Origin of the sequence: Streptosporangium sp. H16 (assembly GCF_051918855.1) — a bacterium.
Taxonomy (GTDB): domain Bacteria; phylum Actinomycetota; class Actinomycetes; order Streptosporangiales; family Streptosporangiaceae; genus Streptosporangium.
Window position 1 is genome coordinate 1 of record NZ_JBPXMD010000043.1, and the last position, 48,563, is coordinate 48,563.

Sequence of the window (48,563 nt, forward strand, 5' to 3'; positions counted from 1 at the left end):
GGATCGCGGCGCGGCGCGCAGGCGTTCGGCCTCGGCTCGGCGCTCGCTTCGGCGATGCTCAAGGTGGTCGACGCGCTGCCGGAAAGCTATCGGGACACCGCGGCCGGCGCGGCCGGGCGATTGCTCGTCGACCCGGAGACCGACCTCCTCTCTCGTCGGCCGGCCGACGAGGAGGTGTCCGACGCCATAGCGGCCGAGGTCCTGCGCGCGGTGTTCGCCGGGCACAAGCTGCGCATCCACTACGCGGCCGTGGACCAGACCCCGCAGTGGCGCACGGTGGACCCGATCGGCCTGGTCACCGTACGCGACCGGGGCTACCTGCTGGCCACGAGGTCCGGCGCGGACCGCACCTACCGGCTGTCCCGGCTCCTGGCCGCCGAGGAACTCGCCGAGCCCGCGCAGCGACCGGACCGGGTCGATCTGGACCGGGCCTGGCAGGAACGCAGCACCCGGTTCCGGACCGGCGGCGACCAGGTCACCGTGCTGGTACGGGTGGACCCTGCGCGGCGGGAGGACCTGGTGGGCACCGCGCTGGCCGTCCACGCCCAAGAAGCCGATCCAGACGGCCGGCTGCGGCTGGAGGTGACCTTCCAGGATCCGAGACACGCCGAATGGGCGCTGTGGCAGCTCGCCACGAACGCGGAGGCCCTGGCCCCGCAGTGGTTGCGCGACTCCCTGCGCGACCGTGCCACCGCCATCGCCACCCGCTACGGAGTGCCGTCCTGAGAGGTGTCGCCTTCGGTCCGTCACCCGCGCCGAACCCGTTGAGCCGCAGCCGGGAAGACCCACACCGGGGCCGGCGTACCCGGCCCTCCCTGCGTCGCGTGCGCGTACCCGCGCCCGAGGGGGCCGCGACGACGGCGCGGAGCCGGGGACCGCGCCTGGGCGCCGGTGAGCACGGTCCCGCCGGCTCGGTGTCGCGCGGGAAGCGGAGAAGCGGGCCGGTCCCGCGCCCGGAGGCGATGGTCAGTCGGCCGGGCGGTAGTCCAGGACGATGGCGCCGGAGCTGAAGGCCGCGGTGCCGGCCAGCTTCCAGGCGGAGGTGGTGACGCCGTCGGGGAACAGCCGCTTGCCGGAGCCGACCACGACCGGGTGCAGGAAGAGCTTCAGCTCGTCGATGAGCCTGTGCTCGATCAGGTAGGCGACCAGCTCGCCGCTGCCGTAGATCAGCAGGTCCTGGCCGTGCTCGGCCTTGAGCCTGGCGACCTCGCGACATCCCCCTCGATCACCGTGGCGTTCCACTCGGGGTCGCGCAGGGTGGTCGAGGCGACGTACTTGGGCAGGCTGTTCATCTGCTCGGCCCCCGGCGTGCCCTCCATCTTCGGCCAGGCCTGCGACATGCCGTCGTAGGTCTTGCGTCCCAGCAGCAGCGCCCGGCTGGCGTGCAGCTGGCCGCTCTGGAACCTGGCGTGCTCGTCGTTCCAGTACGGGCCGGTCCAGGCGGGCTCCTCCACGACGCCGTCCATCGAGATGTAGATGACTGCGACGACCTTGCTCATGTTCTGCTCCTCGGGGGTGGCGGCCCGTCCGGCCCGCTGCTTCGATGTGCCTTCAGCGTGGCGGAACCCGTTTACGGATTGTTTACGGCTTACGCTCCACCGGTTGCGCGGATCCGGCGATCCCGGCCCGCCCCGGGCGGCGGAACCCGTACGGGCGTGGCCGCCGTGCCGGGCGCTCGCCGGGCGATCCAGGCCGGGGCCGGTCAGGCCATGTCCCAGAGCAGACGGTAGTAGGCGATGCGCTCCGGGTCGGGGGCGATCCCGTACGCGTCGTACACGACGCCGTCGTAGCCCGGCTCGTAGTTCCACTCCATGCTCCACACCGCGACCGCGAGGTCCGCCCACCGGTCGGCCACGCCGAGCGAACCCAGGTCGACGTGCGCGGCGAACGTGCCGTCGTCGTGCAGCAGGGTGTTGGGGACGCACGCGTCCCCGTGACAGACGACGAGGCGGTCGACGGCGGGCGGCTCGCCGATGCGCGCCCGGGCCGTTGCGAGGTCCAGGTGCCGGTGCTCGGGAAACCGGTCGGCCGGCCCCTCGCCGCCGGCGATGCGCTCGTCGGCACGGACGAGCCGCCGGTCGACGCTCCAGTCGTACGGGCACAGGTCGACGGGCAGCGCGTCGTGGAGCAGGCGCAGCCCCCGGCCGATCGCGGCCGCCGCGGTCACCGGGTCGACGCTCCACCGGGGATCCACCGCCGAGAGGCCGGGAACCGCCTCCGTGACCAGCCACGCGCCGTCGGCGTCCGTGCCGTGCTCGACGACCCGCGGGACGGTCACCCATCGCCGCGCCCAGATCAGCCGCTCCGCCTCGCCGGGGAGGTCGATCTCCGGGGTGCCCGCGGAGACCCACTTGACGTATCTAGTGGCACCGTGCCCGCCTTCGAGGCGGAACGTCAGGCCGCCGAGCTCGTTGCGCCACACCGGGGTGACGGTGTCATCACCGGCGAGCGCCGCGACGACGCCCGGGACGGCCACGGGGCCGGTCGGGATCTCCGAGATGACAGGACGGCTCATGAGAACCTGATCCTCCTGGAGGAGCGGTGCCGGTGACAAACAGGTTTCCGAGCCGGTGAAGGCCCGCCGCGGAGAGCCCCCGGAGAAGCCGGTGCCGGGAGCGGCGCGAAGCCCGATCCATGATTCCGGCTTTGACCGCTCTTAAGCTGCGGCGCCCCGGGGGTGGGTAGGAACAGGGGAGTCCTCGGGCGCACGGGTCCGGGTCTCTCCCCGAACATCGCGAGGAGGACCTCATGAGCACGCGACCACAGCGGGCGACGGCGCCCGTCCGGGTGCCGGCCGGTGCCTCCGACGAGGGGGACGGCATCGTCGTCGGTGCGGGCCCGGTCACCGTTGACGTCTACATCGACTTCCTGTGCCCGTTCTGCAGGACGTTCGAACAGACGTCCGGGCCGACACTGAACGGGATGGTGAGGGAGCGGGCGATCAGCCTGGTGTGTCACCCGATGGGCTTCCTGGACAGGTTGTCGACCACCCGGTACTCCTCCCGCGCGTCGGCGGCCTCCGGTTGCGCCGCGGACGGCGGGAGATTCGTCGAGTACACCCGCGCTCTCTTCGCCGGCCAGCCCCCCGAGGAAGGACCGGGACTCACCGACGACGAGCTGATCGAACTCGGCGGCCCGGCCGGGCTCACCGGCCCGGCGTTCGGCGAGTGCGTGCGCGACGGCGCCTACCTCGACTGGACCGCCTACGTGACGCGGAAGGCCATCGAGCGGGGGGTGAGCGCCACGCCGACCGTCCTGGTCGAGGGCACACCCGTGCCGGCGACCCCCGAGGCGATCGTGGCCGCCGTGGCCGCCGCCGCCCGCTGACCCCGCCCCTGGAGGGGGCGGCCCTGGCCCCCTTCCCCTCGCTCTCCTCATTCCCGGCTCCCGGCCGGAGGTCTGGGTGCACGGCGACCTGCTGCCGGGCAACCCGCTCGTCGTCGACGGCCGCCTGTCCGCGGTCATCGACTTCGGCGGCCCCAACGTGGGCGATCCCGCGTGCGATCTCCAGCCCGCCTGGAACGTGTCCCCGGGTGACAGCCGCCTGTCACCGGGACCCGATGCCATCAAGGATGGAAAAGGCGACTTAATGCTGAAATGGCATAAACTTGCCTCGTGGACGTCCTTGGAGCCTGGAGAGCGTTCGTCAACGTGAGCGATCAAGGAAGCTTCACGGAGGGTGCGGCGGCCACGCGCGTGCCGCAGTCGGTCGCGAGCCGCCGGATCGCCGCCCTGGAGAAGCACCTCGGGGAGCGGTTGTTCGATCGGTCGTCGCGCGGGGCGATGCTCACGCAGTTCGGCCGCGACATGCTTCCGTCGGCGAAGCGTCTCGTCCGCCTGGCCGACGACATGGAGCACGAGGCAGAACGGGCCAGGCTCAATCCCCTGCGTCTCGCCGTTCCCGACATCTGCACCGTTCGCGACCTCGCGCACCTCGGCGCGGAGGCCCTCGGCAACGACATCCACCTCGACTTCCACGCCGCCGCCCCGGCCGAACGGGCGGAACTCGTCCGATCTCGCGAGGTTCGCGCCGCCCTCACGGTGACGCCGCCCGGCGACGCGACCTGGTCCGTACAGCTGGGCCTCGCCGGTGCCACGGATCTCCCGGTGGCAGCCGTCTACGTCGAGACCCTCCGGGCCGGCCGCGCCGCGCGGTCGTCGCGAAGAAGCCGGATCTGGATCCAGCCCGAGGACGACGTCCCCCACATCCGCGACCGGATGTTCCGGATCCGGGACGCCGTCGGCCTCCAGCCCGCGCAGGTCGTCGTCGCGGCCACGCTCACCTCCGCCGCGGCGGAGGTCTTCGGCTCGGCGGATCTCCTCCTGTGCTCGGTCCGGCAGGCCGAGGAGCTCGGGCTACACTGGCGCCCGATCGGCGAGGTCCACCTCGCCCGCGGCTTCGAGGTGTCGGCCGCCGTCGGGGACGACGCGGAGCGCGTCAGGACCCGGCTGTGGCACGCGATCGCCCGCTGTCTCGGCGCGCGCGAACAGGACGGAGGGACACCATCAAGGTCGAGAGCCTGATCCGCGAACTCCGGCGGACGCTCGACGACGCCGGGCTGCGCGGATCGTTCCTGGTCCGTGACCTGCACTCCGGTGACGAGGTCGGCATCGAGCCGGACCTCGAGTTCCCGATCGCCTCGCTCGTCAAGGTTCCGCTCGCCATCGCGACGCTCGAACGCATCCGGAAGGGCGAGCTCGACGGCTCCACGCAGATCCTCGTGCGGCCGGGCGGGATCACCACTCCGGGGCCGACCGGGCTGAGCAGGTTCCGGCATCCGGCCAGGATCGCCGTCGACGACCTGCTCTACCTCAGCACCTCCCTGAGCGACAACACCGCGGCGGACGCGCTGTTCGCCCTCATCCCGCCCGCCGAGGTCTCGGCGGTGCTGCACGGGCTGGGGCTGCGCGGCATCACGGTCCGCCACACCATCCAGGAACTCGTCGACACCCCGGTGGAACGCCTCGGCCCGGCCGACGCCCACCTCGCCCACTTCCTCGCCATCGAAGCGGGGACGGCCGGGCGGGGGCATCGAATCCCGCAACTCGACGTGACGCGCGCGAGCTCGGGGTCCGCGCGAGCGTTCATCGACCTCCTGCGGGCACTGTGGACGCCGTCCGCGATCGACCCGGGCGTCGCCGAGCGCGTGCGGGTCCTCATGGCCGACAACATCCTGCGGCACCGGCTGGCACCCGATTTCACCTCCGACGCCTCGAAGTGGTCCTCCAAGACCGGGACGCTTCTCAACCTCCGCCACGAGGTCGGCGTCGTCGAGCACGCCGACGGCCAGGTCTTCGGCGTCGCCGTGCTCACCGAGTCCCGCGTGCCGGCCGCCAGCCAGCCCGGAGCCGAGGCGCTCATGGCACAGGTCGCGCGCACCCTCCGCGATCGGCTACGCCACATGTGAGCCGCCGGACCCCGTGTGCCCGGGCCGGGGCGATATCGCCCCGGCCCGGGCACACGGCCGATGGATGCCGGACAGCCGGTCAGGGGTTCTTGACGATCGGCTCCTCGGTCGGCTTGTGGTCCGGCGCGCCCGCCGGTTCCTGGTCCGGCTTGACGATCGACTCCTCGGCCGGCTTACGGTCCGGCGCGCCCGCCGGTACCCGGTCCACCTTGTGGTCCTGCTTGTCGGCCGGTAGCTGCTCCACCTGGTCGGCGGGCGGGGCCGTGACCGTCACCGGGGTGCCGAAGTCCCCGAAGTCCAGGACGTTTCGCTGGCCGATGTCGCCGAAGACGACTTCCAGACGCCGGACCCGTCCCTGGTCGTCCACGCTCACGGCTCCGGTGATCTCCACCGGCCTGTCGGTGATCTCCTTGAAACCGGGCTCGCCCGTGTCCTCCAGCGAGAACGTGAACCTCTGGCCGGTCCAGCCCTGGCCGGAGGCGGAGCCGTCCTCACGGACGTCAGTGGCCGAACGGAGTCGTTGCAGGGCCGCCTGGGGGTCCAGCGGAGCGAGCTTGACCAGGGCGACGGCCTGCGGAGCGCTCTTCAACTCCGCATCGACGCGCGGAGAGACCATCCACTTCGCCTCGCGCTGCTGCCGGACGTACATCAGATCGCCGACGAACCGGGTTTCGGCCCCGTCCCCGGCCCTCGTGATGACACCCACGCGCTGGGCGGGGGCGAAGGCACCGTCGAACGTCTTGGCACCGCTGGTGCCGTGAATCCGATAGCTCTCCCGGCTGGTGTTCTCGGCCGCGGCGGCCACCTGGGCCTGCGCCGAGGACTGGCTCACGGGCAGGAGCAGCGCGACCATCCCCACCGCCGCCGCGGCGGCCAGCGAGGCGATCGGGGCCAGGACCCGGGCCGGGCCGCGCCTCGGCGCCGCCGGTGCCGGCATCGCCGGCATGAGGTCGATGCCTGCCGGCCGATCCTCGGTGGCCCTGACGAGCAGTGCGCGCAGTTCCTTCTCGTTCATGAACGGCTCCTCGTGTCGGTGTCTCACCGGATCCCACTCCCCTCCGCCTCGGTTCGGTTGACCATCGTGTCCGGCGAGATCATCCGGCGCATCGCCCGCAGACCGCGGTGCGTGTGGGTCTTGACCGTTCCCGTCGAGCAGCCCATCAGCTCGGCGACCTCCGTTTCCGGCAGGTCCACGAAGAAGCGCAGCACCAGAGCGGTCCGCTGCCTGACCGGCAGCCTCACCAGCGCGTTCCGGACCTCCTCCGCCACCGCCCGATCCTCCCCCGCGTCCCCGGGGCCGGGCAGATCGGGCAGATCGGCGCGCGGGATCTCACGGCGCCACCGAGCACGCCACCAGGATCGATAGGTGTTGACCATGATGCGGCGCAGATAGGCGTCCGGTTCGCTGCTGGTGTCCAGCCGATGCCACACCCGGTACAGCTTGCCGAGGCAGGACTGCACCAGGTCCTCGGCCGTGTGCCAGTCGCCGGTGAGCAGGACCGCCGTTCTCAGATGGTGGTCTCCCCGATGTCGCACGAAGTCCACGAAATCCGCGTCCACCCGGTCTCCTCTCGTCGGTGAAAGCCACCCCTGACACTCCCTGAGCCACGCCCCGGGTTGACCGGAAGGTCATGGAGTATCCAGAGATTTCCGTTAGGCGTGGCAATCACCCGGAGCAAGCGGCCCGGCGAACGGCGGCATCGTTCCACCGGCGACGCGAAGGCGACGCGAAACCGCCCCGGCGGGACGGTTTCGCCTTCGCCCTTCAAGCTCGGAAGGGCCCTCGGATCACCCGCCGGTCGTCCCTGCCACGACGGGTGCGGACGCGTCCGGCGCCTTCGCCGGGTCCTCGGCGGCATCGGCTCGGGAACGTTCCCGGCCGAGGGGACGCTCGACCGGGGTGATGCCGCACAGGCCGGCGACGGTGTCGAGGGGGACGTCGGCGGCGACCGCGCGGACCAGCAGGGTCTCCATCCCGCGCAGCAGCGCGTACACCGTGGTCCGGGGCAGGTAGGCGGTGTCGGCCAGCAGGTGGAGCTCGCAGGCGTCCCTGGCCTGGCCGGTGATGAACTGGACCGTGGTGGCGTCCACGTGCTCCCAGGAGCCGGCCGGGGAGAAGGTGGTCCGCGCGGTGAGGGCGGCGATCGCGGCGGGATCTCCCGGCGGTTCCACCGCGGGCAGGTCGGGCCAGTCGCCGCCGCCCCGCGTGTCGTTGAAGTAGGCCGACAGGTCGATGGGCCCGCCCCGTTCGCGGCCGAGCTCCTCGCGCATCGCCATCAGCCTCAGCGGTTCGTAGAGCGCATGGCGGTAGGCGGTCAGTGCCTGGCGGTGCCCGGTCCGGATGGCCTCGGCCAACGTCCCCCCGGGCGGCAGGTCCAGCGTGAAGATCCCGTCCTGGGCGGCCGGGCCCACCAGCACACCGATCCGCGGATCATGCCGGTTGGCCGCGATGAGCTGCATCACCACCCGGCGATGCCCGGTCAGCGCCGACAGCAGCACCGCGCTCGCCGTGGTCAGCACACTGGCCGAGCTCACCCGCCGGCGCGCCGCCAGCACCTCCGCGGCCACCCCCAGCGCCACCGACTCCATCCGCACCCGGATGAACCGCGGCTCCTCCGCCACCACCGGCGGATAGTCGAACATCGAGCGAGGCGCCTCCTCCAGCACCGCCCGCCAGTGCCGGAACGCCCGCTCCCCCCGCTCGGCCCCCGCCCCCTCCCGCTCGAAGAGCGCCTGATCCATCGGCTGCCACCCCGGATCGGGCCCCTCGGTCCCGGCCAGCAGCGCACGCCAATCGGCCGCCAGCAGATCCAGCGCGCCCCCGTCGGCCGCCAGGTGCGACACCCCGAACGCCACCGCCCGAGGCCGCCCCTCCACCGTCACCACCGCGCACCGCACCGGCAACTCGCCCGCGTAGTCGAACACCTCCGCCGCCAAGCCTTCGGCCACCTCCCTGACCACCGCCATCGGCCTGGCGTCCCCGCCCTCGACCACCTCGACCACCAGCCGCCCCGAACGCGCCACCTGCTGCACCACGCCATCGGCACCCGGCCGGAAATTCGTCCGCAACGTCTCGTGACGCTCGAACAACCGCCGCACCGCCCCCAGCACCACATCGAGATCACGCCTGCCGTACACCGGCAACGTCCAGGGCATGTTGAAATAGGGATCATCATCACCCCGCCACGTGGTCAGCCGCCAGATCGACGCCTGACCCCAGGTCAGCGGAGCCACCCCACCCCGCGCACCGGCGAACTCCACGACGACCGCACGCCGCGGCAGCCCGGCCACCGCCACACCCGGCCCGGACGGCGGCCGTACCCGTGCCGCCGGGGCCGGATCGTCGATTCCCGCCCGGGCCGGTTCGAGATCGGATCGCGGAGAAATCACGCCGTCGGAATCCACGCCACAAGGCTGATCTTCCCGAACCATGGTGTCAACGGGTGTTCCGGCAGCTGGACCGCCGTTTCGCCCCTGCGGGATCCCGGTCTTCGCGCGGGCCCGAGGACGCCCGGCCATCCGGTACGAGAAGCGATCGATCCGTCCCGCATGGTGTTCCCGCGACCGGCGAGGGAGGCGATCGATCCGTCCCGCGCGGCGCCGCCGTGAAGAGAGATTATGGTGTCCTAGGTGAGCCATCCGCCGCATTTGGGGAGATATGTTCGATTTTAGGGTCGATAGCGCCCCGGCGACTTCTGTCACCGTGCTGCTCGTCGAGGACGACGCGGTGATCCGCAAGACGGTCTCGATGGCGCTGGAGCGCTACGGCTACGAGGTGTCCGTGGCCGGCGACGGCCTGACCGGCCTGGAACTCTTCCGGGACGGGCGGCACGATCTCCTGCTGCTGGATGTGATGCTGCCGAGCCTGGACGGCATCGGGCTGTGCCGCAGGGTCAGGGAGTCCAGCACGGTCCCGATCCTGATGATGTCCGCGCGGGGTGACGCGCTGGATGTGGTGTCGGGCCTGGAGGCCGGGGCCGATGACTACGTCGTCAAGCCGGTCGACACGTCCGTGCTGGTGGCCAGGATCCGCTCGCTGCTGCGCCGGGCCACCTTCGCCCCGGTTCCCGGGCACGCGCCGGAGCCCGTCTCCGGCGGTGACCTGGTCTTCGGCGATCTGACCATCGACACCGGCGGCCTGGAGGTGCTCCTGGCCGGTGAGCCGGTCACGCTGGCCCCCACCGAGCTGCGGCTGCTGCTGGAGTTCGCGGCGCATCCGGGAATCGTGCTGGACCGGCACACGCTGTTGCGCGACGTCTGGGACTACGGGTGGGACGGTGACAGCCGCGTGGTCGACCTGTGCGTACAGCGGCTGCGCAAGAAGATCGGCGCCGATCGGATCGAGACGGTCCGCGGGTTCGGCTACAAGCTGCGGCGCTGAGATGGGACACGCCGTCGCCCGGCCGGCACGCGGGCTGCCGAGCTGGAGGTCGCTGCGCTGGAAGATCGCCGCGCTGGTGACCGTGGCCTCCTGCGCGGTGGCGCTGGCCGTCGGGGTGCTGGTGCATCGGAGCACCCTCGATCGTTCCATGACCATGGGCAGGGGTCAGGCCCTGACCGCCCTGGTGTCCGCGGTGGACGACCACCGGCGCCCTGGCGGTGCCTGGACCGGCGAATCCGACCCGGAGCGCATCCCGCCCATGCTGCTCCAGCAGGTCAGGAGCACCGGGCAGGCCGGCACCTGGTACGACGACCGTAACCCGGACATCCCCTGGATGTGGGCGGCCGAGCCCGTCGGCGACCAGGTGGTGGCCGTACAGATCGACATGGGCGTCGAGCTGCGCAGCCGGCAGGCGCTCGACCGGCACATCGTGATGGCCGCGCTGGCCACGCTCGGGGTCGTCGTACCCTCCGCGGCGCTGGCCGCCGAGCTGCCCAGCCGGCGGCTGAGGCGGGTGGCCAGGACCGCGCGGCGTATCGCGGACGGCGACCTCAACGCCCGGACCGCGGAGGGCGGCCGGGGCGGTGACGAGATCACCGAGATCTCGGCCACCGTCGACTCGATGGCGGACAGCCTACGGGAGCGGCTGCTGAGCGAGCAGCGCTTCACCGCCGACGTCGCCCACGAGCTGCGCACCCCGCTGATGGGTCTGGTCACCTCCGCGGAGTTGCTGCCTGAGGGTGAGGTCACCGACCTGGTCAGGGACCGGGTGCGGGTGCTGCGGGCCCTGGTGGAGGACCTGCTGGAGATATCCCGCCTCGACGCGGGCGCCGAACACGCCGATCCCAGGCCCGTGGCGCTGGGCGACGTCGTCGAGGACTGCCTGGCCAGGACCGGGCTCCAGGCGCGGCTCACGGTCACCGGGGCCGCCGGGGGCACGCAGGCCGAGACCGACCCGCGCCGCCTCGACCGGATCCTCGCCAACCTCGTCGCCAACGCCCACCGCCACGGCCGCGCACCGGTCGAGGTCACCGTGGACGGCACGACGATCGTCGTGCGCGACCACGGTCCCGGATTCCCCGGCGTCCTCCTGGCGGAGGGGCCGCAGCGCTTTCGCACCGGCACGGCCGAACGCGGTCGCGGCCACGGCCTGGGACTCACCATCGCCCTGGGCCAGGCTCAGGTGATCGGCGCCACCCTCACCCTGGCCAACGCCGCGGACGGCGGCGCGGTCGCCACGCTCCGCCTTCGAGACCTCGAAGGCTCCTGAGGTCTCCGCGTTCTCTGCGGCCTCCACGGCTTCCGAGGAGACGCGCGGCCTCCGGGCCGATACACACCCGATGCACAGCTGAGCGGCCCCGGATACGCGGTCCCGGCGGCACGGACATCCGCACCGCCCAGGGTGGCCGGTGCGCGCGACCGTCGCGCGCCCGTCCCCCGGAGGTGCCCGCCCCATGCGCTCTGCCCGTACCCGCGGTGTCCAGGAAGAAGCCGGCGGTGTGCCGCGACAGGAGCGGCCGCACCCGGATGAGCCGACCTCGGCGCACCGTGCCGGCCGATCGCACGGCGGGCGGCCGCCCGCCGACGCGCCGGAGCGGCTCACCGGCGCCGCGGACCCGGGCAGGACCCCGCGGCAGCCGGGGTCCGCGGGCGGCGAGGGTCCGGAACGCGCGCGCTGGGCCGACGTGGCCAAGGGCGTGTGCATCCTGCTCGTGGTGCTCTGGCACGTCGTCGTGAAGCACTACCTGCGGATCGACTGGGGGGTGTCGCCGCCGATCCCGGGGGCCTGGGGCGCCCTGACCGAGCAGCTGCTGCCGCTGCGCATGCCGCTCTTCTTCACCATCTCCGGCATGTTCGCCGCCGGCGCGGTGACCCGGCCGTGGCGGGTCGTACGCCGCTCGAAGGTGGGCCGGTTCCTCTACCTCTACGCGGTGTGGCTGCTGATCCACACCGCGGTCCTGGCGCTCGTGCCGTCCTTCGACACCGCCCGCGCCGGCGACGTCGCCGATCTGCTGGCCCAGCTGACGATCACGCCGTCCAACCTGTGGTACCTCTACGCGCTCGCCCTGTACTTCGCCCTGGCCAAAGCCGCGCGCCGCGTCCCGGCCGTCCTGGTGCTGGGAGGAGCGCTGGTGCTGTCGGCCGTGGCGTCGGCCGGGCTGCTGGAGACGCCGGGCAACCGCGGCGGCCTGTACCAGAACCTCGTCTTCTTCCTCGCCGGGCTGTACTTCCGGCCGTTCGTCGAGCGGCTGGCCGCCACCGCGGGCTGGGGGCGCCTGGCCCTGACCGGCGCCTGCTACGCCGGGGGTCTGGCGGTGATCGCGATGACCGGCGCCCGGGCCTGGCCCGGCGTCTGGCCGGTGGTCTGCGCCGTCGCGACGGCCTTCGGCGTGACGGCCGCGGCGCTGCTCGGCCGCAGCGCCACGCTCGGGAACGCGCTAGCGGGGCTGGGGCGCCGCACCCTGCCCGTCTACGTCATCCACATGCCCCTGCTCGCGCTGCTGCACCTGGCCCTCGTGCCGCCGCTGTCGACCGGCATGGACGGCGGGTTGCGGATCGTGCTCGCCGTCGTCGAGCCGGTCGTCCTGACCGCCCTCGTGGTGTGGCTGTGCCTGGCCTTCCACCGGTTGCTGCTGAAGCTGCGCGCCACCTGGCTGTTCGATCTCCCCGGCCGCGGCTCGCGGGGCCGCCGGACGGGCGCAGGACGAACACCGATCGTTGGAGAAGGCTCGGGCCTTGACGGCTCTCCCGCGCGGACCTCACCACCGGCCTGAAGGCCGGAGCACCGGCTCCTCCGGGGAGCGCCGACTATCCGGCGGAGCGGGCCGGCGAAAGGCCGTACATGTGGCGCAGCCCGAACGGGGGCGCCGGCGGCAGGGGATCGGCCCTGCCGGGAGGATCGGCCTGGAAGGACCGGAGCAGGTAGGCGACGAGCCTGCGTGATGCCATGAGCGCCTCCTCGGCGGATTCGGCGACGATGCCGCTGTTGGCCATGAGCAGCAGCACGAGGTCCGCCGGCTCGAAGTCGGCGCGCAGCCGTCCGGCGTCCTTGGCCCGCCGTGTCAGCTCGGCGAAGCCCCGCTCGGCGCGGACGCGTTCCCGCTCGTGGTCGACCGCGTCGGGAAAAGCCGTCAGGAACGCCGCGGTGAATCCCCGGTCGGCGGCCTGCATGGCGCACACCTTCTCGATGACCGTACAGAACCCGTGCCACGGGTCGGGATCGGCGAGGGCCTCGTCGACGACCGACACGCACGCCTCCATCTGGTCGGCGAACACCTCGGTGATCAGCGACTCCCGGGTGGGAAAGCGCCGGTAGAGCGTGGCCACCCCGACACCGGCCCGGCGGGCGATGGCGGCCATCGGCACGCCGAGCCCGAGCGTGGCGAACGCCTCGCGGGCGGCCCCGAGGATGCGGTTGCGGTTGTGCAGCGCGTCCACGCGGAGCCCGGACGGGTCCGCGGGACGCGGTATCCGAGAGGAATGGATAGACATGTTTCTCACATTATCTCAAATGGAGCACCCTTTCCGTTTAGCCGGTTAGCCTGGCGATACGTGGAAATCGCCGCCCACTTTTCCCAGGTGTGCGGAGTTCGTCCTGGGTTGGTGACGGCCGTCGCGGCCGCGGGAACACGACGGTGGGCACGGCCCGCACCCTCGTCCGATCAGCGAGGTGCCCGGGCGCGATGACCCCTGCCCGCATGCCCTCGCGACGCGCCGCCAGGACCCGGCCGACATCACGACCATGCGCAAGCCCGGCGACCGGCCGGACAGATTGGACGACGAGGACAGTGACTGAGATGCGCGCGGCCCGGTACGACAGGTACGGACCGCCGGAGGTGCTGTACGAGGGCACGTTGCCCAAACCGGTCGCGGGGCCGGGTGAGGTGCTGGTGCGCGTGCACGCCGCCGGCGTGAACGGGGGCGAGCTCCTGGGCAGGGCGGGGAAGATACGCCTGGTCACGGGGCGGGGCTTCCCGAAGGGCACGGGAATCGACTTCGCCGGCGAGGTCGCCGTCCTGGGCTCCCCCATGTCCGGCCTCAGGGTGGGCGACCGGGTGTGGGGGACGCTGCCCCGGGCGTCCTTCGGAAGCGCCGCCGAGTTCGTGGCCGTCCGCCCCCGGCAGCTCGCCCTCGCCCCGGCGGGGCTCGACCCGGCCCAGGCCGTGTCCCTGCTCGCCGGAGGCACGACGTCGATCACCGCCCTGCGTGACAAGGCCCGCCTCAGGGCGGGCGAGCGGCTGCTCGTGCGGGGCGCGAGCGGCGGGGTCGGCAGCGTCGCCGTCCAGCTCGGGCGGGCGTACGGCGCCCACGTGACCGCGCTCGCCGGGGCCGGGAACCTCGACTTCGTACGGGACCTCGGCGCCCACGAGGTCTTCGACTACGCGACCACCGGACCGGCCGACCTCGGCCCCTTCGACGTCGTTCTCGACACCGCGATCGGCACCGAGCTCGGCGCCTTCCGCCGGCTCCTGGCACCGGGAGGACGGATGGTGACGATCACCTTCGACTCCCGGCACATCCTCTCGTCCCTGTCGTACATCCTCGCGTCCACCGTGTTCGGTTCGCGGCGCGTGCGGTTCTTCAGTGGAAACCCCACCCACCGGCTCTTCGCCGACCTGACCCGGCTGGTGGAGGGCGGGGACCTGCGGCCGGTCGTCGACACGATCCGTCCCCTCGCCGACATCGCCGAGGCCCACCGGGCACTGGAGGCCGGCGGCGTACGCGGCAAACACGTCATCCGCATCGGGTGAGCGGAAAGGCCCCGCCGCCGGTGCCGGGCGCGGCGGGGACCTTCGACGACGGGACCTCCGGCGACGCGCGGTCAGGCGCGGCGCAACCCGACGTACTGGAGCTCGGCGAAGGCGCCGACCAGGAGAGCCTGGGCGAGAACGAAGGCGACGCCCAGCGGGTTGGGATCCACCCAGCCGGTGAACAGCAGCAGGACGCTGTCCACGGCCCACAGCGCGTTGACGGCGATCAGCGTCCAGACGCCTCCCCTGGGCGGGACCGGGCGACCGGCGAGGTAGGCGACGAACGCGGTGAACGGCAGCAGCCCGATCCCGGCCCAGCGAAGCAGCGGCTCGGGCAGGGCGAGCAGATCGGCCAGCGGCGCCGCCGCGACGGCCAGGCCGAGCGCGAACCCTCCGGTGAGGAGGGCGTCCGTCCACAGCACGCGGGTGAGCAGAGGGGTACGGGAGGTGAGGGTGGTCGTGCTCATCGATGTCTCCTTCGCCGAGGGCGCGGGCTTCCGGCTTCGCGGAAGGCGTCGGGGCTTCCGACACGCTCAGCACACCGCCTCACCCGCTGCCATCTGCAGACATGGCACTGCCATTCACTGCCAGTTCTCCCGGCGAAGATCATCCGCAACGAGTTTGGCCGCCGCGTTCTGCCAGTTGTAGAGCGTGCGTTCGGGAACCTCGCGGACGAACCAGTCGAACGCCTGCCGTTCGGCCGCGGCGAGCCCGCCGCGGCCGGCCCCGCGCCGGTAGGGACGCAGCCCCCGGACGTACGGGAAGTACAGGACGTTGTAGAACCGCCACTCCTCGCTGGTGCCGAACTCCCCTTCGCGGGGCTTGAGCCGCTGGATGCTCTCCAGCAGCAGGTGCTTCAGCTCGGCGGCCCGCTCCAGCGGGCTGTCACCGGCGACCCGCGCCCCGATCACCGGCAGGTTCGCGAGCGGGCTGCTGGCGAGCTTGCCCAGATCCCCGTAATTGGCCAGGGCGCGCCGCGTCAGCCGTACGAACTCGGCCTCGTCCGGCGGCGGCGGACCCTGCTCGCGACGCGGCAGCGCCTCGGACGTCTCGCGCAGCTCGGCCCGCTCGCGGCGGATCCGCGGATCACCGGGAAAGGCGATCCGGTCCAGCGCCCGGTGCACCGGACCGGCCAGCGTCTGTACGGCGACGGCCACCGCGATCACGCCGAACAGCAGCGCCGAGAGGGCGGGAGCGGGCCCGCTGAGCGCGACGGCCAGCGCGACCTGGCCACCGGACGCGACGGCCACGACCGCCGCCCCCAGCAGGGACCGCAGCATGTCGCGCCAGAGCGCCTCGCCCGCCTGGAACGCGCTGGACATCGCGATGGCCACGCCCAGCAGGACCATGTCCACGTCGACGGCGATGACGGAGAGCAGGCCGGGCGGGCCGAACAGCGGGAACATGAGCAGCGCGGCCCCCAGCCCGAAGAACAGCGTGGCGACCGCCGCCAGCCACCCGGCCCGCGGCGGCCTGGCCCGCACGAGCAGCACCAGCACCCCGGCCAGCGGTCCCAGCAGCAACACCCCGATCACCACCCGCGCCGCGAGGTTCTCCCCCGGCCCCGGGCCGGACGCCGCCAGCCACACGAACGCCACGAGCGTGAGCGGGACGAGCCCCCTGGACCAGGCCCGGTCCAGCCGCTCACCGCGGGGAACGAGGGTCAGCACGGCCCCCGTCCACAGCAGCGCCGGCAGGTGGACCAGCATGAGCTCGACCGCGCCCAGCACCTCCGCCGCGGGCCCCGGTACGTCGGTGAGCACCTGGGCGATCGCGAGCGCGGCACCGTAGGCCAGCAGCCCCAGACCGGCCCGCCGCGGCCCGCGCTCCCGGGGATCCCGCGCGATCACGTAACACCCGAGCCACCAGGTGAGCCCGAACACGGCCGCGACAGCGAAGAGCATCCCGCCCCCTTTCCGGCCGCGAGCGTATCGGCCGCGCGTTCCGGCCCTGTCACCAGGTGAACGGGAATCCGCGCGGGGTCGCTGACGCCCGTCTCAGCGGATCCGCGACTCGATGCCGTCCAGCAGGTAGTCCAGCCCGGTGGTGAACACCGGGTCCCAGTCGTTGCCCATCGGGGACCCGTGCGCGGCGAGAGTCGGATACAGCTCGCTGCGCGTCAGCACGTGCAGGTCGGCGGCCCGCTTCCACTCGGCCTCGCCGTACCCCGCCCCGGCGACCTGCATCGTCGCGGAACCGATGACGTAGTTGGCCAGGGCGTACGCGGCGGCGGTCAGACGCGGGCCGGTGAGACCGGCCCCCGCCAGCACGGCGTGCAGGTGTTCGGTGCGGGCCAGGACGTTGGGGCCCAGCAGGGGGCGGTCCAGCACCCTCACCGACCACGGGTGGCGCAGCATGGTGGCGCGCCACTCGGCGATCAGAGCGGTGACGTCGTCGCGCCACGCGCCCTGTGGCCCCGGCGGGAGGGGCACCTCGCCGAACACGGCGTCGAGCGCGAGGTCCAGCACGTCGTCCTTGGTCTCGACGTGCAGGTAGAGCGTGGTGGCGGCGGTCCCCAGCCGCTCGGCGAGCCGGCGCATGGTCAGCCGGTCGGCCCCCTCCTCGTCCAGCAGCTCCACGGCCGCCGCCACGATCCGCCCGAGGGTGACCACCGGCTCGGCCCGGCCCGCGCGCGGGGGGCGCAGCCACACCCCCGGCGCCGCCTCACCGCTCTGGCGCCGCGTTCTCCTGCCCGGCGTAGCGCTCACGCTTCTCCGATCCCCGCCTCGTCCACTCCGGAGATCTTAATGGCTTGAGAAGCGGGGTAATCAATGTTCATAGTGTATGACCAATGTTCTAACTGCGGTTTCTCTCCACCACGAGGAGACCGCCGCCTTCGAGGGGACGCGACCGTGGGACATGTCGAGGCCGACGAGCTGACCTACGTGCTGCCGGACGGGCGGCTGCTGCTCAACGAGGTGTCCTTCCGCGTCGGCGACGGCGTCACCGCGGCACTGGTCGGTCCCAACGGCGCGGGCAAGACCACCCTGATACGGCTGATCGCCGGCGACCTCTCCCCCTCCGCCGGGCGGATCACCGCGTCCGGCGGGCTCGGCGTGATGCGCCAGTTCATCGGCGGCCTCCGCGGCGGCCTGACGGTACGCGAGCTGCTGCTGGCGGTGGCCCCGGAACGCGTGCGCGCCGCGACCGCCGAGCTGGAGCGGGCCGAGCGCGCGCTGGCGGAACGCGACCTGGAGGAGACCCAGCTCGCCTACGCCCGCGCCCTCGGCGACTACGCCGACGCCGGCGGCTACGACATCGAGGTCACCTGGAGCGCCTGCACCACCTCGGCCATGGGCGCCGGCTACGAACAGGTGGCGGGCCGCGACGTCGGCACGCTGTCGGGCGGCGAGCAGAAAAGGCTCGCGCTTGAGGCGCTCCTGCGCGGCCCCGACCAGGTCCTGCTGCTCGACGAGCCCGACAACTACCTGGACGTCTCCGGCAAGCAGTGGCTGGAGGAGCAGCTGGGGGCCACCCGGAAGACCGTCCTGCTCGTCTCCCACGACCGCCGGCTGATCGCCAACACGGCCACCCGCGTCATCACCGTGGAGTCACGCGGGGTGTGGACCCACGGCGGGGGCTTCGCCACCTACGCCCAGGCCCGCCTCGACCGCAACGAGCGCCTGCACGAGCGCCGCCGCCGCTGGGACGAGGAGCACGCCCGCCTCAGGAAACTGGTCCACACCCTGCGCCAGAAGGCGACCAACAACGACTCCGTCGCCTCCGCCTACCGGGCCGCCCAGACCCGGCTGGGCAGGTTCGAGGAGGCGGGCCCGCCCGAGAGCGCGCCCAGGGAGCAGAACGTCCGGATGCGCCTGAGCGGCGGCCGTACCGGCAAGCGCGCGCTCACCTGCACCCGCCTGGAGCTGACCGGCCTGACGGAGCCGTTCGACGTCGAGATCCACTACGGGGAGCGGGTGGCGATCCTCGGCCCGAACGGCTCCGGCAAGTCCCACTTCCTGCGACTGCTGGCCGAAACGGGGAGCGGCGCGCTCCCCCGGGTGCCGGCGTCGCCCGCTCCGGCACCCCCGCCGGTACGTCACCGGGGCACCGTGGAGCTCGGGGCCAGGGTCGTGCCCGGCCACTTCGTCCAGACGCACGCCCGGCCCGACCTCGCCGGGCGGACTCCCGCCGACATCGTCACGGCCGCCGGGTCGCTGACGCTCAACGACGCCATGGCCGCCCTCGCCCGCTACGAGCTCGCCCCCGCCGGCCGGCAGCCCTTCGAGACCCTCTCCGGCGGCCAGCAGGCACGCCTGCAGATCCTGCTGCTCGAACTGTCGGGGGCCACCCTGCTGCTGCTCGACGAGCCGACCGACAACCTCGACCTGGCCGGCGCGCAGGCACTCCAGGACGGCCTCGCCTCCTTCTCCGGCACCGTCCTCGCCGTCACCCACGACCGGTGGTTCGCCGACGACTTCGACCGGTTCCTGATCTTCGGCGCCGGCGGGGAGGTCCAGGAGTCCGCCGAGCCCCTCTGGCGGCCGGACCGGACCCGCCGCGCGCGGTGACGGACCGGCGGCGTCCGATTCCTACAAGACGACCGGGCCGGTCACCCGGCAGCATGGGACACCATGAGTGACAGCATCCTCGACAGCGCTCGGGCCTTCATCCTCCGCGAGGGGCGCCTGCTCGAACGCCGCCTGTTCGCCACCCTTTTCCAGGGGGCGCCCGCCACCGGGGTGGTGGACGCCCTGCGCGGCTACCGGAACGCCGACGGCGGCTTCGGCCACGGTCTCGAACCCGACAAGCGCTGCCCCGACAGCCTGCCCATCGACGTGGAGACCGCGTTCCTGACGCTGCTGGCGGCGGGGGTGCCGGCGACCGGCCCGCTGGTGCCGGAGGCGTGCGACTGGCTGGCGACGGTCGCCGCGCCCGACGGGGCGGTGTCCCTGTCCCTGCCGGTCATGGAGGCCTATCCGAGGGCCGTGCACTGGTCGGAGTGGACCTACGCGCCGGGGCTGAACCCCACCGCCGGGCTGGCCGGGCTGCTGCACCGGATGGGCGTGGAGCATCCGTGGCTCACCCGGGCCACCGACTGGTGCTGGTCGGCGCTGGAGAAGGGCTTCCCCGAGGACGCGCACGCCATGTCCGAGACACTCGTCTTCCTCGAACACGTCCCGGATCGCGATCGGGCCGAACGCCTCGCCGAGCGGGTGCTCGAATGGCTTCCCGAGCTGAAGTGGTACCGCAGCGATCCCGCGGACCCGGAGTACGGGGTCACCCCCCTGCACCTCGCCCCCCATCCCGGCAGCCGCTGGCGCCGGCTGTTCACCGACGAGGTGATCGAGGGCCACCTCGACCGGCTGGCGGCCGACCAGCAGCCCGACGGAGGGTGGGCCATCACCTGGGAGCCTCCCGGCGCGGCCGCCACCCTGGAGTACCGGGGGGTCGAGACCCTGCGGGCCCTCCAGGTGCTCAGCGCCTACCGGAGGGTGCCGTCGAGCTGACGGGGCGGCAGGCGGCGGACGGTTGGCGGTGGCGAGACGACGGGCCGGCGGGACGTCCCGGCGGCCCGTCACCCGGGGGCGTGCTCACGGACCGGCCCGTCGCCCGGGAACGTGCTCACGGATAGGCTCCCGGGCGGGCGATCATCAGGACGACGACGACCGCCCACAGCAGGTTGTAGATACCGGCGACCATGGACAGCCCGCGCAGGCGCCCGCCGTCGTCGGGCGCGGCGAGCGCGTCGCGCTGCTCCGGATAGATCCGCAGAGCCAGCAGGCCGCCCGCGAGCGCGGTGAGGGCGATGGAGACGAAGATCCACCCCTCGCCCATCCGGCCCTGGACGAGGGCCAGGACGATCCCGACGACGGGCACGACGACACCGAAGACGCCGTAGACCCGGGTGATGCGGTGCAGCGCGACGGCCACGGCCCGGTTCCGCTCCCCGGAGGCCTCCGGGGGCGCCGGGGCTTCCGGCGCTCGCGGGGCTTCCGAGAGGGAGCCGGCCGGATTGGCCCCCATGGCCGGACCCACGGGAACACCGGCGGCGACCGGCGCGTAGCGGGGGAACAGGCTCGTCGCGACGGCCGAGCCCCCGACGAACACGATGCCGGCGAGCACGTGGATCGACAGCAACACGGCTTCCACGGATTCTCCCTTCCTCACAACCTTCAGGCAGGCTGAAGCCTAACACGAAAGCTTCAGCCAGACTGAAGCCAAAGGAAGGAGACATGACGCGCGGGCGCCGGGCGGGCGGGTCAGGGCGTGGCGGGACCCCCGAACGCGGCGCGTACGGCACCGGCGACCTGCTGCTGGATCGGGTCCGCGGCGGGGCCGAACAGCAGGTCGTCGACCTCGGCTATCGCGCCCGCCGCCGCGTCGAGGAGGCGCGCCCCGTCGGGCGTGATCTCGATGGCCGACGCGGAGCCGGCGCGGGCGGTGTTGTCGCGCACCAGCCCGGCGCCGGCGAGCACCTTAACCGCGCTGTGGACACTCTGGACCGTCGTGCCGGACATGCGTGCCAGATCGCTGAACGACACTCCGGGCACGCCGGCGATGTGACCGAGCAGACCGAGCCTGCTGACCGTGAGATCGAGCGGCGCGAGGGCGGCGTTGAGCTCGGTCTCGATCCGGCGCGCCAGCGTGAGCAACACGATGGAGACGCTGGTCGCGGGCGGACCGGGACGGCTGTTCTCGATGGTCACCTCCCCAGTCTCCCGCACCGCGGAAGTACCGGGCCGTCACCGGCGGCGTGCCGCGCGCGGCGGGCGGACGCCGCCCGCCTCGCTCCGGCGGGATCCGGCGGGATCCGGCGGGATCCATCCGTGCCCGGCCCGCGTCGGCCCGCACGTCACCCGGCCCACACCCCGTCCTTCCGGCCGTGAAAACCGGTGGCAGGCCGGCCGGGAGCGGTGCCAGAGTGCCCGGGTGACCGTACCTCGCGTTGATCTACTGATCCGGCAGCTCGACATCGCATGGGCGCTGTTCGAGTACCACCTGAAGGACCTCGACGACCAGGCCTGCCTCTGGGAGCCCGCGGCGGGCTGCTGGACCGTCCGGCCGGACGGCCGGGGCCGCTGGGTGGCCGACTGGGAGGTGCCGGAGCCGGATCCCGCGCCGGTCGTCTCCATCGGGTGGCTGACCTGGCACATCGGCTTCTGGTGGACGACCACCCTCGGACACTGCTTCGGGTCCGGGGCACCCGCGCGCGAGGAGATCACCTGGCCGGGCGGCACCGCGGCCGCGGCCGGCTGGTTGCGCGGGTTGAGGGACGACTGGCGGGCGGCCCTGCTGCCGCTCACCGACGCCGACCTCGACTCCGCCGACAGGACCGCCGGCCTGCCGTGGGGACGGGAACAGAGGCTGGTGGACATAGCGGGCTGGGTCACCGTCGAGCTGACCAAGAACGTTTCCGAGATCGGCCTCGTCCGCCACCTTCACGCGGCGCGGGAGGCGTCCTTACGAGATGCGAACGTCATCGCCGCGCCTCCTTCGCGCGGGCGGGGACAGGGATAGCGTCGCCGCATGAGGACACTGGTCACCGGCTCGGCCGGGTTCATCGGAAGCCACGTGGTCGAGGCCCTGGAGAGGGCCGGGCACGAGGTCGTCGGCCTCGACTCGCGGGCGGGCGGCGGGGATGTGCGCGACGGCGCGGCGCTGGACCGCGTGCTGGGCGGCGTCGACGCCGTGGTGCACCAGGCGGCGAAGGTGGGGCTGGGAGTGGACGTGTCCGATCTCCCCGACTACGCCTCGGTGAACGTGCTGGGCACCGCCACGCTGCTGGCCGCCATGGCCCGGCACGGTGTCGAGCGGCTGGTGCTGGCCTCGTCGATGGTGGTGTACGGCGAGGGCGCCTACGACTGCGAGGCCCACGGCAGGGTGCGGCCGGGTCCCAGGAGCCGCGACGACCTCGCCCGGGGAGAGTTCGAGCCCCGGTGCCCGCACTGCGGGCTCCCCGTGACCTCCGCCGTCATCGGCGAGGACGCCCCGGCCGACCCGCGCAACGCCTATGCCACGACCAAGCTCGCCCAGGAGCACCTGGCGGCGAACTGGGCGCGCGAGACGCGCGGCGCCGCCGTCGCGTTGCGCTACCACAACGTGTACGGGCCCCGGATGCCGCGCGACACCCCGTACGCGGGGGTGGCGGCCATCTTCCGGTCGGCGCTGGAGGCGGGCCGGGCCCCGCGCGTGTTCGAGGACGGCCGGCAGCGCCGGGACTTCGTGCACGTGCGCGACGTGGCCGCGGCCAACCTCGCGGCGCTCGGCGCCCTCGGCACCCTCGGCACCCTCGGCACCTCGGCCCCGGGAACGCTCACCGCCTACAACATCGCCAGCGGGGAGCCGCGCACGGTCGGGGAGATGGCCGCGGCGCTCGCGGGCGAGCGCGGCGGCCCGGCACCCGTGACCACCGGCGAGTACCGGCTGGGCGACGTGCGGCACATCGTCGCCGGCTCGGAGCGCGCGCGGACCGGACTGGGTTTTCGCGCCACGATCCCGTTCGCGGACGGGATGAAGGAGTTCTCCACCGCCCCGCTCGGCTGACGGTGAGGATGGGGACGAACGCCTCCCGGTGAGGTCAGGCTCGTCGTCCGGCCGGCCGCGGTGTCTTCAACGGGATCTGCCGAGCTCGGCGCACCGACCGCGGCGCACCGCCTTCGGCGAGGAGCCGCGCCGGTGCCGCCCGGTCACCACGGGGAGATGACGAGTCCCTGCAGCAGGAGCCCCGTCACGGCCTGGGCGGCGAGCCATCGCCGGCCGGGGGACCAGACGGCGGCCAGGACGATCCAGGCGGCATAGGGAACCCAGATACGCTCGACCTCTCCCCTGGTCACCCCGCTGACGTCGAGGGCGAGCACGGCCACGATCGCCGCCGCGACCAGGGCGCGCACGCCGCCGGGTGTCGTCCGCGCCAGGCCCGCGGCGGTCGCCGGGCCGGTCAGCAGCGCCAGCACGGCCAGATTCGCGATCAGGAAGTAGAGGTAGGGCCGGGCCGCGCCGGGGTCGGCGGCCCACTCCGCGTGAGTGGCGAGCACCCCCGAAGGCCACAGGAAGCCGCCCGCGGCGAACGTGGCCGTGACCGCCGCCACCCCCGCCAGGCAGGCGATCGCGGTCTCGCGGGAGATCCGCGCGACGACCGCGGCGACCACCGGGATCAGCAGGTAGGGCACGAGGCCGTAGCTGAGGTACGGCAGCGCCCCCAGCAGCACTCCCGCCGCCGCCCCGCAAAGGACGCGTGCCCTGCTCCCCGCGCTCCCCGCGCTCCCCGCGCCCCCGGACACCAGCAGGGCCACGCCCCAGGCGCCCACCCCCGCGAAGAGGGCGTCCATGCTCGTGGCGATCCAGACCGCGGCCGGGCTCAGCGCGAGGTACGGCAGCGCGAGCCGGGCCGTCTCCTCCCCCGCGAGCCGCCGGACGGTGACCGCGACGGCCACGACCGCCGAGCAGCCGACGACCACGACCAGCACCGCCGCCCAGAACGGGCCGGGCAGCCCCACCCTCGCCAGGGCCCAGAGCACCAGCACGGGCAACGGCGGGTGCCCCCGCACATGGGTGGGATAACCGGGAAGCCGTTCGGTGAAGGAGGCCAGCCAGCCCAGCGGGTCGTCCCCCACGGCGGGCAGCACGGCCGCGTACTCGTACGGACTGGTGAACGGCCGGGCCAGCCCCTCACCGGAGACGGCCAGCAGCACCGTCCACGCCAGGGCCGTGCCGTACGCCACGAGCAGGGCCACGCCGAAACGCGTCCGCGCGGTCAGGGCGGGCAGCACGGCGACCGCGAGAACACCGAGGAGCAGGGGCGGCAGGAGCGAGATCGACGGCGTGCGGAAGTGCCCGTGCAGCGGCGGCAGGTGGTCGATGGGCAGCATGCCCAGCGCGTGCAGAACGGCTCCGGCGGCGAACGCCGCGGCGATGAGCGAGCCCCACAGGACGAGCGCCGGCCCGCTCCGGCCACCGCCCGGGCCGACGGCCGCCCGCGACGGCCCGTCCGCCGCACGCGAAGCCCTGATCTGCTGCCGGAAGTGCTCGATCACCCTCCTACATTAGGTACGAGCGGCGTCCTTCCCGGGACACGTCACTACTCCGTAAGGGTTGGCGGGCCCTGCCGACTTTAACGTCGCAAGCATGAAGATCGATGTGGTGCTCCCGTGCCTGGACGGGGAGACGGCCCTGCCGTGGGCGCCGGAGCGCATGCATGACGGTTACCGGCCGATCGTGGTGGACGACGGGTCCACGGACGGATCACCGCGCGCGGCCGGGACGGGGGCGGCCCGGCGGCCGGGCGACACGCCGCCCGCCGCCCGCCGGGAACGGGCGATCCGATGATCGGGCAGCTCTACGAGAGATCACTGGCGGGAGCCGCGATCGAGATGGAGTACGCCGACGGCCGGACCGCGCCGCTCGACGCGGCCCGCTGGCTCGCCCCGATCGACGGGGACGAGGCCATGCTGTCGCGGTGCGCCGCCCCCACGCTGGACGTCGGCTCCGGTCCCGGCCGTCTCACCGTCGCGCTCGCGCGGCGCGGCGTCCCGGCGCTGGGCGTCGACGTCGCCCCCTACGCCGTCCGGCTCACCCGGCGCGCGGGAGGCCGGGCGATCTGCCGGAACGTCTTCGACCGGCTGCCCGGCCCCGGCCGCTGGGCCACCGTGCTGCTGGCCGACGGCAACATCGGCATCGGCGGCGACCCCGATGCCCTGCTCCGCCGGATCCGCGAGCTGCTACGGCCCGGAGGCGAGGTCATCGCCGAGGTCCAGCCGCCGAGCGTGGCGGGCCGCGTCGAGCACCTGCGGCTGCGCGGCCGCGGGCTCGCCGGCCCGTGGTTCGGCTGGGCCACCGTGTCCGTCTCCGACCTGGGAACCCTCGCCGGGCGCAACGGTTTCTCCCGCGTGGAGTCATGGAAGGAGGCAGGACGATGGTTCGCAAGCCTGCGCTGATGGAGAAGGTGGCGTTCACCAGCACGCTGCGCTCGGAGGGCGTGGCCGCCCGGCTCGGCGTGCTGCTGGGGATCAGCTTCACCGTCGCCCTGGTCACCGGCCTGTTCAGCCACTTCCTGCAGCATCCGCCTCCCTGGCTGAACTGGCCGTCACGACCCGTCTGGCTGTACCGCGTCACCCAGGGCGTGCACGTCATCGGCGGGCTGGCCACGATCCCGCTGCTGCTGGCCAAGCTGTGGACGGTCTACCCGAAGCTGTGGCAGTGGCCGCCGCTGCGTTCCGCCGCGCACGCGGCCGAGCGCGCGTTCGTCCTCCTGCTGGTCGCCGGCTCGCTGTTCCAGCTCTTCACCGGGCTGCTGAACGTCGCCTACACCTACCCGTGGTCGTTCTTCTTCACGACCGCGCACTACTGGACCGCGTTCATCGTCTACGGCGCTTTGATCATCCATGTCGCCACCGAATGGTCCAAGGTCCGCCGCTCCGTCCCCGTCCCGCTGGAACCGGACCGCCGCCGGTTCCTGCTCACCGCCGGCGCCGCCTCCGGCCTGACCGTGCTGCTCACCGTCGGCGAGACCTTCACGCCGCTCAAGCGGCTCGCCGTGCTCGCACCGAGGAACCCGGGGATCGGACCGCAGGGCCTGCCCGTCAACAGAACCGCCGAGGAGGCCGGAGTCGGACCGGCGGGCGCCGAGTACCGGCTGGTCGTCGACGGCACGGTCCGGGCGGAGTACTCCTACGAGGAGCTGCTGCGGCTGCCGCAGCACACGGTCGAGCTGCCGATCTCCTGCGTCGAGGGCTGGAGCGCCTCCGCGCACTGGACCGGCGTGCGGATGAGGGACCTGGTGGCCGGTGCCGCGCCCGACGCCGTGGTCACGGTGGAGTCGTCCGAGCGTCCCTCCGGCGCCTACCGGGTCAGCGAGCTGCGACCGCCCCACTGGAACGACCCTCTGACCCTGCTCGCGCTGCGGGTCAACGGTGAGACGCTCCACCTGGAGCACGGCTACCCGGCCAGGCTCATCGCGCCGAACCGGCCCGGTGTCATGCAGACCAAATGGGTGAAGAGGGTGACGGTCTCATGAAAGTGGCCGGTTACATCGCCGGGATCGGGCTGATCCTGCTGGGATTCACCGGTCTCCTCGCCGACGCCGGCCAGACCCGGCCGCTGAGCTGGGCGTTGTGGTTCGGCGGCCTGGTGATCGCACACGATCTGCTGCTCGTGCCGCTGGTGCTCGCGGCGGGGCTCCTGGTACGCCGGATGCGGTGGCCGTACCGGGCCGCGACGGTGATCGGCGCGCTGATCACCGTCGTCGCCCTGCCCGTGGTCCTGGGCTTCGGCCGGCGGCCCGGCAATCCCTCCCTGCTGCCACTGGACTACGGGATGAACCTTCTCTGCGTGCTCGCCGTGATCGCGGCCGGCGGGCTGCTCGCCGACGTGTTCACCCGTGTCCGCGAGAAGCGCGTCCGTGAAGCGCGCCGGTCGCCCCGCCCGCGCGGCTGAGGAGCCAATGGGGGTGCCCCCTTACGACCGTGTCCCCGCGTCACCGGGACCGGGAGGGGCGCTCAGGTGCGAGGGCCGAGATACATCCCGCCGCTGACGTCGAGCACGTGACCGGTGACCCAGCGGCCGTCGTGGGAGGCCAGGAACGCGACCGCGTCGGCGATGTCGGCGGGCAGGCCGATCCGGCCCAGCGCCGTCAGGCCGCTCATGAACTCCTCGACGCCGGGATCCTCCAGCAGCGAGGCGTTCAGGTCGGTGAGGGTGGCGCCCGGCGTGACGGTGTTCACGGTGATCCCCCGCGCCCCCAGCGCGTTCGCCAGGGTGAAGCTCATGGTCTCGACGGCTCCCTTGGTCATGGCGTAGGAGGTCTGGAAGGGCGTGGCGACCCGGGTGCTGGCGGAGGAGACGGTGATGACGCGCCCGCCGTCGCGCATCAGCGGGAGGGCCCGCTGGATGATGAAGAACGGCGCCTTCACGTTGACGGCGAACAGATGGTCGAACCCCTCGGGGGTGGTCTCCTCGATCGGCCCGGCCGGCGGTCCGGCCGCGTTGTTGACCAGGATGTCGAGCGGCTGTCCCGCCAGGCCCTCGCCCAGTCCGGCGAACAGGGTGTCCACGTCGCCGTCGACGCCGAGTTCGGCCCGGATCGGGAAGGCCCGCCCACCGGCCTTCCCGATCTCGGCCACCGTGTCGTTCGCCGCGCTCTCGTTACTGCCGTAGTGCACGGCGGTCAGCGCGCCGTCGGCGGCGAGCCGCCTGGCGATGGCCCGGCCGATGCCGCGTGAGGCTCCCGTCACCAGTGCCGTCTTGCCGGTCAGGCTTCCCATGCGAAGGCTCCCTCGTCGGTGGTTGGTGCGGCCAGCCTCTCCGGCGGCGCTGACCGTCCGCGCACCGAACACCGGCCGTCACGCACCGGGTGGTGCCGGCCGGATCAGGGCGAGGGCGTCCTCGCAGGTCATCGCCGCCCCCCGGTCGAAGGCCGCGGCGTACCTGTCCGATCCGATCCGGTCCCGGGCTCCGGCCGCCACCTCGGGTCTCGCCACGTCGCCGGCGCCGCGTGCCGCCACGGCCCGGGCTCCGCGTACCGCAACGGCCACGCCCAGCAGCAACGCGGCGCGCTCGGCATCGCCTTCGAGCAGGGCGAGACCGGCGGCGTCCGCGACCGCCTCGGCCGCCACCGGCCGGTCGCGGTGGCGGGCCGCGACCTCCAGCGCCCGGGACAACCGGGATCGCGCCCCGGCGAGGTCCCCCTCGGCCTCGGCGATCCGGCCCAGCCCGATCAGGGCTCGCGACCGCACCTGCCCGGCGCCCGCCGTCGTGGCGGCGTCCCCGTCCAGTGCCAGCTCGAAGAGGCGCCGGGCGCCGGGCAGGTCGCCACGCAGCCGCGCGACCTCGCCGAGCCCGCAGCGCGCCCCGGCCACCGTTTCCGCGGTGCCCGCCGTACGGGCGAGTTCCGCGGCGCGTTCGTAGTCGAGGTACGCGGCGGCGAGGTCGCCGCCCGCGCGGATCGCCCCGTACGCGCGCCGGCACAGCAGGTCCGCGGCGGCCTCGGCGGCGCCGAGCTCGCCGAGCAGCGCGAGCGCCTCGTCGCTCAGGGCCGACGCCCCGGCCCGGTCCCCCCGCCAGCCGGCGATCTCGGCCAGCCGGTCCAGCGCGTTGGCGGCCCCCCACCGGTCGCCGATCGACCGGAAGCCGTCGAGCGCGCGCAGGAACGCCCCCTCGGCCTCGGCCGGCTCGCCGCCGAACAGCCGCCGGTGCCCCTCGCTCAGCCGTCCCAGCGCCTGCGACCACGGGTCGGGGCCGAGCAGCCCCCGCGGGATGGGGGCGGGGGCGTCCGCGGGCACCGCGGCCATGGAGTACAGGAGGAGAAGGTGCGGGCGCCGGAGCGGGCACCCGCGGGAGAGGATGATCGACTGCGCTCGTCCCAGGCCGGGGGAGCCGGTCGGCGCGGCGTGGACGACGCACAGGACGTACTCCTCCACCAGCTCGGGCAGCACCGAGGTGCCGGGCGCCTCGGCGAGCGCGGCGGCCGACGGGGCGCCCTCGTCACGCAGGCCGCTGAGCCACCAGTGCCACGACAGCGCGGCGACCAGCCGCACCCCGAGGACGGGGTCGGCGCGGACCGCCCAGCGCAGCGCGGCGTGGAGGTTGGCGTGCTCGGCGGTCAGCGTGGCCATCCACTCCAGCTGCGAGGCGCCGCGCAGGTGGGCGTCGGCGGTCTCGGCGAGGTCGTGGAAGTAGGTGGCGTGCGCCCGCCGTACCGCCTCCCGCTCGCCGGCCTCGGCCAGCCGTTCGGCGCAGAACTCCCGTACGGTGTCCAGCATGTGGTAGCGGCCGCCGTGGGCCTCCACCAGGGACTTTTCCACCAGGCCGGTCATCACGCCGGTGGTGTCGGGCACGCCGCAGACGCCGGCGGCCGTCTCCAGGGTCGCGCCCCCGGCGAAGACCGTGAGGCGCCTGGCCAGCAGCCGCTCCCGGGCGTCGAGCAGGTCCCAGCTCCACTCGATCAGCGCGCGCAGCGTCCGGTGCCGCGGCACGGCCGTACGGTCGCCCCGCGACAGCAGCCGGAACCGGTCGTCCAGCCGGTCGGCGGCCTCCTCGGCCGTGAGCGAGCGCAGCCGCGCGGCGGCCAGCTCGATGGCCAGGGGCAGGCCGTCGAGAGCCGCGCAGATCCGCGACACCGTCCCGACGTTGCCCGCGTCCACCACGAACCCCGGGCGCACCGCGGCGACCCGGTCGGCGAACAGCCGTACGGCGGCGTGACCGAGTGCCTCCTCGGGTCCCGCCGCGGGCCCGGGGAGCGCGAGTGGCGAGACCGGGCACAGCGACTCTCCCGTGATGCCCAGCGCCTCCCTGCCGGTGGCCAGCACCCGCAGCTCCGGGCACGCGGCCAGCAGCCGGTGGACCAGCCGGGCCACGTCGTCGAGAAGGTGTTCGCAGTTGTCGGCGACGAGCAGCATCCGGCGGCCCTCCAGCTCCGCGACCAGGCGGCCGAAGGGATCGGCCGAGCCGGGGAACAGCCCGTACTCGCGCAGTCCCAGCGCCAGGCCCACCGCCTGCGGGACCCGCGTGCCGTCGCCGAGCGGGGCCAGGTCCACGAAGCACACCTCGCCCGGCTGCCGCCTGGCCACCTCGATGGCCAGCCGGGTCTTGCCCACCCCGCCGGGCCCGGTGAGGGTGACCAGGCGCGCCGTCTCCAGGAGCTCGCCGATCGTGGCACGCTCCCGCTCGCGTCCCACGAAGCCGGTGAGCTGAGCGGGCAGGGTCGTGAGGGGCGGGCGGGCGTCTCGCAGCACGGCCAGGTGGATGTTCCCGAGTTCGGTGGACGGGTCCGCGCCCAGTTCCTCGGCCAGGGTGCGCCGGGCGTCCTCGAACACCCCGAGCGCCTCGGCCTGCCGGCCCGAGCCGTGCAGCACCCGCATGAGCTGGCCGCGCAGCCGTTCCCGCAGCGGGTGCGCGTCCACCATTCTGCGCAGCTCCGCCACCATCCCGCGATGTTCGCCCAGGGCGAGTTCGGCCTCGGCCCTGTCCTCGAAGGCGGTGACCCGCGACTCCTCCAGGCGAGCCGCCTGGACCTCGGCGAACGGCGCGCCGGACACATCCGCCAGGGCCGTGCCCCGCCACAGCCCCAGGCCCTCACGCAGCAGGGCGGCCGCGCGGGGGTGGTCACCGGCGGTCAGCGCGCGACGGCCCTCGCGGGCGAGCCGCTCGAACCGGTGCGCGTCGACGCTCTCGGGATCGGTGACGAGGCGGTAGCCCGCCGGATGGAACTCGACCCGCGCGCCGACGGCCCGCAGCCCGCGGCGCAGCCGTGACACCTGGGACTGCAGGGCGTTCGCCGCACCGGGCGGTGGCGCCTTCCCGTACAGACCGTCGATCATCCGTTCCACGGTGACCACCCGGTCCGCCTCCATCAGCAGCAGGGCGAGCAGCGCGCGCAGGCTCGGCCCGCCGACGGAGACCAGGTCTCCCGCGTCGGACCGCACTTCCACCGGGCCGAGAACACCGAACAGCACACCGCAGATTGTCCCCTACCTGTCTCCCGCGGGGATCGGCCGGATCCGAGCCTCGACGCCGTGGCGGCCGTGGACGAGGGACCCGCGCCACCCCGGACCGGCGCGCCCTGCACCGATCAGGGCAGGAGGCCGATCGGGACAGGAGGCCGATCGGCGGCGAGTCCGGGAGGGGGATCGCCGCCGATCGGTGTACGGGCCGCAGGTGCCGGCCGCCCGGCTACGCGCCTTTGCCGAACACGATCCGGGTGCGGATCCTCTCCCCGGGGGCCGGGCTCCTGGTCTCCCCCCTGACCCACACCCGGATCTGGCCCACCTGGCTCCCCGGCGTGCACGGGCAGTCGAGGCCGACACGCTGGATCAGCAGCGGCGTGTTGCTGGGATCGAACTGGGCCGTACCCGGGTAGTAGGCGACGACGCGGTACACACCCGTGGGGAGGCTCGACATCGTCAGGGTGGCGACGCCGTCCACGAGCAGGGCCCTGCCCAGGGTCACCCCGTCGGTGGAGAAGGTGACCCTGCCCGTGGGGACGCTCCCGTCCGCCGCCGTCACCGTCGCGGTGAAGGTGATCGGGCCACTGTCGTTCCCCGCGCCGCAGGTCGAAACCATTCCGCTCGTGGTGACCGTTCCGCACGCCGCGGACGCGGGCGAGACGACCGTGCCGGGGTCGGGACTCGGGCCGGCGTCGTCGCGAGCGGCGGCCGCGGCGCCGGGGACGGCGGCGACCCCCATCGAGACCACGGTCGTGAGGATCCCGGCCAGCCCCGCACGCACCGTGTTCCGCACCGCCACACGAGATCGATTGGCATATATCATAATATCGTTCTTTTCTTTGGGTATTGTGCCGTCCAGACGCATTGGGATGATGCGCCACACCTTTCGACATTACTGATCCGCGGCACAACACTCGCCATATGACATACCGATAGATCCCAGCGGAGCAAATTCGTCCATGACGAATGACAACTCGCCCGATGGAGCAGGATGATTGCGAATGAGGACGACGTCCAATGCGTTCCCCGGCCCGGCGGCGCGCTCTTCGCGCCCGCCGCGGAGGCCCCGGCCCCCCGGGGCGGGACGCGCGCGGAACCGGTGCGCCGCACGGGCCCCCTTCAGCGCTTGAAGATCAACCGCCAAGGCATCAGGGCCGACTCCAGTTGCACCCGAAGGCTCATCTTCGAACTGCCCGCACGGCGGTCGGAGAAATGGATCGGGATCTCGACGATCGTCATCCCCGCCCTGACCGCCCGGTAGTGCATCTCCACCTGGAAGCTGTAGCCCCCCGAGGAGATCGCGCCGAGGTCCAGAGCGGCGAGGCTCTCCGCCCGCCAGATCTTGAACCCCGCGGTCACGTCCCGCAGCCCGACGCGCAGGATGGTACGGACGTAGAGGTTCGCCCACCTCGACAGGGCCCGCCGCCGCAGGCCCCACTCGGCGGCCAGCGTCCCGCCCGGCACGTACCGGCTGCCGATCACGCACGCCGCCCCCGTCGCCAGCGCGGTGTCGAGCAGGCGCGGCACGGCGTCGACGGGATGCGAGAAGTCGGCGTCCATCTGCACCACGAAGTCCGTCCCGGCCGCGAGGGCGGTCTCCATGCCGTCGACATAGGCGCGCCCGAGCCCCTCCCTGACCCGCCGGTGCACCACGCCGACCCGACCGGGATGCGCGGCGGCCAGCTCGTCGGCCGCCTTCCCCGTGCCGTCCGGGGAGCCGTCGTCGACGACCAGGACGCGCAGGCCGTCAAGCGGCAACGCGAGCAGCGCCTCCGTGATCGGGGGAAGGTTGTCCACCTCGTTGAACGTCGGGATCACGACGGTGACGGCGGCCATGTTCGAGGTCAGGGCCTTCCGGGCTCGATGGTCGGATGTTCTCGCCGCGGAACGGCGCGGCGTCCCCGTCCGGTGATCTCGAACACCGGAAGCGGCAAAGATCACCCCATGCTAGCGGCCGGTGGGGCGGCCGCGCCGGTCTCCTCCGAGATGGAGGCGATCGGCGCGGCACGGCGTACCGACGGCGGTACGGAGGGAAAAATCCGTTGCGCGAGTATCAGGGTGACGTATCCTAAAGAATCGTCCATTAGTCATGGAACCGGGCAGTGACCGATATCGCAAGGACATTATGCGGGCACAATCCGTATCGGCCGATCAACCCGTGGAAATCAGCTGCGACGAGTCCGGCTCGGAGGGCGAGAAACTCGTCGGCGGGAACACCGATGTTTTCACCCACGCCAGCCTGTGCCTGGACGTCGAGTCGGCGGCGAGCTGCATCCAGGGAATACGGGACAGGGGCCCCTCCCCGGCAACGGAATACAAGGCGAACGTCCTGCTCCGCGAGAAGAACAGGTCCGCCCTCACGTGGCTGCTCGGGCCGTCGGGGCCGATCCACGGGAAAGCCCACGTGCATCTGACCGACAAGACGTTCCTCGTCATCGGCAGACTCGCCGGGCTGCTCGCCGGGGAGACCGCTCACGCGCCGGACCCGGGCCCGCGACGGGACCGGCAGGCCGGCGCCATGGCCGCCGTCCTGTACCGCGAGGGCCGGCGCACGTTCGGGCACGAACGGTGGCAGCCCTTCCTGGAGTCGTTCAACGACCTGATGCGCGCCGGGAACGGCCGGGGGGCGGGGACGTCCGCCGGCGCGTTCTTCGACATGGTCGACGTCCTGTGCCTCACCGGCGCGGGGAGCGAGGCCGGCGAGATCATGGGACTGCTCCGGCGGGCCAGGCCCCGGGTGGAGTCGTTCCTGACGCGGCTTCTCGACGATCCGCGGGTGATCCCGACGCTCGATCCCCTGATCCCGGCCATCGTCCGGGCCGTCGACTTCTGGGGTGAGGGCACCAGGCCCGTCTCGATCGTCCACGACCGGCAGACCACGCTGACGGAGGAGCGCGTCGCGCGGATCAGGGAGATGCTGGGCGAGCCACGGCCCGACGGTCTCCCCTGGTCGCCGAGGAGCCGGCTGGCCGGCCTGAGGTTCGTCGCCTCGCACTCGGACGCGCGGATCCAGGTCGCCGACCTCCTCGCCGGAGCGGCGAGGAAGATAGCGTCGGACGAGCTCAACGGCCGGGGAGACGCGGAGCTCACCGCCCTGCTGCGACCGTACGTGGACGCGTTCTCGATCTGGGGAGACGACCGGAGCCGGTCCCTGCTGGAGCCCGCGTCCGGCACCCGGTCATGAGACCTTCATGGCCGCCCCGCACCGTCCCTCGCGAACCGACGTCACCCGGCGGGCGGAGCGCGGACGGCACGGGTCCGGCCGTTCCGCCGGGGACGCGCGGCGGAACGGCCGGACCCGTGCCCGCTCACCTGTCGTACGGTGCGGACACCTGCCCGGTGTGTGGCGTGGTCAGGTCTGCAGCTGGGTGCAGACGGACTTCACCTCGGTGTAGGCGTCGAGGGCCTGGTGGCCCATCTCTCGACCCCAGCCCGACTGCTTGTAGCCGCCGAAGGGCAGGGCGGCGTCGAAGACGTTGTAGCAGTTGATCCAGACGGTGCCCGCGCGGATCTTACCGGCGAGGGCGTGCGCCTTGGAGATGTCACGGGTCCAGATGCCGGCCCCCAGCCCGAAGTCGGTGGCGTTGGCCTGCGCGGCGATCTCGTCCAGGTCGGAGAACGGCGAGGCGACCACCACCGGCCCGAAGATCTCCTCCCGGACGACCTTCATCTCCGGGCGTACGTCGGTGAGCACGGTGGGCTGGACGAAGTAGCCCCGCTCCCCGTGCCGGTTGCCGCCGGCCAGCGTCTGGACGCCCTCCTCGCGCCCCGAGTCCAGGTAACCGGTCACCCGGCGCAGCTGCTCGTCGGAGACCAGGGGACCCATCTGCGTGTCGGGTTCCATGCCAGGACCGAGCCTGATGCCCCGGGCGATCTCGGCGACGCCTTCCACCACCTGGTCGAACCGGTCGCGCTGGACGAACAGCCGGGATCCGGCCACGCAGCACTGGCCGTGGTTGAAGAAGATCGCATTCGCCGCGCCCTGGATGGCGATGTCGGGGTCGGCGTCGTCGAAGACGATGTTGGGGCTCTTGCCGCCGAGTTCCAGGGTGACCTTCTTCAGGTTGCCCGCCGCGGCGTGCACGATCAGCTTGCCGACCTCGGTGGAGCCGGTGAAGGCAATCTTGTCCACGCCGTCGTGCGCGGCGAGCGCCGCACCGGCGGTCTCGCCGTACCCGGGCAGGACGTTGACCACGCCGTCGGGCATCCCGGCCTCGGCGATCAGCTCCGCCAGCCGCAGGGCGGACAGCGGGGTCTGCTCGGCGGGCTTGAGGATCACGACGTTCCCGGTCGCCAGCGCGGGCCCGAGTTTCCAGGCTGCCATCAGCAGCGGGAAGTTCCACGGGATGATCTGGCCGACCACACCGACCGGCTCGCGCAGGGTGTAGGCGTGGAATGAGGCACCCGGCATGTACGGCACCGACAGCGCGATCGTGTTGCCCTCGATCTTGGTCGCCCAGCCCGCCATGTAGTGGAACAGGTCGGCCGCCAGCGGAACGTCCGCGGCCCGTGCCACGGCCACCGGCTTGCCGTTGTCCAGCGATTCGAGCTGGGCCAGTTCCTCGGCGTGCTCCAGGATCAGGTCACCGATCCTCCAGATGATCCGGCCCCGCTCGGAGGCGGTCATCCGTGACCAGGGCCCCTGCTCGAAGGCCTTGCGAGCGGCACGCACCGCCCGGTCGATGTCCTCGGCGTCGGCTTCGGCGACGTGCGCCAGGGTCTGCCCGGTAGCGGGGTCGGGAGTCGCGAAGGTCCTGCCAGACGCCGCGTCCACCCACTGTCCGCCGATGAACAACTTGTGGGGGGTGGTGATGAAGTCCTCGACGCTCTTTTCCAGGGTCACCGTCATCAGCGTCGGCTCCCTTCCTGTTCAGAGACGCTGTGCCGGACCGCGCACCCGCCCGCACCGCGAAACCGTCCGGGGTACGCCGGCGCTCGGCCCGATGAACAATTCCTCTCAATCAGACTACGGACGAAGTGAGAGCACAAGGACTGTCCTTCGCCCGGCCTCGGTCGCGTGGAGTCCCCGTGCCGTCGTCGTCCGCGTGTGTGTCCGGCGGAAGTTCGACGTGGTGCACACAGATGTTTCCCCGCGGCGTCCACGCCGACCTCGATCTCACGCGGGCGACGCTATTGGATAGCGATAGTATCCAACACTAAGATAGTGTCACTATCCAAAGAAGGGATACGCCGATGTCCGCATTCGTCGTTGAAATCGTTCTCGTGGTCGCCACGTTGGGCTTCCGCGCCCTGGGCGCGCTCGGCGTCCGCCGGTTCGCCACCTGGCCCGCGAGCGCGGCACACGGGATGGCCGTCATGCTCGTCGTCACCGCCGCCGCGCATTTCGTCCCGGCGGGGGTGACCGTCATGCCCAACCACGCCGACCTGGTGCGCATGGTGCCGCCGATCGTGCCGTTCCCCGGTGCCGTGGTCTACGCGACCGGCGTGCTGGAACTCCTCGGCGCCGTGGGACTCGTGGTCGCCGCGACGCGCCGGGCCGCCGGAATCAGCCTGGCCGCCCTCTACGTGCTGCTGCTTCCGGCCAACGTCTACGCGGCCGTCGCCGACGTCCCCTTCGGGGGCGGCGAGGCGACGCCCCTGTGGATCAGGATCCCGGAGCAGATCCTGTACATCACGGTCGCGCTCTGGGCGGCCGGCTCGGCCGACACGATCCTGGCGCGCCGCGCCCGGACCTCGCCGCGCTCCCGCGCCGGGAGTTCGGAGCCGGCGCTCCGCTGAGAATCCGGCGTCCCATCCGGGTGCGGGGGCCGGGTGAGGGCCGTACCCGGGCGGGAAGCGGGTCGCCCCCGAACGGGGATCCGGGCCGTGCCCGAACAGGCAGGGGCCGGGAGCGACACGGTCATCGGCCGGACTCCCGTGCGGCTCGCGCCCACCGCTCGCGGCGGATCCCGGGATCGACCAGAACGCAGTCGCCGCACATGCCGCCGCCGGGCAGGCGGTAGAACAGGCAGCAGCTGCGCCGGGCGAAGGCGGGATGGCCGGGAGCGGGTTCGGCCAGCTCGCCGGTGCCGCGCAGCAGGCCGGTGTCCAGCAGTTCGCGGCCCAGCGCCACGGCCTTGGCGGCGAGTCCGGGGCGGCGGCGGCCCAGTTCGAGGAGAGTGCCCGCCAGCGCGGAGGCCGCGTTGCCCCACAGCAGGCCGGGGGCTATCGGCACGACCCGCCGGACCGTCTCGGCGAGTGGCTCCAGCAACCCGGTCACCACGCTGCGATACAGCGGCCCGGCGATCCGCGCGGGGTCGCGGACCTCCCACCCTTCCAGGTGGGCGGCCCGCAGCGGCAGCGGGCCTTCGGCCACCGCCCGCCAGTGCACGTGCCGGGGAGCCAGGTCGACGAGCAGGTCGTGGGCGACCGCGGCGCCGAGGGGCGGCGACCAGAAACGGGCGGCCAGGCCCTGGAAGAGGATGGAGGCGGCCACCCGTGTCTCCGCGGTGCCGAGCCGCCCGGCCGTGTCCGCGATCCGGGCCTCCACGGTGGCGGGGTCGGCGAGCAGGTCGGTGAGCGGCCGCCAGCCGGGCTCGCGGGGAACCGGGCCGAGATCGAGGCCGAAGTAGCCCCCGGCGGCGGCCACGTCCGCGACCGCCGCGGCGACCACGGCCGGGGAGGCGGGAAACGATCCCGGTGCCCCGGGCCGGACGGACGGCACGGCGACCACGTCCTCTCTGGAAGAGCCCGGGGAGGCTCGGGGCGACTCGTGACTCCAAGGCTCGCGAACCCAAGGCCCGTGAAGTCAGGTTCGTGCAGTCAGGGTTCGTGAATCGGGAAGAGCCGGGGAACTCAGGGAGAGCTTCCCTCACCCCATGTTCACACAACACCCCGCCCCCTCACTCGTCGCGGAGTTCCTCCGTCCGCAGCGTCCGGCGCAGGATCGGCCGGGCGGCCCGCGCCACCAGCGTCGCGGCCGACACCCCGATCCCCACCATGAGCACCGCCCGGGCGGTGGCGACGGCGAATACCTCCGGCATCTCGCGGTAGGTGTCCCACAGCGACGAGACGAAGATTCCCACCCCCGCGACGGCGGCCACGGCGCACACCGGCAGCGCCGCGATGAGCGCCTGCCGGGTGAGGACCCGGCCCAGCGCGGGACCGGGCACCCCGGAGGCGGCCAGGGCCGCGAACGAGTGCCGGTGGTCCAGCAGGTCCTCCGCCTGGTGCACCACGAGGGCGGCGGCCGAGGTGACCAGGGCGACCAGCAGGGCGAGGTCCACGAGCAGATAGGCCACGACCCGGGAAGGATCGAGGTCGCCCCGGACAAAAGCGGGCCCCTGCTGGGCGCCGACCACAGAGCCGAAGAACACGGTCAGCCCCACCACCGACAGCGCGCGGGCCCATCCCCGGGGATCGGCCTCGACCATCCGGGCGGCCAGGAGGGTCTCCGCCGCCCCGGTACGGTCACCGACCCGCCGGGCGGCCACCCGGATCAGCCACGCGGCGCCGAGGACCAGGCCGAACAGCAGGAGCACCATGCCCGCCGTCGTGGACAGCGCCGCGGCGTACGGCCCGCCGGGGAATTCTCCCTTGCCGACGAGCCCGGCGACGAGCAGCCCTGCCCCCACCGCGACCAGCGCCAGGTCGAGCGCCCGCGGACCGGCCGGGGGCGTCCGCCGGACCACGCCCAGCGGAGAGGTCACCACGTGCCGCCCCGCCATCAGCCCGGACAGTGTCCCGGCGAGCAGCACCGCGACGAGGATCGCCAGGATCCGCACCGGCGGAACCAGCGGCACCGCGCCCTCCAGCGACCACGCCAGCGCCAGGTTCGCCACCAGATACAGCGCGATGCCGGACACCCCGCCCAGCAGGGTCCGCCACCCGCTCTCGTAGGCCCCGAGCAGGCGCACCTCGCGCGGCGTGGCCCCGGCCAGCCGGAGCGCGGCCAGCCGCCGCTCCCGCGTCGTGGTGGCCAGGCGGCTCACCTGGTGGACGAAGGCCATGGTGGGCACGACCAGCAGCGTCAGCGCCAGCGCGGTGATCAGCCGCGCGTCCCTGCCGGAGAAGAAGCCCAGGTACTCGATCCGCGTCTCGACGAGGAAGCCCTCGGGGTGAATCGAGATGCCGAGCCCGAACGCCAGCAGGTTCGCCGCCACGCACAGCAGGAAGGTCGCGAGCGCCGCCCCCGCGGTCATGAGACGCCCCCGTACCCGCTCGCGCCGCGAACCGCCCCTGGCGAGCATCCGCATCACGGTGATCACACGGTCACCCCGGACAGCCTGCCGTCGCGCAGCGCGATCTCCCGGTCGGCGTAGGCGGCCACCCGGTTGTCGTGGGTGACGATCACCAGCGTGGTGCCGTCCGCGCGCGCCGTGCCGACGAGCTCGTCCATCACCCGCTCACCGGCCAGCGAGTCGAGCGCGCCCGTCGGCTCGTCGGCGAAGACCACCCGCGGACCGGTGACCAGAGCGCGGGCCACGGCGACCCGCTGCAGCTGGCCGCCGGACAGCTCGCCGGGCCGCCGGGCCGCGCAGTCGGCCACGTCCAGCCTCTCCAGCCGGGACCGGGCGGCCAGCAGCGACTCCTGGCGCCCGTGCCGGTTGAACAGCAGCGGCAGCGCCACGTTCTCCTCGGCGGTCAGCTCGGGAACCAGCCTGCCCGACTGGAAGACGACGCCGAAGCTCTGCCTGCGCAGCCTCGTGCGGTCGGCGTCGTCGAGCGTGTCGACGCGCCGCCCCTCGAAGTGGACCTCCCCCGACTCGGGACGGATGATCCCAGCCAGGCAGTGCAAAAGCGTCGACTTGCCCGAGCCGCTCGGACCGGTGATCGCGACGATCTCCCCGTCGCCGATCTCCACGGACACGCCGTCCAGCGCCACGGTCCTGGCGAAGGTCTTACGCAACGCGCGTGCCTCAAGCATCGATCTCCTCCTTAAGATCCGCGAGTCGTCGCATGGCCGTCTCGATCCAGCGCAGGTCGGCGTCGAGGTGCTGGAGCGCGTAGTCGGCGGCGAGCACCTGCGCGGGCGACCCCGAGGCCCGCTCCGCGGTGAGCTCGCGCATCCGCGCCAGATGGGCGGCGCGCTGCCTGACCAGGTACCCGTCGGCGGCGCCACCGGCGACGATCGCCACCACCACGCGCGAGACGAGCGCGCTGGAGACGTGCGGCGCGGGCGCCTCCACCTGTTCCAGCCACCGGGCCAGTTCGGCCAGGCCCTCCTCGGTGATCGCGTACACCGTGCGCTCGGGGCCGCCCTCCCGCACGGTCTCCGCCACCTCGGCGAACCCGTCCCGCTGCAGGCGCTGCAACGTCGCGTAGACCTGTCCGTACGCGAGCGGCCTGGCACCCGGCAGGCGCTGGTCATGCTCGCGTTTGAGCTCGTACCCATGCTTGGGCCGCTCGGCGAGCAGCCCGAGCATGACGTGTCCGGTAGACATGATCGCGACTATACATCCGATATATACACCAAGTGAATAGTTGGACGTCGATCACCCGGTGTCGCGGGCGCGGCGTTGCCTTGGCGCGTCGGTGGCACTACGGTTGACCTCGTGACTGCCGGGTCGGCCTTGGGCCAACAGCGAGTAGGGCACCCGGCCGAGGCGTGAGCCCCGGGCGGGCCAGAGGCCCACCCTCTCCTTCCTTCCGCGCGTTCAGCGCGACGTTTCTCCGTGGATTTCCCTTCCGTGGTCTCCACGTTTCATGTGACTTCCGCGTGTGGTCTCCACGTTCCCGTGGCTTCCATGTCCCGTGTGATGCCCGCATGCTCTCGCGGTGCCGGTCGTCGCCGATCACCGCGTGTTTCGCGCCTTTCACGAACCGGCCCCAGCGGTAAGTCGCCGACCCGGCCGGTCGTCCGGCGTGTCCTTCCCCGTTTCCCGCACCACGGTCGCGGTCGCCCCGTGGTGATTTCGTCCTGCCCTCAGGCGGCCCTTCGTCATGCCCGCGAACAACCGCGGGACCATCGATTTCGGAGAAGAAAACAGAGAATGCCCAATGAATTCAACCAGCAGATCATCGAGGAGTTCCGCGCCAACGGTGGGAAGGTCGGTGGCCCCTTCGAGGGAGCCCGGCTGCTCCTGCTGACCACCGTCGGGGCGCGATCCGGCGCCCGGCACACGACCCCGCTCGGCTACCTTCCCGACGGCGGCGAGCGGGTCCTGGTCATCGCCTCGGCCGGTGGCGCGCCGAACCACCCCGCCTGGTTCCACAACCTGGTGGCCAACCCTCTCGTCACGGTCGAGGACGGCCTCTTCACCTACGAGGCACGAGCCGTCGTCCTGGAGGGCGCCGAACGCGACCGCCTCTTCGCCCGCGCGGCCGAGGCCGACCCCGGGTGGGCCGACTACCAGGCCAGGACGGTGCGCGTCATCCCCGTGGTCGCCCTTCAAGGTGTCGACAGCGGGCCGCCGAAGGCGTCGTCGGCGAGCGAGGCTCTCAAACTGGTTCACGACATGTTCCGGCGGGAACTCTCCCTGATCCGCAAGGAGGTCACCGAGTCGGGTGCCGGCCTGGGCGCCCAGCTGCGGGTGAACTGCCTCACCCTCTGCCAGGGGCTGCACAACCACCACACCGGCGAGGACATCGCGATGTTCCCCTTCCTCGCCGGACGCCACCCCGAACTCGCCCCGACCCTGGAGCGGCTGAGCCGGGAACACGAGAGGATCGCGGTCCTCATCGAGGAGTTGCGGGAGGTCCTCTCCACCGAGGGCGCGGATCCCCCGCTCGTGCTCGCCGAGGTCGAGCGGCTCACCGACGAGCTCGAAAGGCACCTGACCTACGAGGAGGAGCAGCTGCTCCCGGTCCTCGGCGCGTAGGCCCCCGCCGCCCGCGTACCGGTGACGGCCACCGCCACCGGTACGCGGGTCACCTGCCGGCGGGGCCGGCCCGCACGCGCATCCGCTCGCCCTGCAGCCCGAACAGGCTGAGGAGCTCGACCGGCTCAGGGCCTGCGGCGGCCCACCCGTGCGGGGTGCGGGTGTCGAACTCGGCCACCTCGCCGGCGCCGAGGACGAGGTCGTGCTCGCCCAGGAGCAGCCGCAGCCGGCCGGACAGGGTGTAGAGCCACCCGTAGCCCTCGTGCGTCCGCTGTTCCAGCGGCGCGTTCCCGTGCGGCCTGCCCGGGATTATCTGCTTGTAGGAGCGCAGGCCGCCGAGATGGCGGGCGAGCGGTACGAAGGTCATGCCGTGCCGGGTGAAGGAACGCATGTGCACGCGGGGGTCACCGGTCGCCGGCGCGCCGACCAGCTCGTCCAGCTGCACGCCGTACGCCTTCGCCAGGGGCAGCAGGAGCTCCAGGGTCGGTTTGCGCTGCCCGCCCTCCAGGCGCGAGAGGGTGCTGAGCGAGATCCCGGTCGTCTCGCTCAGCTGGGCGAGGGTGGTGCCACGGGTGCGGCGCAGCGCCCGCAGCCGCGGGCCCACGGCGGTCAGCACGCTCGCGAAGGTGTCGTCTGCCATGCCTCTATTTGCTGTTCCGGCAAGGAATTTTGTCAACTTCCGGGATGAGGGCGGACTATTTGCGGTGAACGGAGGTATCACACATGACCGAACGAACGGAACAGACGGTGACCGCCGCGCCCTCGAACGGGGAACGGCGCTACGAGGTGGTGGTCGTCGGCGGTGGCGCCGCCGGGTTGAGCGGGGCGCTGACCCTGGCACGGGCACGGCGCTCGGTGCTGGTGATCGACGCGGGCCGGCCGCGCAACGCCCCGGCGGCCCATGTGCGTTCCTACCTGACGCGCGACGGCGTGCCCCCCGCGGAGCTGCTGGCCACGGGGCGCGCGGAGGTGACCGGTTACGGCGGCGAGGTCGTGAAGGGCGACGTCGTGGCGGCCGAGCGGCTGGAGGGCGGGGACTTCCGCGTCGTCCTCGAAGACGGCTCCTCGGTCGTGGCGGACCGGCTGCTGGTGACCACCGGCCTGACCGACGAGCTGCCCCCGGTGCCGGGGCTCGCGGAACGATGGGGGCTCGACGTCCTGCACTGCCCGTACTGCCACGGCTGGGAGGTACGCGACCAGGCGATCGGCGTCCTGGCCACCGGACCGCTCGCGGTCCACCAGGCCCTGCTGTGGCGGCAGTGGAGCGAGGACGTCACCTTCTTCCCGCACACCGCGCCCGAATTCGGCGCCGAGGAGTACGAGCGGCTCGCCGCCCGCGGCATCGCCGTGGTGGAGGGGCGGGTGGCGGCGCTGGAGGCGACGGACGACCGGCTCACCGGCGTACGCCTGGCCGACGGCCAGGTGATCTCCCGCCAGGCCCTCGTGGTGACCCCGCGCTTCACCGCCCGCTCCGGCCTCCTCACCGGCCTGGGTCTTGAGACGACCGACCAGGAGATGGGCGGGCACGTGGTCGGCAGCCACATCGCCGCCGACCCTTCCGGGGCGACGGCACTGCCCGGGGTGTGGGTGGCCGGAAACGTCGCAGCCCTGACCGAGCAGGTCATCGGCGCCGCCGCCGCGGGCGTGCGCGCCGGCGCGGCGATCAACGCCGACCTGATCGCCGAGGACACCCGCCGGGCCGTGGCCGCCCGCCGCGCCGCCGACCGGCACGGGCACGCGCACGAACACGCGCGGGAGGGCGCCCCCACAAAGGGCGACGCCATCCCGGAGGAGGAGTTCTGGGACCTCCGCTACGGGGAGAGCGACCGGATCTGGAGCGGGAACCCCAACGTCATCCTGGTCCGCGAGCTCACCGGCGTGGAGCCGGGCAGCGCCCTGGATCTGGGATGCGGCGAGGGAGCCGACGCGATCTGGCTCGCACAGCGGGGGTGGCGCGTCACCGCCACCGACATCTCCGGCGTCGCCCTGGAGCGTGCCGCCCGGCACGCCGAGGCGGCGGACGTCGCCGGCCTCGTCGACTGGCAACGGCACGACCTGGGCGCCTCCTTCCCCGACGGCGTCTTCGATCTCGTCTCCGCCCATTTCCTGCACTCCCCCGGTGACATGCCGCGAGAGAAGATCCTGCGGGCCGCCGCCTCGGCGGTCGCGCCCGGCGGGACGCTCCTCGTCGTCGGGCACGCGGGGTTCCCCGCCTGGGAGCACAATCCCCATCCCGACGTGCACCTGCCCACGCCGGAGGAGGTCCTGGAAAGCCTGGAACTCCCGGAAGGGGAGTGGGAGGTGCTGCTCTGCGAGGAACACGACCGGATCCAGAACGACCCCGACGGGCGGCCCACCACCCGCAGGGACAACGTCCTCAAGGTCCGGCGGACGAAAGGCTGAACGGCCGGGCCGGGTTCCGTACGGTGACGTGGCGGGGACGGCCTCCGGCGGGCCGATGGCCACCGTCGGTGCGGCGCGTCAGTGCAGCCCGCGCTTGCCCGGTGTCCAGAACGGCTTGACCTTGATCGAGGTACGCGGCCAGTTGCGTTCGCGCACGAGGTGGTCGCGGACCATCTGGCAGGTCCTGGCCTCCCCCGCCACGTAGGCCGCCCCCGCGTCGCCGGGAAGGTCGAGGTCGGCCACCGCCGCGAGCAGTGTCCGGGAGGAGACGTCGGCGCCCGGGGCGGGCCCGGATCCAGGACCGCCCGAGCATGCCGTTCGGCGCGGACGCTCTCACCGACGGTCATGACCGGACGTTCGGACTCCTCGCACGACATCCCCTTTGCTCGACGAGTCAAAATAACACTTGAAAAATCAACCAAATGTGGGGAGGATCTTCGCGTCAACGGATCCACGTGATGGAGATGTTCAGTGCGCAAAACAACGGCGATCGGTTCTGCCCTGCTCACCGCTACGACTCTCGTGCTTGGAGGCGGCGCGTCTGCGGCTTCCGCCGCCTCGGCGAATTCGTCCGACCCGGTGGGCCTTTACTTCTTCGACGCGGCGCGGAACGTGGTCGCCCACTACCCGGCCCCGCCCGCCGGGTGCACCCCGGTGCCTGCGACCGCGACCCTCCACGCCGCCTGGGACGCCGGGTTCTCGAGGTTCCAGTTCTTCGGTACGGCGGACTGCACCGGGACTTTCACGGTCCTGGACACCCTTCGCAGCTACTCCGCCGGGCGGTTCAAGTCCTTCGTCCCCATCCCCTAGTGGAAGATCACTGAAAATCCCGCTTTGATCCCGGACCGGCGGACGCCCGCCCGCTGCCAAGCGGTGAGCACCCGCGATGACCGGACTCCACCGGTACGGGCGAGGCCGCGGCGAACCAGAACGTGAAGGTTCGCCGCGGCCTCGCGGGTTACGCGGCCGGACATCGTTGTCGAAGACGCCCGGGTGAGGCGGACGGCCGGCGCCAAGGCCCGCATCAGCCGCGACGAGACCAGGACACAGGCGTTTCGGCGCGCTTCCGGACGGCGACTCGCGACCGCGCGGAAGTTTCCCGGGAAATCCCGCGCGAGAATGTCGAGAGCGCGGCCGCGGCTCCGACCCCTCGGTGACCGGCCGAACCGAGACCGGCAAGCACCGAGGAGACACCACCATGCGGCCCATGAAGACGAGCACCCTGAAGGTGCCCGGCGCGACCCTTCACCACGAGATCCGCGGCTCGGGGCCGACCCTGCTGCTGATCTGCGGCGGGGTCTACGACGCCGCCGGCTACGCCGAGCTGGCCCGGCGGCTCGCCGACCGCTACACGGTGGTGACCTACGACCGGCGCGGCAACTCGCGCAGCCCCCTGGACGGGCCGCCGGAGCCGCAGAGCATCGAGACGCACGCCGACGACGCGCACCGCGTGCTGGTGGAGGCGGGCGTCACCGCCGACGAGCCCGCGTACGTCTTCGGCAATAGCTCCGGGGCGATCATCGGCCTGGAGCTGGCCGCCCGCCACCCCGAGCAGGTGCGCGTCCTGGTCTCCCACGAGCCGCCGCTCTTCGAGCTGCTGCCCGACCGCGACCGCTGGCGGGGCGTCGTCCGGGACGTGGAGGAGGCGTTCGCCAAGGAGGGGGCCGGGGCCGCCATGCAGGCCCTCTCCGCCGCGTTCGTGGCGAGCGACGGCGAGCGGGCGGAGGACGCGCCGGCGGGGGGTGACCCGGCGGCCGAGGGGCCGGAACGCATCCCGGGAGGCGCGCAGGCACCGCAGGGGGCACCGGACCCGGAAACGATGGAGATGCTGGGACGGCTGGAGAGGAACGCGGAGTTCTTCATCGGCTACGAGGTGCCGCCGTTCTCCCGGTACACCCCCGACGGCGCGGCGCTCAGGGCGTCCTCGGTGCGCGTCGTGGCCGCGGTGGGCGAGAAGGCGGAGGGCGAGCCGCCGTACCGGGCCGCCGTCGCCGTGGCCGGTCTGCTCGGCACGCGGCCCACGGCGTTCCCCGGCGACCACGGGGGCTTCGGCTCCGAGCCCGAGGCGTTCGCCGCCAGGCTCCACCAGGTGCTCTCGACCACCTGAGAAATCCCGCGGCGGTCGCGAAACGGATCTTCGAGGAGGTGGTTGACGGCGTCCACCCGCGTGACCCCGGGCATCGCGAGCCCGAGGTGGCGCCGTATGGTCCCCGCCCCCCGGGACCGGGCGTCTTCCGGACCTTCGCTTCCGGACCTCCGCGGAAGAAGGTCACGCGAAGATCGTCTGAGCGAGGGCGAGACCGAGGAACACCGCCCCCAGACCGGCGACGACGGAGGCGACGACGTTGGCCACCGCGAAGAGGATCGCGCCGCTCTCGGCCAGCCGCAGCGTCTCGTAGGAGAACGTCGAGTACGTGGTCAGCGCCCCGCAGAACCCGGTGCCGAGCAGCAGCTGCACGCCGGTGCCCACCGCGCCGGACAGTGCCGCCCCGGTCAGGACGCCCAGGACCAGCGAGCCTGCCACGTTGACGGTGAAGGTCCCCCAGGGGAAGACCGTGTCGTGGCGGGCCTGCACGGCCCGGTCGGTCAGATAGCGCAGCGGTGCCCCGACGGCACCGCCGAACAGCACCGCAAGCCAGTTCTGCGACCCGCTCACACCGGCCGCCCGCCCCGGTGGCGAACGACCTCGACCTCGTCCAGGATGGCCAGCCCCTCGGTGAGGAGGTCGTCCAGCTGTGGCAGGAAGGCGCGGATCCGCTCCTCTGTGTCGACGATCGTGATGGCCACCGGCAGTTCGTCGGCCATCGACAGCAGCCGGCTGGTGTGCACGATCGAGGTGGTGCCGAAGCCTTCGAGGCCGTGGAAGACCGACGCCCCGGCCAGCCCGGCGGCGTGGGCACGGTGCACGATCTCGGTGTACAGGGGTCGGTGGTGCCAGGTGTCGGTGTCATCGACGAAGATCGTCAACCGCAGCGCCCGTCCGGCTGGAATCATCGCGCTCTCCTCCTCGCGCTCCTCGTTCTCGCTGTCCTCGCTGTCCTCGCTGTCCTCGCCGTCCTGGTCGTCCTGGTCGTCCTCGCCAGGAGCCGGCGGGTGGTCCACGCGCCGGCCATCACCGCGGCCAGCGCCGCCAGGACCGTCGCCGCCAGGTAACCGAACGCCGGACCGGGCCGGCCGGCGGAGACCAGGCGCTCGATGTCCAGGCAGTAGGTGGAGAAGGTGGTGAAACCCCCCAGCACGCCGGTGGCCAGGAACGGGCGTACCCAGGTCGGCGCGGCCCACGCCTCGGTGAGCACGACCAGGAGAACACCGATGAGCAGGCAACCGGCCGCGTTCACCGCCAGCGTGGCCCACGGGAAGGAGCCGGTCGCGGCCGGCCACAGCAGGATGGCGCCGTAGCGGGCCCCCGCACCGACCGCGCCACCGGCGGCGATCACCGCCAGGACGACGCGATGTGAGCGACGCGACCCGCCGCGCTCGCGCGCACCGGCCGGAGCGGGTGGATCCGCGTCGGGATCGACGTCGGGGTCGATGGGCCCGGTTGCCACCGTGAACCTCGCCTGGTTCGTACGCATGCCTCTCCCTACACGTGGTGGGTGCCCGGCACGGCTGGGCGGGCACGACCTGTCACGGGTAGGGACCGTTGGCGGCAGCGGGTGCCGCGGTTGGGTGCGGCGGGCCCCACCGCCGCAAGGACCCCGGCATCGGCGGGACCCTCGCCACCCAGCCTAGCGCGGCCGCTTCACGACCACCTGTGCGGCCACTCTCCGGAACCCGTGACCGCTCCGTAGCCCCGGTCCTCCAGATCACCTTCGGCCGTCTCCCCGAAATCGGGCCTGTCCTCGGCCACTGCCAGGTGCCGTACCGTCGAGATGGCCTCGGACCCGACGACGAGGGCCACCCGTGAGGATCCCGCCGCGATCGTCGCGGCGAGCTCGTTGACCAGGCGCCGGGGCGCCTGCCCGCCCGCCACCTCCAGAATCGCCCGGCCGGGGTCCGCCGGCTGATCCTGGTCGCAGACGTCGATCCCCTCGCCTCGCACGGCGCAACCACCGTGGGGTCGCCCGCGTCTCTTCTGTGGAGGCGTCTTCCTCGACGTGCCCGCCTGCACCGCCCCACCTCGGCGGTCGCGGGCGGCTACGAGATCCAGTTCGACGCCACCGCCACCGCCACCGTCACGGCTGGCAAGGCCACCGGCTCCGTCTGCGGCTTCCTGCGCTCCCGAGGCGGGCGTCGGTCTGTTCGCCGATCGGGGAGTCATTGATCATGACTCCTACGCTACGTTGACGGTCGGCGACGTACCGTGAGGGGGAGGGTTGATGCGGGTCCACCAGGCCTACCGCTATGCCCTGGACCCCACCCCCGAGCAGGCGCGCCTGCTCGCCTCCCACTGCGGCGCGTCCCGGTTCGCCTTCAACTGGGGGCTCAATCTCGTCAAGGCCGCCTTGTCCCAGCGGGAGGCGGAGAAGTCCTACGGC

52 protein-coding genes and 1 pseudogene are annotated in these 48,563 nt (G+C 72.9%); 25 read left to right on the forward strand and 28 right to left on the reverse strand.

The window, feature by feature from the left end; translation table 11 throughout:
* On the forward strand, positions 1-726 hold a 726-nt coding region (locus tag ACTOQ2_RS38870; protein ID WP_440106231.1), incomplete at its 5' end, for a helix-turn-helix transcriptional regulator.
* A 240-nt stretch (positions 727-966) separates the two neighbouring features.
* Here ACTOQ2_RS38870 and ACTOQ2_RS38875 read toward each other — a convergent pair.
* The 3 genes from ACTOQ2_RS38875 to ACTOQ2_RS38885 form a co-directional block, all read right to left on the reverse strand.
* On the reverse strand, positions 967-1,242 hold the full coding sequence (locus tag ACTOQ2_RS38875) for a dihydrofolate reductase family protein (protein WP_440106233.1): 276 nt from the start codon (positions 1,240-1,242) through the stop codon (positions 967-969).
* Entirely contained in the window at positions 1,167-1,499 is a 333-nt protein-coding gene (locus tag ACTOQ2_RS38880; RefSeq protein WP_440106235.1) for a dihydrofolate reductase family protein, read from the reverse strand. The genes ACTOQ2_RS38875 and ACTOQ2_RS38880 overlap by 76 nt, the downstream gene beginning before the upstream one ends.
* Positions 1,500-1,702: 203 nt before the next feature.
* A complete protein-coding gene (locus tag ACTOQ2_RS38885; RefSeq protein ID WP_440106237.1) occupies positions 1,703-2,515 on the reverse strand; it encodes an aminoglycoside 3'-phosphotransferase in 813 nt (270 codons plus the stop codon).
* A 233-nt stretch (positions 2,516-2,748) separates the two neighbouring features.
* Here ACTOQ2_RS38885 and ACTOQ2_RS38890 point away from each other — a divergent pair, with 233 nt between their 5' ends.
* The 4 genes from ACTOQ2_RS38890 to ACTOQ2_RS38905 are packed head-to-tail and all read left to right on the forward strand — an operon-like array spanning position 2,749 to position 5,408.
* Complete coding sequence (locus tag ACTOQ2_RS38890; protein ID WP_440106239.1) at positions 2,749-3,327, forward strand: DsbA family protein; 579 nt, start codon at positions 2,749-2,751, stop codon at positions 3,325-3,327.
* Positions 3,328-3,376: 49 nt separating this feature from the next.
* Positions 3,377-3,655, forward strand: a complete 279-nt coding sequence (locus ACTOQ2_RS38895; protein WP_440106323.1) for a phosphotransferase — start codon at positions 3,377-3,379, stop codon at positions 3,653-3,655.
* Entirely contained in the window at positions 3,616-4,524 is a 909-nt protein-coding gene (locus ACTOQ2_RS38900) for a LysR family transcriptional regulator (protein WP_440106241.1), read from the forward strand. The genes ACTOQ2_RS38895 and ACTOQ2_RS38900 overlap by 40 nt, the downstream gene beginning before the upstream one ends.
* The gene (locus ACTOQ2_RS38905; RefSeq protein WP_440106325.1) at positions 4,506-5,408 is read left to right on the forward strand and encodes a serine hydrolase; all 903 of its coding nucleotides are present in this window, start codon (positions 4,506-4,508) and stop codon (positions 5,406-5,408) included. The genes ACTOQ2_RS38900 and ACTOQ2_RS38905 overlap by 19 nt, the downstream gene beginning before the upstream one ends.
* A gap of 79 nt (positions 5,409-5,487) precedes the next feature.
* Here the strand turns inward: ACTOQ2_RS38905 and ACTOQ2_RS38910 are convergent, their stop codons facing one another.
* The 3 genes from ACTOQ2_RS38910 to ACTOQ2_RS38920 all read right to left on the reverse strand — a co-directional run bounded on the left by ACTOQ2_RS38910 (position 5,488) and on the right by ACTOQ2_RS38920 (position 8,798).
* A complete protein-coding gene (locus ACTOQ2_RS38910; RefSeq protein WP_440106243.1) occupies positions 5,488-6,423 on the reverse strand; it encodes a hypothetical protein in 936 nt (311 codons plus the stop codon).
* A 23-nt stretch (positions 6,424-6,446) separates the two neighbouring features.
* Complete coding sequence (locus tag ACTOQ2_RS38915) at positions 6,447-6,968, reverse strand: SigE family RNA polymerase sigma factor (protein ID WP_440106245.1); 522 nt, start codon at positions 6,966-6,968, stop codon at positions 6,447-6,449.
* 228 nt (positions 6,969-7,196) lie between these two features.
* A complete protein-coding gene (locus ACTOQ2_RS38920) occupies positions 7,197-8,798 on the reverse strand; it encodes a condensation domain-containing protein (protein ID WP_440106247.1) in 1,602 nt (533 codons plus the stop codon).
* A gap of 268 nt (positions 8,799-9,066) precedes the next feature.
* Between ACTOQ2_RS38920 and cseB the strand changes: the two genes are divergently transcribed.
* The 3 genes from cseB (at position 9,067) to ACTOQ2_RS38935 (ending at position 12,563) form a co-directional block, all read left to right on the forward strand.
* Positions 9,067-9,789 carry a two-component system response regulator CseB gene (gene cseB / locus ACTOQ2_RS38925; RefSeq protein ID WP_440106249.1) on the forward strand — a complete coding sequence of 241 codons (723 nt, stop codon included), beginning with the start codon at positions 9,067-9,069 and terminating at the stop codon, positions 9,787-9,789.
* A gap of 1 nt (position 9,790) precedes the next feature.
* Positions 9,791-11,059, forward strand: a complete 1,269-nt coding sequence (locus tag ACTOQ2_RS38930) for a sensor histidine kinase (protein WP_440106251.1) — start codon at positions 9,791-9,793, stop codon at positions 11,057-11,059.
* A 229-nt stretch (positions 11,060-11,288) separates the two neighbouring features.
* The gene (locus ACTOQ2_RS38935) at positions 11,289-12,563 is read left to right on the forward strand and encodes an acyltransferase family protein (RefSeq protein WP_440106253.1); all 1,275 of its coding nucleotides are present in this window, start codon (positions 11,289-11,291) and stop codon (positions 12,561-12,563) included.
* A 34-nt stretch (positions 12,564-12,597) separates the two neighbouring features.
* Here the strand turns inward: ACTOQ2_RS38935 and ACTOQ2_RS38940 are convergent, their stop codons facing one another.
* Entirely contained in the window at positions 12,598-13,281 is a 684-nt protein-coding gene (locus tag ACTOQ2_RS38940) for a TetR/AcrR family transcriptional regulator (RefSeq protein WP_440106255.1), read from the reverse strand.
* A gap of 178 nt (positions 13,282-13,459) precedes the next feature.
* On the opposite strand from ACTOQ2_RS38940, the gene ACTOQ2_RS38945 reads away from it, so the two are divergent.
* Positions 13,460-13,585 carry a hypothetical protein gene (locus ACTOQ2_RS38945; RefSeq protein WP_440073414.1) on the forward strand — a complete coding sequence of 42 codons (126 nt, stop codon included), beginning with the start codon at positions 13,460-13,462 and terminating at the stop codon, positions 13,583-13,585.
* Position 13,586: 1 nt separating this feature from the next.
* Entirely contained in the window at positions 13,587-14,540 is a 954-nt protein-coding gene (locus ACTOQ2_RS38950) for an NAD(P)-dependent alcohol dehydrogenase (RefSeq protein WP_440106257.1), read from the forward strand.
* A gap of 71 nt (positions 14,541-14,611) precedes the next feature.
* Here the strand turns inward: ACTOQ2_RS38950 and ACTOQ2_RS38955 are convergent, their stop codons facing one another.
* From ACTOQ2_RS38955 to ACTOQ2_RS38965, 3 genes are all read right to left on the reverse strand, one after another.
* Positions 14,612-15,007: a hypothetical protein gene (locus tag ACTOQ2_RS38955; protein WP_440106259.1), complete on the reverse strand. Its 396-nt coding sequence runs from the start codon at positions 15,005-15,007 to the stop codon at positions 14,612-14,614.
* 114 nt (positions 15,008-15,121) lie between these two features.
* Complete coding sequence (locus ACTOQ2_RS38960) at positions 15,122-16,444, reverse strand: hypothetical protein (RefSeq protein ID WP_440106261.1); 1,323 nt, start codon at positions 16,442-16,444, stop codon at positions 15,122-15,124.
* A 93-nt stretch (positions 16,445-16,537) separates the two neighbouring features.
* Complete coding sequence (locus ACTOQ2_RS38965; RefSeq protein WP_440106263.1) at positions 16,538-17,248, reverse strand: TetR/AcrR family transcriptional regulator; 711 nt, start codon at positions 17,246-17,248, stop codon at positions 16,538-16,540.
* A 144-nt stretch (positions 17,249-17,392) separates the two neighbouring features.
* Here ACTOQ2_RS38965 and ACTOQ2_RS38970 point away from each other — a divergent pair, with 144 nt between their 5' ends.
* Both ACTOQ2_RS38970 and ACTOQ2_RS38975 read left to right on the forward strand, forming a co-directional pair.
* Positions 17,393-19,051 (forward strand): ABC-F family ATP-binding cassette domain-containing protein, encoded by a 1,659-nt coding sequence (locus ACTOQ2_RS38970; RefSeq protein ID WP_440106265.1) that lies wholly within the window; start codon positions 17,393-17,395, stop codon positions 19,049-19,051.
* A 63-nt stretch (positions 19,052-19,114) separates the two neighbouring features.
* Entirely contained in the window at positions 19,115-19,990 is an 876-nt protein-coding gene (locus ACTOQ2_RS38975) for a hypothetical protein (protein WP_440106267.1), read from the forward strand.
* 115 nt (positions 19,991-20,105) lie between these two features.
* Here ACTOQ2_RS38975 and ACTOQ2_RS38980 read toward each other — a convergent pair whose 3' ends face one another.
* Positions 20,106-20,633, reverse strand: coding sequence for a hypothetical protein (locus ACTOQ2_RS38980; protein ID WP_440106269.1), 528 nt, complete (start codon positions 20,631-20,633; stop codon positions 20,106-20,108).
* 110 nt (positions 20,634-20,743) lie between these two features.
* Complete coding sequence (locus tag ACTOQ2_RS38985; RefSeq protein WP_440073402.1) at positions 20,744-21,190, reverse strand: MarR family winged helix-turn-helix transcriptional regulator; 447 nt, start codon at positions 21,188-21,190, stop codon at positions 20,744-20,746.
* Between the two features lie 223 nt (positions 21,191-21,413).
* On the opposite strand from ACTOQ2_RS38985, the gene ACTOQ2_RS38990 reads away from it, so the two are divergent.
* On the forward strand, positions 21,414-22,001 hold the full coding sequence (locus ACTOQ2_RS38990) for a DinB family protein (RefSeq protein WP_440106271.1): 588 nt from the start codon (positions 21,414-21,416) through the stop codon (positions 21,999-22,001).
* A 9-nt stretch (positions 22,002-22,010) separates the two neighbouring features.
* Positions 22,011-23,027 carry an NAD-dependent epimerase/dehydratase family protein gene (locus ACTOQ2_RS38995; RefSeq protein ID WP_440106273.1) on the forward strand — a complete coding sequence of 339 codons (1,017 nt, stop codon included), beginning with the start codon at positions 22,011-22,013 and terminating at the stop codon, positions 23,025-23,027.
* Between the two features lie 143 nt (positions 23,028-23,170).
* On the opposite strand, the gene ACTOQ2_RS39000 is transcribed toward ACTOQ2_RS38995, so the two are convergent.
* Positions 23,171-24,517 (reverse strand): hypothetical protein, encoded by a 1,347-nt coding sequence (locus ACTOQ2_RS39000; protein ID WP_440106275.1) that lies wholly within the window; start codon positions 24,515-24,517, stop codon positions 23,171-23,173.
* A gap of 91 nt (positions 24,518-24,608) precedes the next feature.
* On the opposite strand from ACTOQ2_RS39000, the gene ACTOQ2_RS39005 reads away from it, so the two are divergent.
* From ACTOQ2_RS39005 to ACTOQ2_RS39020, 4 genes are read left to right on the forward strand one after another with little or no spacing between them, the layout of a single operon-like run.
* Positions 24,609-24,809: a hypothetical protein gene (locus ACTOQ2_RS39005; RefSeq protein ID WP_440106276.1), complete on the forward strand. Its 201-nt coding sequence runs from the start codon at positions 24,609-24,611 to the stop codon at positions 24,807-24,809.
* Entirely contained in the window at positions 24,806-25,417 is a 612-nt protein-coding gene (locus ACTOQ2_RS39010; RefSeq protein ID WP_440106278.1) for a methyltransferase domain-containing protein, read from the forward strand. The genes ACTOQ2_RS39005 and ACTOQ2_RS39010 overlap by 4 nt, the downstream gene beginning before the upstream one ends.
* The gene (locus ACTOQ2_RS39015) at positions 25,396-26,496 is read left to right on the forward strand and encodes a molybdopterin-dependent oxidoreductase (protein WP_440106280.1); all 1,101 of its coding nucleotides are present in this window, start codon (positions 25,396-25,398) and stop codon (positions 26,494-26,496) included. The genes ACTOQ2_RS39010 and ACTOQ2_RS39015 overlap by 22 nt, the downstream gene beginning before the upstream one ends.
* Entirely contained in the window at positions 26,493-26,915 is a 423-nt protein-coding gene (locus ACTOQ2_RS39020) for a hypothetical protein (RefSeq protein ID WP_440106282.1), read from the forward strand. Before ACTOQ2_RS39015 ends, ACTOQ2_RS39020 begins: the two co-directional genes overlap by 4 nt.
* Positions 26,916-26,977: 62 nt before the next feature.
* On the opposite strand, the gene ACTOQ2_RS39025 is transcribed toward ACTOQ2_RS39020, so the two are convergent.
* From ACTOQ2_RS39025 to ACTOQ2_RS39040, 4 genes are all read right to left on the reverse strand, one after another.
* Positions 26,978-27,742, reverse strand: coding sequence for an SDR family NAD(P)-dependent oxidoreductase (locus ACTOQ2_RS39025; RefSeq protein ID WP_440106284.1), 765 nt, complete (start codon positions 27,740-27,742; stop codon positions 26,978-26,980).
* Positions 27,743-27,820: 78 nt separating this feature from the next.
* Positions 27,821-30,931, reverse strand: a complete 3,111-nt coding sequence (locus ACTOQ2_RS39030) for a BTAD domain-containing putative transcriptional regulator (RefSeq protein ID WP_440106286.1) — start codon at positions 30,929-30,931, stop codon at positions 27,821-27,823.
* 217 nt (positions 30,932-31,148) lie between these two features.
* The gene (locus tag ACTOQ2_RS39035; protein ID WP_440106288.1) at positions 31,149-31,715 is read right to left on the reverse strand and encodes an Ig-like domain-containing protein; all 567 of its coding nucleotides are present in this window, start codon (positions 31,713-31,715) and stop codon (positions 31,149-31,151) included.
* A 326-nt stretch (positions 31,716-32,041) separates the two neighbouring features.
* Positions 32,042-32,758: a polyprenol monophosphomannose synthase gene (locus ACTOQ2_RS39040; RefSeq protein WP_440106290.1), complete on the reverse strand. Its 717-nt coding sequence runs from the start codon at positions 32,756-32,758 to the stop codon at positions 32,042-32,044.
* Positions 32,759-33,080: 322 nt separating this feature from the next.
* On the opposite strand from ACTOQ2_RS39040, the gene ACTOQ2_RS39045 reads away from it, so the two are divergent.
* Positions 33,081-34,106, forward strand: coding sequence for a hypothetical protein (locus ACTOQ2_RS39045; protein WP_440106292.1), 1,026 nt, complete (start codon positions 33,081-33,083; stop codon positions 34,104-34,106).
* Positions 34,107-34,274: 168 nt separating this feature from the next.
* Here the strand turns inward: ACTOQ2_RS39045 and ACTOQ2_RS39050 are convergent, their stop codons facing one another.
* Positions 34,275-35,771, reverse strand: a complete 1,497-nt coding sequence (locus ACTOQ2_RS39050; protein ID WP_440106294.1) for an aldehyde dehydrogenase family protein — start codon at positions 35,769-35,771, stop codon at positions 34,275-34,277.
* Positions 35,772-36,115: 344 nt separating this feature from the next.
* On the opposite strand from ACTOQ2_RS39050, the gene ACTOQ2_RS39055 reads away from it, so the two are divergent.
* Positions 36,116-36,661: a DoxX family protein gene (locus tag ACTOQ2_RS39055; protein WP_440106296.1), complete on the forward strand. Its 546-nt coding sequence runs from the start codon at positions 36,116-36,118 to the stop codon at positions 36,659-36,661.
* Between the two features lie 121 nt (positions 36,662-36,782).
* On the opposite strand, the gene ACTOQ2_RS39060 is transcribed toward ACTOQ2_RS39055, so the two are convergent.
* From ACTOQ2_RS39060 to ACTOQ2_RS39075, 4 genes are all read right to left on the reverse strand, one after another.
* Positions 36,783-37,586 carry a (2Fe-2S)-binding protein gene (locus ACTOQ2_RS39060; protein ID WP_440106298.1) on the reverse strand — a complete coding sequence of 268 codons (804 nt, stop codon included), beginning with the start codon at positions 37,584-37,586 and terminating at the stop codon, positions 36,783-36,785.
* A gap of 178 nt (positions 37,587-37,764) precedes the next feature.
* Positions 37,765-39,129, reverse strand: coding sequence for an FtsX-like permease family protein (locus ACTOQ2_RS39065; protein WP_440106300.1), 1,365 nt, complete (start codon positions 39,127-39,129; stop codon positions 37,765-37,767).
* Complete coding sequence (locus ACTOQ2_RS39070; RefSeq protein ID WP_440106302.1) at positions 39,126-39,788, reverse strand: ABC transporter ATP-binding protein; 663 nt, start codon at positions 39,786-39,788, stop codon at positions 39,126-39,128. The genes ACTOQ2_RS39065 and ACTOQ2_RS39070 overlap by 4 nt, the downstream gene beginning before the upstream one ends.
* Positions 39,781-40,305 carry a PadR family transcriptional regulator gene (locus ACTOQ2_RS39075; protein WP_440073375.1) on the reverse strand — a complete coding sequence of 175 codons (525 nt, stop codon included), beginning with the start codon at positions 40,303-40,305 and terminating at the stop codon, positions 39,781-39,783. Before ACTOQ2_RS39075 ends, ACTOQ2_RS39070 begins: the two co-directional genes overlap by 8 nt.
* Before the next feature lie 549 nt (positions 40,306-40,854).
* Between ACTOQ2_RS39075 and ACTOQ2_RS39080 the strand changes: the two genes are divergently transcribed.
* Complete coding sequence (locus tag ACTOQ2_RS39080) at positions 40,855-41,682, forward strand: nitroreductase/quinone reductase family protein (protein ID WP_440106304.1); 828 nt, start codon at positions 40,855-40,857, stop codon at positions 41,680-41,682.
* A 49-nt stretch (positions 41,683-41,731) separates the two neighbouring features.
* Here the strand turns inward: ACTOQ2_RS39080 and ACTOQ2_RS39085 are convergent, their stop codons facing one another.
* Positions 41,732-42,322: a helix-turn-helix domain-containing protein gene (locus ACTOQ2_RS39085; protein WP_440106307.1), complete on the reverse strand. Its 591-nt coding sequence runs from the start codon at positions 42,320-42,322 to the stop codon at positions 41,732-41,734.
* A gap of 83 nt (positions 42,323-42,405) precedes the next feature.
* On the opposite strand from ACTOQ2_RS39085, the gene ACTOQ2_RS39090 reads away from it, so the two are divergent.
* Positions 42,406-44,085 carry an FAD-dependent oxidoreductase gene (locus tag ACTOQ2_RS39090; protein ID WP_440106309.1) on the forward strand — a complete coding sequence of 560 codons (1,680 nt, stop codon included), beginning with the start codon at positions 42,406-42,408 and terminating at the stop codon, positions 44,083-44,085.
* Positions 44,086-44,163: 78 nt separating this feature from the next.
* On the opposite strand, the pseudogene ACTOQ2_RS39095 reads toward ACTOQ2_RS39090, so the two are convergent.
* Positions 44,164-44,343: pseudogene (locus tag ACTOQ2_RS39095) on the reverse strand (SIP domain-containing protein); the annotation flags it as partial.
* Positions 44,344-44,556: 213 nt separating this feature from the next.
* Between ACTOQ2_RS39095 and ACTOQ2_RS39100 the strand changes: the two are divergent.
* Together ACTOQ2_RS39100 and ACTOQ2_RS39105 are read left to right on the forward strand one after the other, a co-directional pair.
* Positions 44,557-44,895, forward strand: a complete 339-nt coding sequence (locus ACTOQ2_RS39100; protein WP_440106311.1) for a hypothetical protein — start codon at positions 44,557-44,559, stop codon at positions 44,893-44,895.
* 397 nt (positions 44,896-45,292) lie between these two features.
* The gene (locus tag ACTOQ2_RS39105) at positions 45,293-46,192 is read left to right on the forward strand and encodes an alpha/beta hydrolase (protein ID WP_440106313.1); all 900 of its coding nucleotides are present in this window, start codon (positions 45,293-45,295) and stop codon (positions 46,190-46,192) included.
* Between the two features lie 162 nt (positions 46,193-46,354).
* On the opposite strand, the gene crcB is transcribed toward ACTOQ2_RS39105, so the two are convergent.
* From crcB to ACTOQ2_RS39125, 4 genes are all read right to left on the reverse strand, one after another.
* Positions 46,355-46,741 carry a fluoride efflux transporter CrcB gene (gene crcB, locus ACTOQ2_RS39110; RefSeq protein ID WP_440106315.1) on the reverse strand — a complete coding sequence of 129 codons (387 nt, stop codon included), beginning with the start codon at positions 46,739-46,741 and terminating at the stop codon, positions 46,355-46,357.
* Positions 46,738-47,079: a DUF190 domain-containing protein gene (locus ACTOQ2_RS39115; protein WP_440106317.1), complete on the reverse strand. Its 342-nt coding sequence runs from the start codon at positions 47,077-47,079 to the stop codon at positions 46,738-46,740. The genes crcB and ACTOQ2_RS39115 overlap by 4 nt, the downstream gene beginning before the upstream one ends.
* Positions 47,076-47,660 carry a fluoride efflux transporter FluC gene (locus ACTOQ2_RS39120; protein ID WP_440106319.1) on the reverse strand — a complete coding sequence of 195 codons (585 nt, stop codon included), beginning with the start codon at positions 47,658-47,660 and terminating at the stop codon, positions 47,076-47,078. The genes ACTOQ2_RS39115 and ACTOQ2_RS39120 overlap by 4 nt, the downstream gene beginning before the upstream one ends.
* 167 nt (positions 47,661-47,827) lie before the next feature.
* Positions 47,828-48,127, reverse strand: coding sequence for a hypothetical protein (locus tag ACTOQ2_RS39125; protein ID WP_440106321.1), 300 nt, complete (start codon positions 48,125-48,127; stop codon positions 47,828-47,830).
* A 277-nt stretch (positions 48,128-48,404) separates the two neighbouring features.
* On the opposite strand from ACTOQ2_RS39125, the gene ACTOQ2_RS39130 reads away from it, so the two are divergent.
* On the forward strand, positions 48,405-48,563 hold a 159-nt coding region (locus tag ACTOQ2_RS39130; RefSeq protein WP_440106327.1), incomplete at its 3' end, for a helix-turn-helix domain-containing protein.

Coding starts and splice junctions, on each gene's coding strand:
- ACTOQ2_RS38975 (WP_440106267.1), top strand. CDS start 19,115: ATGAGTGACAGCATCCTCGACAGCGCTCGGGCCTTCATCCTCCGCGAG.
- ACTOQ2_RS39040 (WP_440106290.1), bottom strand. CDS start 32,758: ATGGCCGCCGTCACCGTCGTGATCCCGACGTTCAACGAGGTGGACAAC.
- ACTOQ2_RS39025 (WP_440106284.1), bottom strand. CDS start 27,742: ATGGGAAGCCTGACCGGCAAGACGGCACTGGTGACGGGAGCCTCACGC.
- ACTOQ2_RS39120 (WP_440106319.1), bottom strand. CDS start 47,660: ATGCGTACGAACCAGGCGAGGTTCACGGTGGCAACCGGGCCCATCGAC.
- ACTOQ2_RS38940 (WP_440106255.1), bottom strand. CDS start 13,281: ATGTCTATCCATTCCTCTCGGATACCGCGTCCCGCGGACCCGTCCGGG.
- ACTOQ2_RS38890 (WP_440106239.1), top strand. CDS start 2,749: ATGAGCACGCGACCACAGCGGGCGACGGCGCCCGTCCGGGTGCCGGCC.
- ACTOQ2_RS38955 (WP_440106259.1), bottom strand. CDS start 15,007: ATGAGCACGACCACCCTCACCTCCCGTACCCCTCTGCTCACCCGCGTG.
- cseB (WP_440106249.1), top strand. CDS start 9,067: ATGTTCGATTTTAGGGTCGATAGCGCCCCGGCGACTTCTGTCACCGTG.
- ACTOQ2_RS38910 (WP_440106243.1), bottom strand. CDS start 6,423: ATGAACGAGAAGGAACTGCGCGCACTGCTCGTCAGGGCCACCGAGGAT.
- ACTOQ2_RS39090 (WP_440106309.1), top strand. CDS start 42,406: ATGACCGAACGAACGGAACAGACGGTGACCGCCGCGCCCTCGAACGGG.
- ACTOQ2_RS39020 (WP_440106282.1), top strand. CDS start 26,493: ATGAAAGTGGCCGGTTACATCGCCGGGATCGGGCTGATCCTGCTGGGA.
- ACTOQ2_RS38885 (WP_440106237.1), bottom strand. CDS start 2,515: ATGAGCCGTCCTGTCATCTCGGAGATCCCGACCGGCCCCGTGGCCGTC.
- ACTOQ2_RS39055 (WP_440106296.1), top strand. CDS start 36,116: ATGTCCGCATTCGTCGTTGAAATCGTTCTCGTGGTCGCCACGTTGGGC.
- ACTOQ2_RS39010 (WP_440106278.1), top strand. CDS start 24,806: ATGATCGGGCAGCTCTACGAGAGATCACTGGCGGGAGCCGCGATCGAG.
- ACTOQ2_RS39080 (WP_440106304.1), top strand. CDS start 40,855: ATGCCCAATGAATTCAACCAGCAGATCATCGAGGAGTTCCGCGCCAAC.
- ACTOQ2_RS38995 (WP_440106273.1), top strand. CDS start 22,011: ATGAGGACACTGGTCACCGGCTCGGCCGGGTTCATCGGAAGCCACGTG.
- ACTOQ2_RS38930 (WP_440106251.1), top strand. CDS start 9,791: ATGGGACACGCCGTCGCCCGGCCGGCACGCGGGCTGCCGAGCTGGAGG.
- ACTOQ2_RS39015 (WP_440106280.1), top strand. CDS start 25,396: ATGGTTCGCAAGCCTGCGCTGATGGAGAAGGTGGCGTTCACCAGCACG.
- ACTOQ2_RS39085 (WP_440106307.1), bottom strand. CDS start 42,322: ATGGCAGACGACACCTTCGCGAGCGTGCTGACCGCCGTGGGCCCGCGG.
- ACTOQ2_RS38960 (WP_440106261.1), bottom strand. CDS start 16,444: ATGCTCTTCGCTGTCGCGGCCGTGTTCGGGCTCACCTGGTGGCTCGGG.
- ACTOQ2_RS39115 (WP_440106317.1), bottom strand. CDS start 47,079: ATGATTCCAGCCGGACGGGCGCTGCGGTTGACGATCTTCGTCGATGAC.
- ACTOQ2_RS39075 (WP_440073375.1), bottom strand. CDS start 40,305: ATGTCTACCGGACACGTCATGCTCGGGCTGCTCGCCGAGCGGCCCAAG.
- ACTOQ2_RS38880 (WP_440106235.1), bottom strand. CDS start 1,499: ATGAGCAAGGTCGTCGCAGTCATCTACATCTCGATGGACGGCGTCGTG.
- ACTOQ2_RS39050 (WP_440106294.1), bottom strand. CDS start 35,771: ATGACGGTGACCCTGGAAAAGAGCGTCGAGGACTTCATCACCACCCCC.
- ACTOQ2_RS39005 (WP_440106276.1), top strand. CDS start 24,609: ATGAAGATCGATGTGGTGCTCCCGTGCCTGGACGGGGAGACGGCCCTG.
- ACTOQ2_RS38950 (WP_440106257.1), top strand. CDS start 13,587: ATGCGCGCGGCCCGGTACGACAGGTACGGACCGCCGGAGGTGCTGTAC.
- ACTOQ2_RS39070 (WP_440106302.1), bottom strand. CDS start 39,788: ATGCTTGAGGCACGCGCGTTGCGTAAGACCTTCGCCAGGACCGTGGCG.
- ACTOQ2_RS39105 (WP_440106313.1), top strand. CDS start 45,293: ATGAAGACGAGCACCCTGAAGGTGCCCGGCGCGACCCTTCACCACGAG.